The following is a 55,629-nucleotide window of genomic DNA, read 5'->3' as shown; positions in this document are numbered from 1 at the left end:
GAGCACGCGATGGGCATCCCCATCAGCGCGCCGGCACAGATCGTGGGCCTGAACACCGGCAAGACGGCTGCCGCGCAGCGCGTTGGCGTGGGCGAAATCGCCTCCCCGCGCGTGACGCTGCTGGGCACCGAGGAACAGCCGGGCCTGTTGCAGCATGCCTCGCGCCTGATCCATTCCGGCGCCTTCTACGGCAACGGCAAGTCGGTGCTGTGCTCGCCGAAGTACTGCCCGCGCCACGCCACCTGCCCCTACAAGTCCTGACCACAAATTTCGAAATTTCGAAACTTCGAGAGATGACCGCTATGTCCGCAACCGCCACCCTTGAACAAATGCGCGCGCCCGCCGTGCGCGAAGCCGCCCCTGCACCCGTCGTCACGATGGGCTTCGGCAGTCTGCAGTCCTTCGAACTGATGCAGCGCGCCGCCAACCTGCTCGCATCGTCCACCCTCGTGCCTGCGGCGTACCGCAAGGTGATCGAGAAGCTGGACAAGTACGGCAACGTGAAGGAATCGCGCGAGAACCCCAACGCGCTGGCCAACGCCGTCGTCGCGCTGAACATGGCGCAGCGCATGGGCGCCGATCCCCTGATGGTGATGCAGAACCTGTACATCGTCGAAGGCCGGCCGTCCTGGTCGTCGCAGTGGATCCTCGCCGCTATCAACGGCAGCGGTCGATTCTCACCGCTGCGCTTCGATATCAAGGTGCTGGGCAAGAAGAATGTCGAGCGCACCGAAACGGTCTGGGAAGGCGGCAATCGCACCAGCGTCACGAAGAAGGTCGACATCCTCGACAAGGTCTGCATCGCCTGGGCCATCGAGAAGGAAACCGGCGAGCGCCTGGAATCGCCGGCTGTGTCGATCGAGATGGCCGTGAAGGAAGGCTGGTACACGAAGAACGGCAGCAAGTGGCAGACCATGGACGAGGTCATGTTGCGGTACCGCACGGCCAGCTTCTTCGGCAAGCTCTACGCCCCCGAGCTGCTGATGGGCCTGCAGACCGTCGAGGAAGCGCAGGACATCATCGATCTGAACCCGGACGGCTCGTACTCAGTCGCCAGCGCCTCGGTCAACGAACTGCGCGGCGCGGCACGCACCGCCGCGGCCCAGCCCGCCGAGGTAGTCGAGCACCCCGAGGAGCCGACGGGGGCGACGGACGACAACCAGTCGCCCGACGATGCAGGCGACGAGGACGGCGGCCAGCAAGCCGAGCTGATTCCGGCGGACGAAAGCAGCCAGCAGCAAGACGACCGTGCCCCGCTCAGCTTCAAAGACGTAAATCGCGAGCTGCTCCAGGCGCAGACCGTCGAAGACCTGGACTTCGCCCGCAGCCAGATCAAACAAGTGGTAGGCGAAGCGGAACAGGCCACGCTGCACCAGGTCGCCTCGCGCCGCATGCGCGAGCTGACGCAGCCGGCAGAGGATGTCGCGCCGGCGCAAACGACCACCCGCCGCCAGCGCGCCCCCATCAACGCCGACTGAAACACCTGTGAGAGAGGACTGCCCGCGCGGACGGCTGTAGCGCGGGAGGAAGAACAGCGCCGCGCCGCCGAATGCTGAGGCGCGGCCCGAATGCAGACACGCACACCAGGACACCGAAATGAGCCAATCGCCCGAATTCAAAGCCACGATGAACATGACCGCCAACACTCTCGGCAAGGACCTGCTGTCCGCCCTGGTGCTGGAAATGAAGATGATGCCCGACACGTGGGTGAAGCTGTCCGAGAAGAAGCAGAACGACATCATCGACCGCCTGCGCAGCCGCGTGGACGCGTCCGTGAAGATGGCCGTGCACCTGATCGCCGCGAACGGCCGCACCGTGGTCCGGGGCGATCTGGACAAGATCACCATCAAGGACGGCGCTCAGGCGCTGATCAAGATCGGGAAGTCGGTTGCCGCGCTGCACGAACTGGCCGAGGCCCAGGGCCAGGCCGTGCTGCTCGTGTTGAGCGGCGGCGAAGGCCAGTACACCGGCGGCATGGACGAGGTACGGGGCGAGTCCGATCAGCGCGCATTCGAGATGGGCCGCGAGTACACCGACGGCGATGGTGATGGCATGCCGGACGCCGACGCGCCAGCGGATGACGACGTTGTCGACGTCGACGCGAAGACCGTCGCTATCGAGCACCAGCCGCTGAAGGAAGAGCTGGATGCGTCCTACGAGGAAGGCTACAAGGCCGCGTCCGAGGGCAAGCCGGAGAGCGACTGCCCGGTGATGGCCGGCCCGCTGTGCATCGAGTGGGTGAAGGGCTGGAAGGATTGGCACGACGAGCACCCCGAAGAGGATCCGATCTACGCCGATGTCGAGGCCTTCGTCATTGCGAAGCAGCGCGTATCCATCACCCAGATCCAGCGCCACTTCACCATCGGCTACAACCGCGCTGCGCGTCTGGTCGAGCGCCTGGAAGCCAAGGGCGTCATCAGCGCGGCTGACGCGGACGGCCAGCGCAAGGTCCTGAAGAGCACCGAAGACCAGGAAGGGTAAGCAGCCATGAAGATCACCGCCATCCACGCCCGCAACTTCCTCGGCCTTCGGGCGGCCGACATCATCCCTGCCACGCCGGTGTCGCTGATCTGCGGCCCGAACGGCGCCGGCAAGTCCAGCCTGCAAGAAGCCGTGCGCATGGCCCTGACCGGCGAGAGCGTGCGCGTGGGCCTGAAGAAGGAATACGACCAGCTGCTTCACGACGGCGCAGAAACGGGTACGGTGGTCGTATCCGCCGGCCCGCAAGCGAACAGCATCGCCCTGCCCTCGGGCAAGCTGACCGCCGGGCTGCAGGCTGACCCGCGCCTGCCGTACGTGCTGGATGCCCAGCGCTTCGCCCGCCTGGAGGTCAAAGAACGCCGCGCGTTCCTGTTCGACCTGATGGGCCTCAAGCTCGGTACCGACCTGGTTCGCGAGCGCCTGGTGGCGCGCGGCTGCCAGCCCAAGAAGATCGAGGCGGTCCTGCCGCTGGTGCGCGCCGGCTTCGACGCCGCCGCGAAGGAAGCGCAGACCAAGGCCACGGCCGCCAAGGGCGCGTGGCGCGCCGTCACTGGCGAGACTTATGGGTCGGTGAAGGCCGGCGACTGGAAGGCTTCGGTGCCGGCCGGCGCGCCCGCCCCCGAAGACGTGAACGCAACGATCTCGGAGCTGCAGGCCGACATCGCCGAGGCGTCGACCGAGGCCGGCGACATGCAGCGCCAGCTGGGCGAGATGGACGCCGCCGCGCGCCAGCGCGCCGCCCGCGACACGAAGATCCGCGAGCTGGCCGACAAGGCTGCCGGCCTGGCCAAGGCCCAGGAATCCACCGACCGCGCCCAAGCCGAGCGCGATGCCTTCCTGCCCAAGGTCGAAGCCATGCGTGCGGCCGCCGGCGGCAAGTCGGCGGGAATGCCGTGCGCGTGCCCCGAATGCGGCGTGCTGCTGCAGTACCTGGCCGGCCAGCTGGCCCTGCGCGAGCCTACGCAAGCCGATCCGGAAGCGGCCGGCCGCCTGCCCGAGTACGAGCGCAGCCTGACCGTGCTGGAAAACGCGCTGAAGAGCCGCACCGCCGAGCGCGATGGGGCGAAGAATGCCGCGACGCAGCTCGACCTGCTGCGCAAGGACGCCGCTGCCGATGCCGGCGACGACGACGCGGAACTGCGGAAGACCGTCGAGGCTCAGCTGGCCAACCTGCAGGCAGCCATTGCTGCGACCGGCAAAGAGCTGGAAGACGTGCGCACAGGCCAGCGCGCCGCCGCGCAGGCCGCTGAGCAGACCACGATGGCCGCGCAGCACCACGCCGACGTAGTGGCATGGGATGCACTGGCCGAGGCACTGGGCCCCAGCGGCATCCCCGCCGAGCTGCTGGCCGAGGCGCTGGGCCCGATCAATGAGCGCCTGGCAGCCATGGCCAACCTGTCGGAATGGGCACGCATCGGGATCGAGACGGACATGTCCATCACCGCCGACGGCGGCCGCCCCTACGCCTTGCTGTCCGAATCGGAGAAGTGGCGCGCCGACGCAATGATCGCCGAGGCCATCACGCACCTGACGGACCTGCGCCTGCTGGTGCTGGACCGTGCTGACGTGCTGATCGGTGCCGAGCGTGATCGGCTGTTCTGGTGGCTCGACGACCTAGCTGCTGTCTATGACATCGACACCGCACTGGTGTTCATGAGCCTCAAGACCGCGCCGACGTCTTTGCCGCCAAATATCACGTCGTTCTGGATCGAAGACCACGAGGTCGGCACGGTACGGGAGGCAGCATGAACACCCAACAGCAACGCCGGATCATCCGGCTGCCCGAAGTCTGCGAGCGCGTAGGCCTGGGTAAGACCGCCATCTACGGCCGCATCAAGGACCACACGTTCCCCTCCCCGATCAAGCTCGGCCGCGCCAGCGGCTGGGTCGAGGAAGAGGTGCAGCAGTGGGTCGACGAGCAGATCGAAGCCTCGCGCCGGAAGCACTGATGTCTACCAACGCTGCCTTGGGCATGACGGTCGTAGCAGCAATCGCCTACATCGCCGCGAGCGTGTGGGCGGCACGCCGCCAGGCGAAGTGGATGGCCGAGATGGAAGAAGAATTCAAGAACGGAAAGAAACAATGACCATGAACCTTGATGCGCTCGAGCGGGCCGCAGTGGCCGGCACAATGAAATGGCGTGATGCCCATGCGCTCGTCTCGTTGGCACGCCAGCTGCTGCGCCTGCGCGCCGTCGCGCGCGATTTCTATAACGCCACCGTCGCCAATCCTGAGCTGCGCCTATCCGCGAGCAACAAGAAGATCCGCGACGAGGCTATCCGAGCGGGAGAGCGCCTGCGTGAGAGCCTCGAAGCCACGGCGCCGGGTGCCGCGCCCCAGAGCGAGCATGCGGAGAATATGCCGCCAATCTCCGCAAATTATGCGGAGATTACCCCGGGCACGCTGCCCTACCCGACCGAGCCGACCGACGCGCTGCTCGAAGTGCTGGGCCTGATGCTCTACACCACCACCCCGATCGCGCATGCCCTGCGCGCGGCCGGCACCGACATTCCGAAACGCTGTGAAGAAGAGCAGGCGCACGTGCTGCACTGGCTGGTCCAGTTGGCGCTCCAGCACGGCGCGGAGTGGCGCGCGCGGGCAGCGAAAACCATTGACGAGCTGCAGGCGGCAACGCAGGCCACCAGCGAGGTGCGCGCGTGAATAGCCTACGCGACCTCCTTCAGCGCATTTCGGATGCTCGCAAGTTTGTTGAGCTCACGCGTTGCGAGGCGATGCCTCGCCTCCGCTTTCGAAACTGTATCCGCCGCGAAGCCTTTGGTAGAACCGGCTCGTTGACGCATCGCGCGGTGCGAGAAAGTCGTAAGCCGTTGCACCTGGAGCAATGGCAGCATCATTTCCGGTGGGATTGGCCTACCGAGCAGCGTTCGCATCGAATACAACGCCTCGTCAAGGCGGTCGGTCTCGGCCTTAAAGGCGTTCCCAGGGGCATGCATCCGCATGCTCTCTGCCGAGTCTCGTATCGCGCGGACTACATCGATACAAACGGCTACCACAGCATGTGCCGTATCGAGAGCCTCCTCTTGTCGCTCCTTCTTCCGAATCGCAATCTGCGCGCGATTTTGGTACCAGGCCACGCCAAATGCCCCAACGATAGCGAAGATCGATCCTATCGCCTGGACCCACGCTGCGATGACTTGCTGAAATGCGGCCGCGTTGCTCTCCATAAACCCTCCCGTTTTTGGACGGCATCCTAGCATGAGCGTTGCCTACTACAACGAGATCGAGCCTTACGCCGCGCAGTGGCTGCGCAACCTGATCGCCGCCGGGCACATCGCCCCGGGCGACGTTGACGAGAGTGACATCCGGGATGTTCGACCTGACGACCTCCGCCCATACCGACAGTGCCACTTCTTCGCAGGAATCGGCGTATGGTCACGCGCCCTCCGCATGGCTGGATGGGGCGACGATCGACCTGTTTGGACCGGTTCCTGTCCGTGCCAACCTTTCAGCGCGGCAGGCGCAGGACTTGGCTTTGCTGACGAGCGGCACCTCTGGCCGCACTGGTATCACCTCGTCAGTGAGTGCCACCCTGCAATCGTCCTTGGAGAGCAGGTTGCGAGCAAAGACGCAGATCCTTGGATCGACCTTGTATGCGATGACCTGGAAGCCGTGGGTTACGCCGTCGGGGCGCTCCCGTTTCCGTCTGCGGGCATCGGTGCGCCGCACATCCGAGACAGGCTCTACTGGGTCGCAGCATCTGGAGATGGACGGCGTTTGGTTTCCCGTCGAGATGTTCCGAGGGTGGACGACGCCAGCCGCGCGAGACTGGAAAGACTCGCCGGGAATGGTGGCGCAGCGCGACGGCAAGGATCGCCTCGATCAGTTGCCCAGGCAGGCGTACTTGGCCGGCTGGCCGACCTGCACGACGATGGACGCGAACCGGGGCGCGAAGGATGCGCGACCGTGGGACACGGGACGCCCGCTGAACCAGATCGCGGCGCTGTCGGGCTGGCCCACGCCAGCGGCGTTCGACACCTCGACGCCAGGCGACGTGGGTCGGCTTCTGGAACGTCGCGCGCTGTATCAGGCGAGGCATGGCAACAACGGCTTCGGGATGAATCTTGCGCAAGCGTCGGCGGCCTTGGCGGGCTGGCCCACGCCGATGGCGGGCACCCCTGCGCGGAACGGCAACAACGAGGCAGGGAACAACGACAGCAGCCGGAAGACAGTGGCTATGTGCAAGACGGATCAGCCGGCCCGACTAACGGCCTCTGGCGAGCTGCTGACTGGCTCCTGTGCCGGGATGGAAAGTGGCGGCCAGTTGAGCCCGGCACATTCCCGCTGGCTCATGGGGCTCCCGCCCGAGTGGGACGCCTGCGCGCCTACGGAAACGCGATCAACGCGGAAGCGGCGCGCGTCTTCGTCGAATGCGTGATGGAGAGCCTAGCATGCTGACCAACCACTGCTACCAAGGCGACTGCCGCGACGTCATGCGCGACCTGATTGCGGCCGGCGTGCACGTGCAGTGCATCGTCACCAGCCCGCCGTACTGGGGCCTGCGCGACTATGGCGTGGCCGGACAACTGGGGCTGGAACCGACGCTGCACGAGTTTCTGACCAACATGGTCGAGGTGTTCGACCTGTGCCGGGATCTGTTGGCGGAAGACGGCGTCATGTTTCTGAATATGGGCGACAGCTACGCCGGAAGCCGTGCTGCCGCAGGCGACAGCAGCTCGAGCAACAAGGGCAACACCGCGTCCAAAGGTCTCCCTGCCGGCATGACCGCCAGCCGCCGGCGCGACGACGCGGCCATTCCGCGCAGTGACGTGCGCGTGGAAGGCTTGAAGCCGAAAGATCTGGTCGGCCAGCCATGGCGCCTCGCCTTTGCGCTACAGGATGCCGGCTGGTGGCTGCGACAGGACATCATCTGGCACAAGCCGAACCCGATGCCGGAATCGGTGCGCGACCGCTGCACAAAGGCGCACGAATACCTGTTCCTGATGACGAAGGCGGAGCGGTACTACTTCGACGCCGACGCCATTAAAGAACCAGCCACCTATGGCCCGACGCCGACAGGTGTGGGCTTCGGCCATGGCTATGACGAAGATCCGAAGCCCCGCGTTCGGGTACCGGGCAATGTGAACCCGGCGAAGGGGCAAGCAGCGTACGAGGCGGGCGACGAGCGGCACCGCACGAAGGCAGGCCTCCAAGCCTATGCGCAGAAGGTACGGGACAGCGTGGCGCGCGGAGGTTTCGAGGGAAAGACCAACGACCTGCCAGGCCGGGAGGCCTTTCGCGCGATCACGGAAATGCGCAATCGTCGATCCGTCTGGACGATCTCCACGAAGCCATACGCCGGCGCGCACTTCGCCACCTTTCCGGAAGACCTGGTCGAGCCGTGCGTACTCGCCGGCAGCCGGCCAGGCGACATCGTCTTCGACCCGTTCATGGGCTCCGGCACGGTGGCCAGCGTCGCCCAGCGGCTCGGCCGCCGGTGGCTCGGTGCCGAACTGAATCCCGACTACATCGCGCTCCAGGCGGCACGGACGCGGCAGCATGGGCTGATGCTGGAGACTTCGCCATGAACTCAGTTCTCTACCTCATGCCACCCAGCGAAGCTATCGTTCTTATCGTTCTCGTATGTCCATTTCGTCCCGCACGTCGAGCAGGTGAAAGACGTCTTGATGATGGCGGCTTGCCCGAATGGACGGATCTTCTCACTGCCGGTTTCAACAAGGGCATCGTGACCCCGCTCCCCCCGCCTGTCGGGGACGATCGAAAAACACGCATCGCACTTCGCCATGGCCGTCTCCTAAAAACTGAAGCGATCCTAGCATGACGAAAGAACGCCCCATCCTCTTCTCCGGCGCCATCAACCTCAGCCGCTATACGCCAGCTGGGATGAGAGCCGCACTGGCATTCGCAGGCACAGTTACGGCGACGGTGCGCTCAATCGGTGGTCGAATGCCCGGCATTTGACCCGTGAGCGCGAAGCCTCGCCCTGATCTCCTTCTCAATCTCGACGTAGAGCGGCGTTATCTCTTTCTCGACCTTTTCCCACCCCTCCGTCTCCATCTTCCAATCCTCGGCCTGATGGCCGATCTGCTTGGAAACGATCGCACTCCACAAAAGCTTGCAGATCTTCTCGTAACGCTCCTTCATAGCGGCCGGGAAAAAAATCGCGTTCTTTGAAATGTAGGACGAAAGCTCCCCATGCGCCTTCCGGACGCGATAGAGGCGCCTCCAGAAAACAACTCGAATGTATTCCTTGTTGCGATCGGCGGCCCCTCGGACATCGTCCTTATCAACATCGCTGAGTTCACTGCCCTGCAATACTGCTTCAAATCTGGCTGGCGACATTTGGTTCAAGTCTGGGTATTCCTGCATCGGATGGACAAGCCATGTGACAAGGTCCTTCGTTTCGTCGAGCAGACGCCAGGCTTCAGGAAGGACGGCAAATTCACGCTCCTGGAGTTTGAGTACACCGCCAAGCAATGAATCAATTTCGATTTTCAGGCGTTGTACTTCTTTTGCTTGCTCATGCTTCAGCGCATCAAGCCGCTCCTGAAACCTGTTCTCGATCCACTTCTTTCCGAGAAACTGGAACAAGAGATATGCAACGGCGGCGCCCCCTCCGCCATATGCGACGATACCGCCGATAAATGCTGAAATCTCTTGCGCATATGGTGTCATCGTGCAATTCCGCGTATAGAAATAAGGTGGTCAGCCCACGCCTGCATCATCTGCCGGCGTTCGGACAAGTACTGCGCGTGGTTGTACGCCGCGCGCACCTTGTTTCGCTCGACGTGCGCGAGCTGGCGCTCGATGACGTCCGGTCGGAAGCCGAGTTCATTCAGCGCCGTCGACGCCAGCCCCCGGAACCCGTGCCCCGTCATGCGCGAGTGGTACCCCAGCCGGTACAGCGCGTAGAGCATCGTGTTGTTGCTGATGTGGCCAGTCTTGCCGCGCGGGCTGTAGAACAGGTATGCGCGGTGGCCATTGATTTCGCGCAATTCCTTCAGCACGGACAGCGCCTGCGTCGATAGCGGCACCACGTGAGGGTCGCGCATCTTCATGCGCTCAGCCGGCACCAGCCACTCGGCCTTGTCCTCGTCGATCTCGTCCCATCGCGCCTGGATCATTTCCGTCGTGCGCACGAACGTCAGCGTCATGAACTGCAACGCCAGACGCGTCACCTTGTCGCCCTCGTAGCCATCGATATCGCGGAGCAGCTGCGGCAGTTCGGCCAGCGGCACCCTGGCCTGGTGCTGGACCGGCGCCGCCTTGAGCACGACCTCGCTATCGATGTCGGTGGCCGGGTTGCGGTCGCACAAGCCATAGACGATGCCGTACTGGAACACAGCGCGCATGCGCTGCAGCACGCGCTTTGTGGTGTCGCGGACGCCGCGCGCCTCGACCTTCTTCAGCAGCGCCAGGATGGCGGGCGCGCGGATGTCGGAGATAGGCGTGCTGCCGAGGACCGGGAAGACGTCGTTCTCGAGCGAGGCGAGGACCTTGCCGGCATAGACCTCGTTCCAGCTTTCCTTCTGGGTGGCATGCCAGTCACGAGCGACCGCCTCGAAGGAATTGCCAGCGGCGATCTTGGCCGCGAGGCGCTGATCCTGTTTGGCAGTGCCGGGGTCGGTGCCGGCGGCCAGCAGGGTGCGCGCCGAATCGCGCTGCGCGCGCGCCTGGGCCAGGGTGACTTCGGGGTACACGCCGAATCCGAGGCGATTCTCGCTACCTGATGGCCTGAAATATCGAAAGCGCCACAGCTTGCGGCCGTCGGGCATTACCTCCAAAAACAGGCCACCACCGTCCGCCAGCTTGTACGGTTTCTCTTTTGCTTTGGCGTTACGGAGTTTGGTGTCTGAGAGCGGCTCGACGCGGATGGGCATTTTTTCGTGGCACCGAAAATCGTGGCATTGCCGGTGCCACGAATGATGCCTCGAAAAATGCCGGATGCCAACGATTCGTCACGAACTTTGATGAACGTCGAAAGGCCGGGAAGCCTTGATTTATCGCGGAGCGGAGGACTTTGGAGAACTGCTGCGGACTTGATTATGGTCCCGCCGACAGGAATCGAACCTGTATCTAGCGCTTAGGAGGCGCTCGTTCTATCCATTGAACTACGGCGAGCGGACCGTCTGCACGGTGCGCCAGCCGCCATGGGCCGGCCGAGCCGGAAGACGGGGCGGAGTATAGCAAACTCGGCAAGTTCGGCCCATGGCCGGCGGCGGGTGCTGGTTCGACGGCGCGCGCCTTGCTGGTCACGCCGTCCGCTGGCGGTGGCTCGGGCGGCGCGCCGGTGGCAGGCCCTTGCCTGGCGGCTTTCGCAGCCTACCCAATCGATCAGTCCGCTCATGGCTTGCTCCCTGTTGGTTCGATGGTCCGCTCAGGCGGCGGTCAGGCCGGTGCCGGTACCGGTGCCGATCGATGCCAGCAGGGCGCGCACCATCGACAGGACGGTGTGGACGGCGGCACGGGGCTGGCGCAGGCAGGCGTCCACCTGTTCGCTGCGGGCCTGGCCGAGCAGGCACCAGGTGCAGAAGTGTTCGCAGTTGTTGGTCAGCAGGTGGTAGTGGTCTTCGCCGAGGCGGGTGCGGGCACGGGCGACGGCTTCCATGCCGAGGTAGCGGGCGCAGGGTTCAATCTTCACCGCCACTGTGTGACCGTGGGCGAACTGGGTGAGCGAGGTTTCCTCGACCGGGGCGGCGTGCAGGGCGTGGCAGAAGCCTGCGTAGTGGATGACGCGGCCGTTGCCGGCGTAGATGCCATGATGGACGTAGCCGTTGCGTTCCGTAACCAGATGGGCGCCGGGCAGGTAGTCGTCTTGTTGTTGGTTTTGGGTGTTCATGGCGGTTCTCGGTTCGGTGTCGGTGGGAGGCAGCCAGTGCTGTGTCGATGCCAACCAACCGCATCAAGCGTGCCAATGCCATCGAACCACGGCAGGACAAGGGGTTGCGGGCGATCGGCACCCCTTCCCGGCCAGAAACCGTGCGCGGCCATCCAACAGTTTTGTGAGCGATGTGTTGGCTGGCGGCCATCAACCGAGCTTCCACCTTGCCCATCCAGAGCCGGATAGCTGTGGCGGGTGCCAGCCGACACCCCTCGTGCCCGGTGTTGGGCCGGTGCCAACGCCGCAGGCCGTCCCGACGCCACGTCGCGCCCGCCATGCGCCCCCGGCCTCACAAAGCCCCTGTGGCACACCGATTGCTCTATACAGCCATGGCGCCACGCGCCGCCCCCCCGACTCTGGAGACCATCATGGCCACCCTCATCGTCAAGGACCTCGACACCCACCACGTGTTGGATTTCCGCGCCATGTCCTGCATTCGCGGCGGCGGCGCGCCGTGGGTGTTCGGCTGGATCCAGCCCTACGTGGCCTCCCGCCCGAGCGCGTCTCCAGTCGTGAACTTTTACGAGATCAACTACAGCTTCTATGCTGATCAGATGAACAACCAGTTCCAGAACATCGACGTCCAGAACAACGCGCCCAATTCGACCATCACCGTGGACGCCGCGCTGGACGCCCGGAACAAGGGTCGGTTGATCTGAGTCCTGCCCGGTAGCCGGGGGGCACTCCCACCGGCCACCCTTTGATGCTGCCCCGGGGGGCGGCGCTTGCGCGGAGCCGCTTTCTTCCGCGCCGGAGCACACCGTGACCTGCGCAACGGAATTCCGCTGGAGCTCGGCCGCCGCCACGGACGTCGGCCGGGTGCGGGAACGCAACGAGGACGCCTGCCTGGACCTGACCGAACGCGGCATCTGGGCGGTGGCCGACGGCATGGGCGGCCATGCCGTGGGGGACTTCGCCAGCCGGGCCATCGTCCAGGCCCTCTCCGGCCTGGGGCCGCCCGGCAGCCTCGATGGCGCGCTGGACGACGCCCGCACGACGCTGCTGACCGTGAACCAGGCGCTGATCGACGAAGCCGTGCGGATGAAGGTCCGGGTGATCGGCAGCACCGTCGTGGCGATGCTGGCCTGCGAGCGGCGATGCGGGTGCCTCTGGGCCGGCGACAGCCGGCTCTATCTTTTCCGGGCCGGCCATCTGAAACAGCTCACGCGCGACCACAGCCAGGTGGAGCGGCTGCGCGCCCGGGGGCTGATCACGGCCGAGGAAGCCAAGCACCATCCCGCCCACAACACCATCACGCGCGCCGTGGGCGCCGCCACCCGGCTCGACCTCGACGTGCTGACGCTAGAGGTGGGCGATGGCGATATGTTCCTGCTCTGCAGCGACGGCCTGAGCAACGAGGTGGAGGATGCCGGCATCGCGGCGGTGCTGGCAGCCAGCGCGGGGGACTGCGCGGCGGCGGCCAACGAGTTGGTGCAGCGCGCGCTGGTGAATGGCGGGCACGACAACGTGTCGGTTGTCGTACTGCGCGCCGAGGACATCGGCGGCGGCTCCGACATGACGCTGCTCAATCCGGAAGTCTGAGCGAAGCGAGGGGCCCTACTTCCCGCCCTCCGCCGCCCGGTTGCCCCGGAAATCCTTCGAATGGATGCCGTGCTTCTTGAGCAGCATCTGCACGTGCGAGCGATTCATCTCGAAGCGCCGCGCCAACTCCGCCACCGTGCCGCCCACTTCCTGCAGGCCCCGTTCGAGGAAGGCCCGCTCGGCCTCGTCGCTGGCGGCGCGCTTGGCCTCGGCGAGCGAGGTCGCCGTGGTCACGTCCGCCACGCCGGCGCGCCCTGCCCCCGCCACCACGGACAGCCCCGCCGGCCGGGGGCGGATGTCCTGCGGCAGGTGCGCCAGATCGGCCGTATCGCCGGCCAGGCAGGAGATCCGGTACATGATGTTGCGCAGTTCGCGGATATTGCCGGGGTAGTCGTAGTGCATCAGGAAGTCGCGCAGGCGGGGCGTCAGCTTGACCGGACGGCGCTTGAGCTGCCCAGCGGACTCATCGCCAAAATAGGCCACCAGCAGCGCGATCTCGTCGCGCCGCTCACGCAGTGCCGGCAGCGTCACATGGATCACGCTGAGCCGATAGAACAAGTCCTCGCGGAAGGTGCCCTCCTGGCTCATCCGCCGTAGATCCTTGTTGGTGGCCGCCACGATGCGGGCGTCCACCGAGATCACCTCGTCCGAACCCACGCGCTGGATCTCGTGCGCCTCCAGCACGCGCAGCAGCTTGACCTGCCCGACCAGAGGCAGTTCGCCGATTTCGTCGAGAAAGATCGTGCCGGTGTGGGCGCTCTCGAACTTGCCGCGCCGGTCGTTGGCGGCGCCCGTGAACGCGCCCTTCTTGTGGCCGAACAGTTCCGATTCGAGCAGGCTGTCCGGAATCGCCCCGCAGTTGACCGAGATGAACGGTTTGTCCGTGCGCGAGCCGTTGGCGTGGATCACCTTCGCCATCAGCTCCTTGCCGGTGCCGCTTTCGCCGTCGATCAGCACCGGGAGGTCGGTCGGGGAGGCTTTCTCCGCAATCTCCAGTGCCTCCAGCAGCTTGGGGTTGTCGCCGAAGGTGCCCTCGAAGATGAAGCTGCGCTCCATCAGCGCCTGGCGCCGCTCGCGCGAGGACAGGTCCACCGGCTCCACCTCGGTCACCGCCTCGGGCTCGGCCGAGGCGGCCGCCACGAAGCGCTCCTTGTGTGACAGCCCCATCACCTCGTCGCGCAGCGTGGTGGCCTGCTTGAGCAGCTTCTCGATCTCGGGCCGCTCCAGCCGCGACGACCAGCGCAGCGTCGAGCGCAGGATCTCGATCTTCTCGATCAGCCCGGCAAACGACACCGCGGAGGTAACAGGCGTGCCCTGGTTGAATAGCTTCATGCCGCGCTCAACTGTTTCTGGACCAACTGGTAGTACATGCCGCGGCGCGCGAGCAGTTCCTCGTGCCGCCCCTGCTCCACGATGCCGCCTTCGTACAGCACGAGGATCTTGTCTGCCTGCATGATTGTGCTGAGCCGGTGCGCGATGATGACGGCCGTGCGCCCGCGCAGGATCTCCTGCATGTTGGCGAGGATGTTGCTTTCCGATTGCGTGTCCAGCGCCGAGGTGGCTTCGTCGAACACCAGCAGGCGCGGGTCGTGGTACAGCGCCCGGGCGATGCACAGCCGCTGGATCTGCCCGCCCGACAGGCCGATGCCGCGCTCGCCCACCACCTGCTCGTAGCCGAGCGGCAGCTTGGAGATGAAGGCGTGCGCGTCCGCCATCTTGGCGACTTCCTCGATGCGGCGGCGGTCCGGGCTGTCGTCGCCGCAGGCAATGTTCTCGGCAATCGTGCCCGAGAACAGCAGGTTGGTCTGCATCACATAGCCCACCTGGGCGCGGTAGAAGCCGGCGTCGATCACATTGAGGTCGTAGCCATCCACCGACATCGACCCCTCGCTCGGCTTGTAGAAGCCCACCAGCATCTTGGCCAGCGTGGTCTTGCCGGAGCCGCTGCGGCCCACGATGGCCACCATCTCGCCCGGCCGCATGTGGAAGCTGATGTTTTCGAGCACGTAGGGGGTGTCCTCGCCGCCATAGCGGAAGTACACGCCCTCGAAGCGGATCTCGCCCTGGAGGTCCGGCAGCATCACGCGCGAGAGGACGTCCTGAGGCTTCTGCTCGGGTTCGAGGTCGAGCACGTCGCCGAGGCGCTCCATCGCCACACCGGCGTCGTTCAACTGGCTCCACAGCGCCACCAGCCCCATCACCGGGGCCAGCACGCTGCCCATGAAGGCGTTGAAGGCGATCAGCTGGCCGATGGTCAGCTCGCGCTCCAGCACCAGCGTGGCGCCCACCCACAGCACCGCGATGGTCGTGGCCGCGTTCAGGACCTGGCTGACCAGCCCGACCAGGATGTGGAAGGACTGGGCCTGGTACTGCTTCTCCAGCGCCTTGGCGTACTTGCGCTCCCAGCGCAGCCGCACGGGCCGCTCGATGCCCATGCCCTTCACCGTCTCCGCGCCGCCCAGCGTCTCCATCAGGTAGGACTTGGCGTCGGTCGAGGCCGAAAACACGTCGCGCGCGTAGGTCTTCACCTTCGGCGTGACGATGACGGTCAGGGCGGCAATCGGGATGATGAAGGCGATCAGCAGCAGCGTCAGCTTGACGTTGTAGAAGAACATGATGGTGAAGTAGATGAACACCATCAGCAGGTTCAGCGCCGTGGTCACCGTGGACTCGGTCAGGAAGGCCCGGATCGTCTGGTTCTCCTGGAAGCGCGCGAAGATGTCGCCGGTCTTGCGCTTGGCAAAGAACGACAGCGGCAGCGACAGCGTGTGCTTGAAGAAGTGCGACATCATCGCGAAGTCCATGTTGCGCACCATGAAATTGGCCAGGTACGCGCGGACGGTTGCCATCAGCTGGGTGAAGATGTTGGAGATCACCAGCCCCAGGATCAGCAGGTGGAGCAGGCCGACGTTCTGGTGCACCACCACGCCGTCGAGGATGTTCTGGATGATCAGCGGCGGCACCACCCCGAGCATCTGGATCACGAAGGTCGCCAGGAACAGGTGCGCGAGGATGCGCTTGTAGGGCGACAGGTAGCCGATGAAGCGCAGCCACGGCGAGCGCGCCACGGCCAGCTCGGTCATGGTCTCGCCGGCCGTGAACAGCAGGCAGGTACCGCTCCAGCCGCGCTCGAACTCCTCCGTGCTCATCTTGCGGAAGCCGATGGCCGGATCGGCCACCCAGACATGGCGCGCCGAGATGCCGTACACCACCACGTAGTGGTAGCCCTCCCAGTGCACGATGAACGGCAGTTCGAAGCCGAGCAGCGCGTCGCGCGTGCATTGCACGCCGCGCGTGGTGAAACCCAGCGACTCACCCGCGCGCGCCAGGCTGTCCAGCGTGGCGCCGGACGTGGTTACGTTGGCCAGCTCGCGCAGCTTGCCCAGCGTCATCGGAATGCCGTGGTGCCGGCAGATCATCGCCAGGCACGCCGCGCCGCAATCCATCTCCTCGGCCTGCTCCACCATCGCGAAACGGCGGATGACCCGCTCGCCGAACTCCGGCTTGGAGTGGAGATCGAGCAGCACCGGCCGCTTGCGCCGCTCGGCCAGCTTCTTCTGGCGATGCAGTTCGCGGTCCACGGCGCGGATGCGTTCCTCCAGCACCTCGCGCAGCCGCACGTTGCGCTCCAGGATCAGCTGGACCGTCTTCTCGGGAATCACCAGCAGCCGCGTGTCGGTTTCGGCGATGGCCGAGGCGATCTGCTCCTGCCGCATCACGCAGGCCCGTTCGCCGAAGATCTCGCCCTGGCCGAGCGTGGCGAGCGGGAAGGTATCGCCGTCCTCCTCGCGCACGATCCGCACCGTGCCCTGCCGCACCACGTAGAGGCGGCGGTCGTCGCGGCCGTCCTGCTGGAGGATGGGCTTGCCGGCCGCCACGCGCTTCACGCCCACGCTGCGCACCGCGTCCTCCAGTTCGCTCTTGTCCAGCTTGCCGCGCAGATCGAACAGCCGTGCGACGAAGCCGCCGGCCGAACTGATCGCCACGTAGCTGGTGATGAAGGCCAGCGCGGCCGGGTTGCCGCCCACCACCGGCTCCGACACGCTGCGCGGAATCGTGATCAGCTCGGTCTTGCCCGACGCCCGCACCGACGACTCGTGCCGATAGTCGCGCAGCAGGGCGATGTCGGCGAAGACCTCGCCGGCCTTGCGCACGCCCATGCTGATTTCCTTGCCGTGCTCCTCGTTGAACACGCGCACCGAGCCGGCCCGGACGATGAAGATGCCCTCGGCGGGATCGCCCGCGTTGCAGACCGTGTCGCCGAAGCCGAAGGTCAGCGTGCGGGCGCTGGCGGCCAGCCGTTCGAGTTCCTCGCGCGAGAGCGGCGAGAGGATCTCCACCGTGGCCAGGAAATCGGCCAACGTAGGGGCGGCCAACGTAGGGGCGGCCAACGTAGGGGCGGCCCCTGGCGGGGGCGCCTCGGCGGCGGCATCGCTAGCGGGCTTGGATGACATGTTCCTGAGCCCTGGCCATCAGCCATTCCTCGCGCAGCAGCCGGCGCACTTCCACGGCCACGTCGGCATCGAGCCGCGCCGGATGCTTGGCCCGCACCAGGAACACCTCGAAGAACGAGCGGTCCGCCGCCGGGAACGGCCCCAGCAGGGCGCCCGGCTCGGCATTGAACACCTTGGCCTCGATGTCGCTCTTGAGCGAGCCGCGCAGCACCTTGCCGATGTCGCCGCCCTGCTCACGGGTGTCGGCGATCGAGTGCTCGCGCGCCATCTCGCTGAAGCTGTCCGGGTCGTCCTGGAGGTAGGAGACCAGCTCGCGCGCCTTGCCTTCGGTATCCACCACGATATGGCTGACCTCGATGCTGTCGAACTTCGGCGAGTTGAGCTGGAAGTAGGTCTCCATGGCCGCGTCGTTGCAGACCTCGGCCAGCATCTTCTCCTGGTAGAGGCTGTCGGTGATGAACGCCTCGAACTCGTCCAGCGTGATGCCGAGCGCGTCGAGGTAGTGGTTCATGTCCGCCGCCCGATGCAGCCCCTGCACGCGGCGGAACTGGTCGGCGCGCTCCTGGATCTCCTCCGGCGCCAGCTTGATGCCGTGCCGCCGCGCCGCGTGGGCGGTCAGCTTGTCACGCACGAGCTGTTCCACCAGCCCCTCGAACTGGCCGGTCAGCTTGAGTACCCTCACGAATTCGTCGACGCCGATCACTTCCTCGTCGATCCGCACGATGGCTGTCATCGCCCTCTCCTTTTTCTTGCTGGAATCTGTTCAGCCCGCCACCTGCCGGAACGGGTCTAGCCCGAGGTCGATCAGGCGGCGCTCGCGCACCACGATCTCGGCCGTGGCGGTCATGCCGTAGCGCAGCGGGTAGCGGCTGCTGGCCACGGCGTAGTAGTCCTGCGCCAGCCGCACACGCCCCTCGTACACGGGCTGCTTGTCCGGCCCCGACGGCTTGGTGGCCGGCGAGATGTACTCCAGCGTCCCCGCGATCAGCCCATAGCGCTGATACGGAAATGCGTTGAACTTGAGCTTGACCGGCAGGCCCTCGCGCAGGAAGGCGCGGTCGCGCTCGGCAATCTCGATGCGCAGCATCGGCCGGGCATCCTTCGGGGCGATGCCCCCGAGCGGCGCGTTGGCCTGCACCTTGTCGCCGCGCTGGGTGGAGGTGACGTCGGTAATCACGCCCGACACCGGCGCCACGATCAGCAGGAAGTTGTCCTTGTCGATGTTCTCGAACTTGATGCGCGCGGCGGCCTCGGCCACCAGGCGGGCAGTCTGCACCTGCAGGCGCAGCTTGTCCTCGGTGTTGCTGATCTCGCGCATCGCCGCGTCGTACTGGATACGCAGGTTCGCCAGCTCCTGCCCGCTGCCCTCCAACTGCGCGCTGGCCTGCGTGTATTGCTGCGACAGCCGCGCGTCCAGCTCGCTCAGCCGCGACTGCGCCACGCGCAGGTTGTTCTCGGCATCCTGGGTGATGGCGCGCTTGCCTTCCACCTGCGACTGCGACACGCCGCCGCCAGCCGGCAGCGCGAACAGGCGCGCGTAGCGGTCCTGCTCCTGCCGGGCGAAGTCGCGCGCCCGGCGGGCGTTTTCGAGATTGCTGCGCGCCTCCTGCAACTGCGCGCGCTGCTGCTCGGCCAGCCGCGTCGTGCCCTCGGCCATGCGGTTCTCGTGCTGGCGCGTGCCCAGCTCGATCTGCTGCTTGAGCGCCTGCGCGCGGCGCTCCATCAGCACCTTGCGCTCGGGAAACTGCTTCCATTCGCGCTCGGAGTCCTCCAGCTTGAGCTGCGCCTCCAGCGCACTGGCCGCCGCCTCGATCGCGCCGCGCGCGTTGAGCCGCGCCAGCACGTCATCTTTCGACACCGGCTGGCCTTCGGCCACGTAGAGGTCGGCCAGCTCGCCATCGACGGGGGCGTAGAAGCGGCGGACTTCCGACTCCGGCGCCAGCGTGCCGTGGGCCGTCACGATGACATCGGCATGACCGAAAAACGACCAGATCAGCGCGCAGATCACCAGCGCGCCGGTGATGACCACGGTCAGCATCGACAGCCGCCACGGCTCCGAACTCAGGATGGCGATGCCTTCGGCGCTGTGGTCCTCGAGCGCCTCGTTGAGCGGGCGCAGCTTGTTGTCGCGGGGATCCTCGCTCATCGCGCGCCTCCGGATGCGGTGGTGCTGGCGGGGGCGCTGGCACCGGCCGACGCGGCCTCCTTGCTGCCCTCGCCCACCAGTTCTAGCTTGGCGCGCAGCACGGCCGGGTCCAGCACCATGCGCAGGTCGTTGAGCGAGCGCCGCTGGAGGTCCACCTCGGCCTGGATCTCGTCGCGCACCTTGGTCCACTCGGCCATGTCGCCGGCCTTGAGCTGGGTGTAGATGCGCAAGCCCTGGCGGGCATCGCCCTGCGCCTCGGCCAGCAGGCGGGCCTGCGCGCGGAACTTCGGCGAGATACCGGCCTCCAGCCGCTGTTCGCCCGCGATCAGCCCGTTGTTGCGGTACTGGCGCCACTGCGTGGCGGCGCGGTTCAGCAGCTGGTTGGCGCGCCGCAGCGCGGCCTCGCGGATGGTGTTGACGTCGGCGTCGATGGCCTTCACGTAATACGCATCGGCATCCGGGTCGAGCGCGGCGTAGAAGGCCAGCAAGGCGTCCTCATAGCCGCTGCTGCCCGCCCGGCCCTCCTTCACCTTGGCGAACTGCGCGGCCACCTGCTGCTTGTGCGCCACGTCCTTCGCCACATCGGCCGCCCACGGTCCGCTGTTAATCTGGCGCAGGGCGTCGATGGCCGCCGCGCTGTCGCCGCGCCGCCAGGCATCGTCGGCCAGCGCGTACTGGCGCTGCACATCGGCCGGTGGCAGCTTCTCCGCGCGCAGCGTCTCGTACTGCGTCTTGAACGGCGGCGTGGCGAAGCTGACCTGCCGCATCTGGGCGACGAGCGGCCCCGTGGCGCGCTGGCGCAGCGCCTCGATCAGCGCCGTGTACTGCTTCAGGTCGCTCTCCACGCTGTCCAGCCCGGCCAGGCGCGGGTACTTGTCCTTGTAGTCGGCCAGCATCGCCTGCAGTGCCTCGGGTTGCTCGCGGGCCAGTTCGGTGGCGATGGCGGCATTGAGACGATCGATGGCAGTCAGATACACCGAGTCCTCGTTCTGGAGCCTGCGCAGGTTGCTCAGGCCCTCCGCATAGGCGTCGCGGAACACCGGCACCTGGTTGGCGATGCGGCCCAGCGCGCGCTGGTGCGCCACCGTGTCGGTACCCCAGCGGGCGACCAGCGCGCGGATGCGCGCTTCGTCGGCATACATGCGGATCGGGGCGTCGGGGCCGCCGCGTGCCGCCATCAGCCGCGCCACGCTGGTCACCCACTCCAGTTCGTCGATGAGCGCGCGGCCATCGGCGTTATGGCGGCTGTGGGTGCGCATCTCGGCCAGCACGGCATCGGCGCCGCTGAAGTCCTTTGCGCGCACCCGGGCGGTCCACGGCGGCACCCAGGCACGCATCAGCGCCTCGGTGCCGGTCGCCTGATATTGGGAGTTGTCCGGTTGCCGCGTCAGGTAATCGTCCGCCAGCGCGGCGGCGCGGGCGTACTCGCCCTTATCCATCAGCGCGGTCAGCGAGCGGTCCGGCGCGCCGCGCCAGTACAGGTAGCCGCCGCCGATGGCCGCCAGCAGCAGCGCCACGGCGCCCCAGCGTGCCACGCGCGCCTGCTTGCGCCGGTCATCGATGCCGAAGGTGCGCGCCGCCTCGGCCAGCAACATGGCCACCTTGCCGCGCGGCGCCGGCTTGTGGGCCGGGGCGTGCCCGCCGTCTGGCATCGGCTCCGGGTTCACTTCGTCTTCCTGCGCGGCGGCGTAGTCGACGCAGAAGATGTCGAGGAAGGAATCAGCGGCGCCGACGAAGGTGGTCTTGTCGGGGTCGACGCCCAGCGGGTCAACGGCGGCGGGAGCGGCGGCGGCCTCCAGGGCGGGCGGCGGCGCCTCGTACACCACGGTGCGCGTGGCCGTGGCGTCGGCATCGTCCTCGCGCTCGATGTCCACGCGGTAGACGAAGTGGCTGCCGCCGAATGCAATCACATCGCCGGGCTCCAGCCGCACAGCCTGGTCCTCGAGCCGCACGCCGTTGACGAAGGTGCCGTTGGTGCTGCCCAGGTCCTCCAGCCACGGCGACCCCGCCTTCAGAAACAGGTGCGCGTGGCGGCGCGAGAGGTAGTTGACCTGATGCGGATAGTCGTCGCGATAGCGTGCAAACGTGTCATCGGCCTTGCTGACCAGGAACGGGAAACCCGCGACGACCACCGGCTGCAGGCCGATTTCCGGCCGGATCGGCGCGAGCGTGACTGCCAGGCGCGGCGGCTCCGGGGTCGGCGGGCGGGGATAGACGCGCACGCGGTACGACAGCGCCGCGCCAAAGCTCACCTCGTCGCCATCGCGCAGCAGTGCCGGCTGCTTGACCACCGCATCGCCATTCACGCGCGTGCCGTTCTTGCTGCCGAGGTCCGCCACGTAGACCGCGCCGTCCTCGGCAAAGATGCGCGCATGGCGGCGCGAAAGTACCGAGACCGTCTCCGCCGGATAGGCGACGAACGGCGCCTCGCCGCGGCCGATGGCGAACAAATCCTCCCCGATCCGGATTTCGCCGAGTTCGGGCCGGGACACGGGCATCAGCAGGACGTCGAACGCCTGCCCCGTTCTCACCGGCATTTCCATGATCAGGGCATCGTCGCGCGTCATGTTTCAACGGAACCAACAGTCGGGCCGGTGGCGCTGTGCCGCGCATGGCCGGATGGGCCGGCCATGGGGGTACGGGAGGTCACGCGTATGAACATAGTAGGCCACGCTTTTCGGGAGTCAATCCGCTGCGGTGCAGCGTTGCGCGAACGCACGCGGCAGGCGGGTTTCAAGGTTGAAACGCTTTGTGCGCGCGTGCGGCTAAGGCGCTACGTTCGCTGTCGTATTCGCACCGTTGGATGGCGCGGCATTGCTGACGGTGGTGCTCGGCCAGCCGCCACCGAGTGCCTTGTACAGCGTGACGGTATCGGCCAGGATTTGTTGGTGCGCCCCCAACAACGCCAGTTGCGCCTGGAGCAGCGAACGCTCGGTCTCGAAGACCTCCAGCTGTGACGCAATCCCTTCCTTGGCCTGTGCCTCGATCTGGGTGGAGACCACGCGCAGCTGATCCACCTGCTGCTGGAGTTCGATGCGCTGCCGCTTGTGGGCATCCACATTGACCAGCGCACTCTCCACTTCCTCGAACGCCGTCATGACCGTGCGGCCGTACTCGTTCTCCACCACGCCGATATTGGCTTCAGTGGTCTTCACGCGGGCGCGCACGTTGGGGTCGAGCATCGGCAGGTTGATGCTCGGCATGAAGCCGAAAGTGAAGGACTTGAGCAGGTCGGACAGCGCGAAACTGGCCGTGCCGCCGCGCGCCGTGAGGCTGATGCTGGGCAGCTGGGCGAGCCGGGCCTGGCCGACGACGTTGTACGCGGACAGCACGCGGTACTCGGCGGCGACGATGTCCGGGCGGCGTGCCAGCAACTGCGACGGCAGCCCGGCCGGCACGACGGGCAGCTTGACCCGATCCTGCAATCGGCCGGCCGGCACCTTGAAGTCGCCGGCGGGCACGCCGACCAGCGTGCCCAGTGCGTTCTCGGCCACGTCGCGCGAGCGGCGCAGCTCGATCAAATCCTTGTTGAGACGGTTGATTTCCGCCTGCTGCTGCATCACGCGGATCTGCGGCAGCAGCCCGTTGGCGAGCATCGCCTTGTAGGTGGTCAGGATGTCGTTGTTGCGCGACACGGTGAGCCGCTGCTGGGCGATCTGCTCGTCGAGCTGGAGCAGCGTGAAGTACGTGATCGACACATCGGACACCAGCGCCAGGTAGCCTGCGCGCCAGTCCGCCTCGGAGGCGCGGTACTCGGCGGTCTGGGCCTGCACGCCCTTTTCCACCTTGCCCCAGATATCGATGTCCCAGTTGACCGTGGCGCCCAGGTTGAAGGTGCGCGTCATGGCCTGGCCGGTGGTCTTGTCGAAACTCGCGCCGGCGCCGATATCGAACACGGGCAGCGCGCCGGCACGGGCTTCGCCAATCTGCGCGCTCGCCACGCGGATACGTGCGGCCAGCACGCGGATGTCGTAGTTGCCGGCCAGCGCCTTGGCCACCAGTTCATCGAGATAGGGGTCGCCGAAGCCTTGCCACCAGTTCGGCACGATGGTCTCGGCCGGCGATACCGTGATCGACTCCGTGCGCGACCAGTCCGCCTTGGCCGGCGTTTCCGGGCGCTTGTACTCGGGGGGGCGAAAATCGGCGCAACCCGCCATCAGCAGCGCGCAGAGCGCGGCGGCAACAGGTTTGGCCAGTGCGGGGGCCGGGGCGAAAGCGAACACGATGACTTCCTGCATGGAACGCCGTCGGACTCGTGCTGCCTGCCGTGGCGCTCGACTGTATTGTGGTGCGAAGCGGAGCCAGCTCCAACCTCGACATGTGTGCGGGGCGAAAAAAAAGGCGCCGGGACGGAGGGGTCCCCGGCGCAATGCTCCCCGTGCGGCTTGGGGCACCGTCGTTCGCGGTGCCCTGCCGATCTGAACCGGCGATAAATCAGAACACGTTGTTCGAGGCGGTCTGCGAGGTCGTCACCGTGTTCTTCAGGTGCTCCTGGAAGGCCGAGCCGTTGCCGAACAGGTTGTTGACTTCCTGCATTTGCTGGTTGCTCTGGTTGATCGTCGTGGTCTTGTCGAAGTCGATCTTCACCGGGTGATAGATCGAGGTGTAGGGGGCGAAGAGGCCGAGGCCGCCAGATACGGCGCTCATCTTCTTGGCGTCAAGGGTTTCGGTCGAGGACAGGTCTTGGATGGTCAGCGTGGTCATTTCAATTCTCCTAGAGAGGAAGAGGTAAGGCTTGGTTGGGTTGAGCATCGGGTTGGTGTCGCGCTCGGTTGTCATATCGCAGCAAGCGTGCCAGCCCGTGCCAGAAGACCGAAAAAAACCCGCCAGCGCCGGCGGGTCAAGGCTTTGCGGATGAGCGCGTCACACGGCATGGGGGGTGGCGGGGCCCCGGCCTGTTGGTGGCGGCACAACGGATGCGGGCCAACTGTCTGGCTGGCGCCAACATCGCGGACGAAAAAAAGGCGCGCATCGCTGCGCGCCCCGTGGAGCAGGCGTTCCGCCCGCCTACTTCACATAGATCGTGATCTTCTTCGAGTACACCGGCGGACTGGTCGGGATGTGCTTCTCGTCGCCCATCAGCAGTTGCAGCGTGTGCTTGCCCGGCGCCAGCTCCACCGTGGTCTCGGTCTCGCCCGCGCCGAAGTGCAGGTGGTTGCGGTCGTTCGGAATCTCCTTGTCCATCGGCGGCAGGTCCACATCGATCAATAGATGGTGGTGGCCGGTGTTCGGGAACTTGACGTCCTTGGGCGCCACGCCCATGTTGCGCAGCCCGAACCAGACCTTGACCGGCTTTCCGGCTGGCAGGGTCTGGTTGTTGTTCGGATAGCCGATATAGAGATAGGCGTTCTTCGGCGCCGGCGTGGGGCCGCTGGCCGGGGTGGCGCCCGCGGCCGATGCCGCCGTGCCGCCATGCGCGGCATGGCCGGCCGAGCCGGCGGGCGCCGAGGCATCGGCGGCCATGGCACTGCCTGCCCACAGACAGCCGGCGGCAAGAACGATCACTGCGGCGACTGGCTTCGTCATGGCTTCCCTCCCCTGCGCGGCGATCATCGCGAATGTGCGCTCACCGCACGGTGATCGTGATCTTCTTCGAATAAATCGGCGGATCGAACGGCACGTGCTTGCTGTCGCCCAGCAATAGCTGCAGCGTGTGCTTGCCTGGCGGCAGTTCGATGCGCGCGTCGGTCTCGCCCGCGCCGAAATGCAGGTGGTTGCGGTCGTTGGGAATTTCCTTGTCCATCGGCGGCAATTCGGCGTCGATCAGCAGGTGATGGTGACCGCAGTTGGGGCGCTCGACACCCTTCGGACAGACGCCCATACCCTTCAGGCCCATGCGGACCCAGAGCTTGCCGCCGTCGATGACGGCGCCGTCGCCGGGCCAGATGATGTACGTCTCGGCGTTCTTCGGGGCGGGGGTCAGCGGCGTGGCAAGGGTGGCGTAGGCAGCCAGTCCCGTGGCAAGCACGGCGGCCGCGAGCACGCGGAGCGGGGATCGTCTGGACATACGCGGCTCCTCCCGGAGATCTGTCCGCTTCACACGGTGCCCGCGCGGGGACACCGGCGAGGCGAGCGGGCAGCGGATCTTGATTAGTGTTGTGGCGGCAGTGCGCTCGGCGATGTGTCCTCAAGCGTAGGTCGGAAGATCGGAAAAAGCGAACGGAAGCTAACCGGGCGGCCTGGCACGGCGCGGCGACCTTTCACGCCACACCTGCTGTGCTATCTTGAAACGAGCCGGATTGCGTCACGGCAACTCCACACCGCGCGCTGCGCAGCACCCACGGGGCCTGAATATGTGGCGGAAAACTCTTGTCGTGTCATGGATTGGCAGTGCTTTGCTCGGGGGCGGCGCGTTCTGTGGCGCCCTCGGTGTGGCGGGTACGATGTTCGCCACGTCGGCCAGCGCCGGCATCCTGCCGAAGAACAGTGACGAGCAGTACGAACTGTCGTTCTGGGACTCCATCAAGAACAGTAACTACGCGAGCGACTACGAGGCGTATCTGAAGCAATACCCGAACGGGCGATTCGCGGCGCTCGCCAAGTCTCGCATCGAGCGCATCAAGGCCACGTCTCCCGCCCAGCCCGCCAAGCCCGAGCCGAAGGTGGAAGCCAAGCCGGCCCCGACGCCCACCCCGGCGCCGACACCCGCCCCGCCGCCTGCCGCACGCGCCCCGGCCACACCCGCCACACCGCCCGCCACGCCACCCACCGCCAACCAGCCGCGCTCGCGCAGCGGCGGGCCCATCGCGCAGGGCACCGTGACCTATGCGAACGAAGGCAAGGAAGGCGCCCCCGCCACCGCGCCGGCCAAGCAGGCCGAAGCCAAGGGCGGCGAGATCCGTGACTGCCCGGCCTGCCCGGTACTCGTCAGCGTCAGCCCGGGCGGCTTCACGATGGGCAGCAGCACCAGCGACCCCGCCGAGCGTCCGCCGCACCGCGTGACCATCAGCCAGCCGTTCGCCATCGGCAAGTTCGAGGTGACCGTCGAGCAATGGAATGCCTGTGCCGATGCCAACGGCTGCCCGCGCATCGCCACCAATCCTGCCGAGGCGAAGGCCGCCCCGGTGCGCGACGTCAGCTGGGATGACACCCAGCAGTACCTCGCCTGGCTCACGAAGACTACCGGCAAGACCTATCGCCTGCCCACCGAAGCCGAATGGGAGTACGCAGCGCGCGGCGGCACCAGCTCCGCCTACTGGTGGGGCGACCAGATGCGCAAGGGCAACGCCAACTGCAAGGACTGCGGCGAGCCGTGGAGCGATGCCGCGCCGGCCAACGTCGGCTCGTTCGCGGCCAATCCGTACGGCCTGCATGACATGAACGGCAGCGTCTGGGAATGGGTGGGCGATTGCTGGCACAGTTCGTACAAGAACGCACCGGTCGATGGCCGCGCCTGGGACGAGGCGGCCTGCACCGCGCGCGTGATCCGCGGTGGCTCCTGGCGGGAGGGGGCGACCTATATGGTGTCTTCCACGCGCTTCAAGTACAGCACCAGCGTGCGCCAGTCGCAGAACGGCTTCCGCGTGGCGCGGGACATGAAGTAGCAGACTTGAAGTAGCGGGCTAGCGGGCGCTGGTTGAAATCTGCACGAGGTCCGCGCTGATGCGGTCCCGGCCGTACTTGCCGGCCATCTGCGCGAGCGGCTTGTCGAGCGCCCGCAGGTATTCCTGCCGGGTCTCGAACTCGGGCCGGCGCGAGTCGAACAGCGGCGCCGGGGTGGTCAGCAGCACCACCAGTTCCGTGCCGAATGGCCGCGAGACCACCCACTCCCCCGCCTCCCCGATCGTGGCGCTATAACTGGCCGGCGCCTGGTGCCCCGGAATACGCTTGCTGGGCACAAGGTGAGCCACCTTGCCATCGACGACGAAGTAATCGACGTAGACATAGGTCTCCTGCCCCGGCGTGTTCAGGTCCATGATCAGCGGCGTGCCCTCGGTCAGCTTGTCGCTGCCCCGGGTGCGCACCACAGCACCGCCGGGCTTGTGCCCGGACCAGTACGGCGCCACCAGGCGCACCACATCGCACTTGTCGGCGGCAAGCGGCTGGGCATCGAATTTCAGGGATTTCACACCGGGGATGGCGTTCAACTGGTCGCGCAGCTTGCGCGTGGCCGTATCCGCAACGTAGCCCTCCACACGCAGCGTGCCGCCATCGACGGCAGCCGTGAGCAGCGAGCAAGGCGCGGCTGCCAGCACGGGGGTGACGGCCTGCAGCGTGAGCTTGGGTTCGGGGGCTTTTGGCGGTTGCTCCGCAGCTTTCGGGGGTGCAGCGGTTTTCGGCGGCTCGGCTTTCGGCGGCTCGACAGCGGCCGGCTCGGTCGTGCTGGCCTGGGTGGCTTCCGTCGGTTCCTTCGGCTGGGCCCCCATGCGCCACACGTAGTAGCCCAGTCCCGCCACGAACGCGGCGCCCGCCAGCACGCCGCCTATCGCCATCGGCACGCTCGACGTCGGCCGCGCCGGCTCGGCGCCCAGCCCTTCCAGGAAGCGCTTCACGGTGGGCGTGCGCGTGGCCCGGTCCAGCGAGAGCGCCTGGCGCAGCGTCTTCCACTGGTTGCGGCTGAGCACCTTCGGCGGCGTCGGCTTCATGTGCGAGGCGCGCGCCTGGTTGGCCGACATCCGCTCGTACGGATGCTTGCCGGTCAGCAGCTCATAGGTCACGCAACCCAGCGCGTAGATATCGTCACGCGGATCGGGCTCGCGGTGCTCGAACATCTCCGGGCTGGCGTAGGCCGGCGTCATGCCGCCCAGCGAGCCGGGATCGAACACGGTCTGGTCCGCGTCATCGGTCGGCTGCTGGAAGCCGCGCGCGATGCCGAAATCGATCACCTTGACCTCGCCACGATCGGTCAGGAACACATTGGCCGGCTTGAAATCGCAATGCACGAAGCCGCGCTCGTGTGCATAGGCCAGCGCCCGGCCCATGCCGACGATGATCGGCAGCGCCTTGGCGTACGGCAGGCCGGCGAAATCCGGCGCGCGCAGCACGCGGTTGAGGGACTTCCCGGACAGATATTCCATGGTCAGGAAGACTGTCGGGCCGTCGCGGTCGAAGTCGTAGACGGTGACGATATTCCGGTGCGCCAGCGTCTGCGCCTTGCGCGCCTCCCGCTGCAGCGCCATCAGGGACTTGGGGTGCCCGCTGAACTGGAGGTTCAGCACCTTGATGGCGATATAGGGCTTGCGGTCGGACGCCTCGAGCTTGCGCAGGTCGAGCGCCTTGTAGACCGTGCCCATGCCGCCGATGCCCAGGCATTCCTCGAGCACGAAGCGGCCGTTGAGGGTATCGCCAACGCCCTTGCTGGCCCCGGCGGTGACATAGCCACCGGTGTTGCCCGTGCTGCCGGTGTTGCCGCTGTGGCCCGCGGAGGGATGGGAGGAGGCGGAAGGCGACGTGGGCGAAGACGAGGACGATGGCGATGGCGATGGCGATGGGGGCGCGCTGCGGTCCAGCGGATCGGGCGCCATGCGGGTTTCCTCGCCCAGCGGCTCACGCATGGCGTCCGCGATCGGGTCGAACTGCGTGGCCACGCGCGACTCGATGCGGCGCATCACCTCGGCATAGACGCCAGGCGGCAGCGGCGCGCGCGTGTGTTCTTCACTGAGCACGCGGGCGAGCTGGGTCGGCTGTGTCTGGTCGTCCTGGAGGGCCAGGTCGACTGACGCAAGGAACTCGTCACGCGAGAGGCCACCGCGCTGGAAGTTGCGTATCAGGTCGGTCAGGCTAGACATCAAATGCGATCCCGACGAGTGGTTGCGGACCGGCGATGCCGCTACGTCACGAACCATCGCCCACGATGGATACTAGTGCGCACTCTGTCCAACCGCAAACCCGGTACTGCCCGGGTCGTTGGCCCCGCCCCGACAGGCACGGCCGATCTGTTGGCGGCAATCCACCACTCTCCCCTGCCAGCGGCACCGCGCGCCGGCACCGTGCCAGCCCCGATCTCCCCGCAACGCCTTATCCCACGCGGTTTTCCAACTTTTTTCGATGTGCCGGGCCTGCGCTGGCACGCTTGCTGCGATATGACAACCGAGCGCGACACCAACCCGATGCTCAACCAACCACCAAGCTTCACCCTTCCTCTCTAGGAGAACTGAAATGACCACGCTGACCATCCAAGACCTGTCCTCGACCGCAACCCTCGACGCCAAGAAGATGAGCGCCGTATCCGGCGGCCTCGGCCTCTTCGCCCCCTACACCTCGGTCTACAGCCCGTTCAAGCTGTCCATCGACAAGCACACCGAGATCAACCAGCAAAACCAGCAAATGCAAAGCGTGACGAGCGCGTTCGGCAACGGCTCGGCCTTCCAGGACCACATGAAGAACACCGTGACGACCTCGCAGACGGCCAGCAACAACGTGTACGGCCCGGTCTGAGCCCAACGGTCCCGGATCAAGGAGTCCATCATGTCTTCGATCATCGTGCGCGACCTTGCCGCCAGCAAGGAACTCGACCGCAAGTCCCTGTGCGCCATCCGTGGCGGCAATAGCTGGCTCGCCAAGGCCGGCAACATGGGCCCGCTGGCCAACGTGAACATCAACATCAACCAAAGCGTGCAGCAGCTGCAGCAGGTGAACGTGGCTGCGTTCAACAACAACACGCTGGTCGGCGTGGACCTGGGCAACATCAAGCTCGGCGTCAACCCGTCGCAGTGGGGCGGCAACTGGGCGGCGGCCTGACCGGCCACCCTCCAGTGGCGGTGCCGCCACGGCGGCACCGCTGGCCTATACTGAATCGGGCCCGCGCCTGCCCCGGCGCCGCCCGGCCGGCCCCAAACAGACCGGCCATGGCCAGGCCCAAAAGCTGGAGAACGCCATGGCAGTAATCGTCATCAAGGATTTGACGGAGAACATGGACCTCGACCGCGAGGCCATGACCGCCATCACGGGCGGTGCCCGCACCGGAGGCGGCCGCCACTGGCAGGCCCACCGACGTGCGCAGGCGCGCCTGATCCAGTATCCGGAAGGCTTCCCGGGCCAGCCCGAAGCGTCCGGACAGCATGCAGGGCAGGAACGGGTGACCGGGAAGCTGTCGCGCAAATAGGCGCGATACGCCCCGGCAGACAAAGCAAGGCAGTCGCTGCAAAGAAAAGCCCGCCAGACAACTGGCGGGCTTTGGTTGCGGACGGGCCCGGACCACCTGGGTCAACGTCGCCGGCGAATTCCGGTCATTCCTGTGCCAAGCATGTTTTCCCATGGTTCCGCCCATGACGCGGACGTCCATCCGGACCACCCGGATAGTCGAAGAAAACCTGGCAGTGGCATCAATGACCGCAATGCCGGGGGCGAGCGGCAAGCTAACCTTGCCGAAGGCGAATCATCGGGAACGATGGGTGTCCGCCCCATGCGGGCATGGATTGCTCGCGCTCTGAGTATAGGCAGGACGCCCCCGCTTTCAAGCGAGACGCATTCGCAAGTGGCGCCGGATGATTGCCGTGATCCAGATGTGCGCGACACATCTCGTTACGTTTCGCACTGCAACAAAAATTTAATTGTTCTGCTATACTGCGCGCCGTGAGTTTCGCACTGTGAGTTCCGCAAAGCGCCCGGCAATCCTGCCATGGCGTACCCGCTACCTCCCAAGCTCTGCACCCCGCCTCTGTCCTCCAGATGTTCCGTGACAGGTGTTGGCCAGAACGCACCGCTCACCAGACGTCGCCTCGTCTCCGATCCTGATGAACAGCCTGTTTGCCTGCGCTGTTTGCCTGCCAGGGATTAGTAGCCGGTTTATTTAAAAAACCAGCCGCCCACCCTGCCTGCCGCCGTGTTGCCAGCTGAGTCTGTCGAACGGCCTACCGATTGGCGCCGAAGCCTTTTTTAAGACTTTGCACTGCGCCCACCCCTTTGCGCATGACCGCGGGGGTGCCATGCATATTTAATAAGCACGACATGACCCAGCACGATTTCCGTGCGGAGCAATCTTTTGCCTCCGCCACCGACGCATCCGCCACGCCCGCCGACATCAGCCCGCTCGACAAGCTCGACGCCATGCTGACCGCCGGTGACGCGCCCGAAGCGTCCGCAGCACCCGCCCAGGCAGCCCAACCCGTCGACATCGCCGAAAACGGCTTTGCCAAGCTCGGTCTGGACGAAGCCATCCTGCGCGCCCTCTCCGAACTGAACTACCTCACGCCGACGCCGGTGCAGGCCCAGGCCATTCCCCAGTTCCTGGCCGGCCGTGACCTGCTGGTCTCGAGCCAGACCGGCTCGGGCAAGACCGCCGCGTTCATGCTGCCCGCCATCCAGCGCATCAGCGAGAAGGCGGCCCCGAATCGTCCGCGCAGCGACGAACCCGTCAAGCGCATGAAGGGCAAGCGCCCCCGTCCGTCGCCGGCCCAGCCGTCGCTGCTGGTGCTCACGCCGACGCGTGAACTGGCCCTGCAGGTGACCGAGGCTGCCGCCAAGTACGGCCGCCATCTGCGCCGCATCGTCTGCGCCAGCATCCTGGGCGGCATGCCCTACCCGAAGCAGCTGGCCATGCTGTCGAAGATGCCTGACATCCTCGTGGCCACGCCGGGCCGCCTGCTCGATCACATCGAAGCCGGCCGTATCGACCTGTCCGCACTCGACATGCTCGTCTTCGACGAAGCCGACCGCATGCTGGACATGGGCTTTGCCGATGACATCGACGCCATCGTCGCGGCCACGCCGTCCACGCGCCAGACGCTGATGTTCTCGGCCACGCTCGACGCCCGCATCGCCCAACTGGCCTCGCGCCAGCTGCGCGACCCGCAGCGTATCGAGATCGCCGCCGTCCGCGCCGACCAGAGCAACATCGAGCAGCGCCTGCACTTCACCGACGACATGTCGCACAAGGAGCGCCTGCTGGATCACCTGCTGCGCGACGCCTCGCTCAAGCAAGCCATCGTCTTCACGGCGACCAAGCGCGATGCCGATTCGCTGGCCGAACGTCTTTCGGACACCGGTTTCTCGGCCGGCGCCCTGCATGGCGACATGACCCAGGGTGCGCGTAACCGCACGCTGACCGCCCTGCGCCGCGGCAACATCCGCGTGCTGGTGGCGACCGATGTGGCCGCACGCGGTATCGACGTGCCCGACATCACCCACGTGGTGAACTTCGACCTGCCCAAGCAGGCGGAAGACTACGTTCACCGTATCGGCCGTACCGGCCGTGCCGGCCGCTCGGGTATCGCGATCAACCTCGTGAACCATGGCGACATGTTCCAGTGGAAGCGCATCGAGCGCTTCACCAACCACCGCATCGACGCGTCGGTGATCGAAGGCCTCGAGCCGCGTCGCCAGCCCAAGCCGCGTTCGAACTTCGGCGGCAAGCCGGGCGGCAGCGGCGGCGGCTACCGTGGTAACAGTGGCACCGGCGGCGGTTATCGCGGCGGCAACAGCGGTAGCGGCGGTGGCTACCGCGGCAATGGCGGCACCGGCGGCGAGCGCAGCTTCGGCGACCGCAAGTTCGGCGGCGGGGAAAGCCGTGGCTTCGGCGATCGCGGCGGCTTCGGCAACCGTGAAGGCTTTGGTAATCGCGAAGGCTTCGGCAACCGTGAAGGCGCTGCGGCGGCACCGCGCGACGGCAACCGTGGCTTCGGCGACCGTGGCCAGCCGCAACAGCGTCCGTTCGGCGGCGAGCAGCAACGCAGCTTCGGCGGCGAGCGCTCGTTCGGCGACCGCAGCTTCGGCAACCGCGAAGGTTTCGGTAACCGCGAAGGCGCGAACCGTGGCGGCTTCGGCGGCAACCGTGAAGGCGGCGGTCCGCGCGACGGCAACCGCGGCTTCGGCGATCGCGGCGGCTTCGGCGGCCAGCGCAACGGCAACACCCGCTCGCGCTACGAGCGTTGATCGGCTGACCGGGTGACCGGTCGCTACGATCCATGAAGAACGGCACCCTCGGGTGCCGTTTTTTATTGCCTGCGTGCGATGGAATCGACGTCGGGGCCTACACCGCGCAGGACCTGAAGCCGACGAAGGAGACATCGTCCTCGGGCAGCAGCGCCGTGCGCGCCCGGGTATGGCGCTGGCGCGCCGGGCTCGCGAACGAGACGCCGCGCACGGCCTGGTGCGTGCCGAAGCGTCCCACCAGCTCCAGGTCAGCCGGCTGCGCCACAAAGCCCGCGTAGGGCTCGTAGGGTGTGGCCGTCCACTCGCGCAGCGCGCCCCATTGCAGGCCACGATTCTGCGTGGCTGCCAGCTCCCACTCCACTTCCTGCGGCAGCCGCCGGCCGGCCCAGACGCACCATGCCTGCGCCTCGAACAGCGTGACGTGGCGCACCGGCTCGTCGGGATTGAGCGTGCGCTCCGCGCCGAAGCGCGACACCATCCACGCCCGGGTGACCAAGTGGCGCGACCAGTAACGCGGCGCCGAGCGCTCCTGCGTCATCAGCCATTGCCGCCCCGCCGCCGACCACCACGACGGGTGCTCGTAGCCGTGGTCTTCGACAAATTCCAGGAATTGCGCATTGGTGACCAGCGCGCCGTCCATATCGAACGCGGGCACATAGGTCTGCTGGGCCGGCAGCTCGTCCGGCAGCGCGAGGCCGTCCGGGTCATGCCAGCCCTGCGTGAAGCGGCCGCCCGGGAAGTGCAGCGTGCCGTTGTGCGAGACGGAGATCGACGGGCCCACGGCAGCCGGCTCGGCCGGCGCCATGCCCAGCGCCTGAAGCAGCGCGGCGATGGTCTCGCCCTGGGCATCCTCATGGAACAGCGCCCGGCGAAACGGATAGAGCGTGACATCTTCGTCGTCGGGCAACAGCGCGATGCGGCGCAGCAGGCCGTCCAGCACCTGCGTGGCGTACTGCTTCACGCGTGCGACATCGGGCAGCACGATTTCCCAGCGCTCGTCCGGGCCGATGCGGTCCGGGTCGAACCATTCATCGGCGCCGTCGAGCAGCGACGGCTCACTGGCCACCGGCAGCCGCACCCCACCCCGCTCGAGGTGGCGCACGCCGCGCAGGCACCACCATTCGGCATGCCAGGCGATGTGACCGAGGGTCCACAGCGGCGGATTGCAGTCGTACTGGCGCGTGACCATCCAGCCCTTGCGGGTCTGGCCGAAGGCCGCCAGCCACGCCAGCGTGCGATTGCGCGACTCCACCAGCGCCTGCGCCAGCCCTTCGCGCGGCAGCCGGCGCGCGTCAGCCCATGTCGCCTTGCCGCCAGTGAAGTGAAGATCGGGAAGCATGGAGAAGCCGCTCATCGACAGATCCGTGACAGAAGGTAAAAGGGATGCCGGGGCCACCGGCTGCGCGCATTATGACACTGGCGCGACGATGGCCCTTCCCGGGCATTCAATCCCCTGCTTGGGCTGCGGCTTCTGTCGCGGACCCGGCCGCGACGGTCAGCCGCGCGCGTGGAACACCGCGAACCAGCCGTTCGGGTCGGTCCAGCACACCGGATCGGTGAAGCCGGCCGACTCGAGCAGGATCGAGAAGTCCTCCGGACGATACTTATAGGAATCCTCCGTATGGATCTGCTCCCCGGCCGCGAAGCGCCGCTCGCCGTCGGCCCAGCGCACGGTTACGTCGCGCGTGGCCTCCAGATGCATCTGCACGCGCGAGGACCGGGCGTCGAAGCTGGCCGCATGGCGCCAGTCGTCGAGCGCGAAGTCGCTGCCAACGATGCGGTTCAGGTTGCGCAGCACGTTGCGATTGAACGCGGCGGTCACGCCGAGGGCGTCGTCATAGGCCGACACCAGCGTCGCAGAATCCTTGAAAAGATCCACGCCGATCAGCACGCCGTCGCCGCGCCCGGCCGCCGCGCGCAGGCGCTGGAGCAGCGCGAGCGCCTCGATCGGGGCGAAGTTGCCGATGCTGGAGCCGGGATAGAAGAACAGCCGCCGCCCGCGCCGGACGCCGCTGGGCAGGTCGAGCGGGCCGCAGAGGTCCGCGCCCAGGCCCAGCATCGGAATATGCGGATTCTGCTGTTGCAGGCCGGTCAGCGTGCCGCGCAGGAACTCCACGGAAATATCGAGCGCCACGTACTGCGCTGGCTGGAGGCTGGGGAACAGCCGCGCGGCCTTCTCGCAGTTGCCCGCACCGAGGTCGATCAGCACGCAGCCGCTGCCGGCGCGCGCCGCAATGGCGGGCGCCGAGGTGGCGAAGATCGATGCTTCGGTGCGCGTGGGGTAGTACTCGGGCAGGTCGGTAATCGCCTCGAACAGCCGGGAACCGAGCACATCGTAGAAAAACTTCGGACTGATGCTGGCCGGATGCCGGGTCAGGCCAGCGACGATCTCGGCGCGCAGGGCGCCGCTGTCCTCGTGGTACTGCTGGACGAATTCGGGCTGGAGCGCCGCCGGGGCATGGCCATTGCCATTGACGATGACCGGGGATGGCTCGGGCGCGAGTGTGGGGGCGGGGGCGTGGTGGTTGTGATTGGCTTTGGAGAGAGGTCGAGTTGGGTTCAGTGGTGTCGTAACAGCCGGCATGACGCTTCCTTGTTGTCGATGGGGCACTACGTGAATCCCTCAAAACCGCCATGGCTAGCGCCAGGCGACCGTCATCGGAGTCCGCGCCTGTGCAGTCTGACGCGCACCGGCCGAAGCCAGTCCCAATAGGATAGGTGCATATCGATATGCGTGCAGGATGCCTTGCATCGACTTACATCCGCTGACAATGTCGAAATCTCCACCCAAAAGCCTCATGTTAGATACATTCAAATGGCATGTAGGCTGCACAACATTTTTCCTCGCATTTCGCTTATAATCCCGCCCAGCGCGACCGCTCATGCAGTATCTGCGGACGCGTCCCTTCAAAGGGGAGTAGCTTGGGGGCCATTGCCCTTAGCACAATCGTCATTCCGAGACGCGACCCGTCTCCGGTTGTGCTGACCCTGCCGCGCATTCCGCGTCTGTGTGTCGAGCAAGACCTTTGCAACCTGGTTTCACGTTGCAAAGGCGTTTCCAACTCCCGTGCTTCGTGATCTCAGGTGAACAAAAACCCTTGCGGGCCAAATTGGCTTGCAGCTATTCGTTCGTACCCGAGGAGAGTTCATGGAGTGGTTCACCGATTTGTTCACGATGCAGTTTCTGACGGCGCTGCTGTCCATCGTCGTCATTGACCTGGTGCTGGCCGGGGACAATGCCATCGTGATCGCCCTGGCGGCGCGCAACCTGCCGCCGCATCTGCAGAAGAAGGCCATTGTCTGGGGTACCGTCGGCGCCGTAGTGGTCCGTTCGGCCATGACCATCGGCGTGGTCTGGCTGCTCAAGATCCCTGGCCTGATGCTGGTGGGTGGCCTGGCGCTGGTCTGGATTGCCTACAAGCTGCTGGCCGCCGAGGAAGATGGCGACGAGCACGGCGGCGGCGCGACCACGCTGGTGGGCGCGATGAAGACCATCATCATCGCCGACGCGGTGATGGGCGTGGACAACGTGCTGGCCGTAGCCGGCGCCGCGCACGGCAGCTTCCTGCTGGTGGTGCTGGGCCTGCTGATCAGCATCCCGATCGTGGTCTGGGGCTCGACGCTGGTGCTGAAGCTGATGTCGCGCTTCCCGATCATCATCTACCTGGGCGCCGGCGTGCTGGCCTTCACGGCTGTGCACATGATCGTCAAGGAGCCGCTGATCAAGACGTACTTCGAGACGCATTCGATCGTGCAGCTTGGCCTCTATGTGCTGATCATCGGCGGCGTGCTGGGCGCGGGCTACCTGACGCAGAAGCGTCGCGTGCGCACTACCCCGGCCGAAAGCCACTGACGCCAGTCAGACCCCGGCGCGCGGCAGCCCTGCCGCGGCGCAGCAAAAGACCGCCTCCAGGCGGTCTTTTGCTTTGCGGGTAAAATCCCCGCTCGGGCGCCCCCGGGCGCCGACATCACTTTCTCCCCGCCCTCGCTTCCAAGCCGATGAAACAGTATCTCGACTTCATGCGCCATGTTTACGAGCATGGCACCGACAAGGCCGACCGCACCGGCACGGGCACCCGCTCGGTGTTCGGCTACCAGATGCGCTTCGACCTGAACGAGGGCTTCCCGGTGGTCACCACCAAGAAGCTGCACCTGAAGTCCATCATCCACGAACTGCTGTGGTTCCTCCAGGGCTCGACCAACATCGCCTACCTGAAGGAACACGGCGTGACGATCTGGGACGAGTGGGCCGACCAGAACGGCGAACTCGGCCCGATCTACGGCTACCAGTGGCGCGCCTGGCCGACGCCGGACGGCCGCCACGTGGACCAGATCGCCGACCTGATGCAGCAGATCCGCAACAACCCGGACTCGCGCCGCCTGATCGTCTCGGCCTGGAACGTCGGCGAAATCCCGCAGATGAAGCTGCCCCCCTGCCACGCGTTCTTCCAGTTCTACGTGGCCGACGGCAAGCTGTCCTGCCAGCTCTACCAGCGCAGCGCCGACATCTTCCTCGGCGTGCCGTTCAACATCGCCAGCTACGCGCTGCTGACGCACATGATCGCGCAGCAGGCCGGCCTGGCCGTGGGCGACTTCGTCTGGACCGGCGGCGACTGCCACATCTACAACAATCATTTCGAGCAGGTGGAAACCCAGCTCGCGCGCGCGCCGATGAAGCTGCCGACGCTCCAGATCCAGCGCAAGCCGGACAGCATCTTCGACTACAAGTACGAGGATTTCGCGCTGGTGGGCTATGAATCGCACCCCGCGATCAAGGCGCCGGTGGCCGTATGACGCTGCTGACCCTGATCGTCGCCCGGGCACGCAACGGCACCATCGGCCGCGACAACACGCTGCCGTGGCGCCTGCCGGAAGACCTCCAGCATTTCAAGCGTACGACGATGGGCGCGCCGGTCGTCATGGGCCGCAAGACGTGGGATTCCATCGGCCGACCGCTGCCGGGGCGCCGCAATATCGTGGTGAGCCGGAACCGGGACCTGAAGCTGGAAGGCGCCGAGGTGGTGGCATCGCTCGAAGACGCCCAGCGGCTCTGCGTGGGCGTGGAGCAGGTCTTCCTGATCGGCGGCGCGCAGCTCTACGCCGAGGCGCTGCCCAGCGCGGACCGGCTGATCGTTACCGAGATCGACGCCGACGTACCCGGCGACGCGTTCTTCCCGGCCGTGGACCGGACCCGCTGGATCGAACTGACCCGCGAGACGCATCACTCCGAGGCCAACCAGTTCGACTACGCGTTCGTGACGTACGAACGGCCGCCTTCCGGCGAAGAGTAAGCCGAGGCTGCAAAAAAAAACGGCAGGGTTCAAACCCTGCCGTTTTTCGTTGGGCGATCCAGCCCCAGGCCCCAGCCGGTCAGTTCCCGGCGATCGTCATCTGTTCGATCAGGATCGAGCCGGTTTCCTTGGTGCCACGCACCAGCGAGTCCGCGCCGATGGCCACGATTTGCTTGAACATCTCGACCATGCTGCCGGCAATCGTGATTTCTTCCACCGGATACTGGATCACGCCGTTTTCCACCCAGTAGCCCGACGCGCCGCGCGAGTAGTCGCCCGTCACGTAGTTCACGCCCTGCCCCATCAACTCCGTCACCAGCAGGCCGGTGCCCATCTTCTTCAGCATGCCGGCGAAGTCGTCGCCCGGCTGGGTCAGGGTGCTGGTCAGCTTCAGGTTGTGCGAGCCGCCGGCGTTGCCGGTGGTCTTCATGCCCAGCTTGCGCGCCGAGTAGGTGGAGAGGAAATAGCCTTCCACCACACCGTCGCGCACCACGTCGCGCTCGCGCGTGCGCACGCCTTCCTCGTCGAACGGGGCGCTGCCCATCGCGCCCGGCACGTGCGGCGTTTCATGGATCTGGATGTCCGGACCGAACACGGCCTTGCCCAGCGTGTCGTACAAAAACGTCGATTTACGATACAGCGCGCCACCGGACACCGCCTGGACGAACGCGCCGAGCAGGCCAGCGGCCAGCGGCGCTTCGAACAGCACCGGGCACTTGCGCGTGGTCAGCTTGCGGGCATTCAGGCGAGCCAGCGCACGCTCGGCGGCGTAGCGGCCGATGTCCTCGGGCGCGGCCAGCGTCAGCGGGGAGCGCTTGGACGAATACCAGTCGTCGCGCTGCATGCCGCCACCCGAGCCGGCGATGGGCGCGCACGAGATGAAATGGCGGGAATACGGGTAGCCGCCGGAGAAACCGCGCGAGGTGGCCAGCACGAATTGCGAATGCTGCGCGGAAACGCTCGCGCCGTCGCTGTTGCGGATTTTCGGCGAGACCGCGAACGCGGCCGCTTCGGCGCGACGGGCGATGTCGATGGCGCCCTCGGCGTCCACCGTCCACGGGTGGAACAGGTCCAGGTTCTGCGGATTCTTCTCGAGCAGGTCTTCCTCGGCCAGCCCGGCGCAATCGTCCTCGGCGGTGAAGCGGGCGATGTTGTAGGCGGCCTCGGCCGTGGCGCGCAGCGCCGCCGGCGAGAAATCGGACGTGCTGGCGTTGCCGCGCCGCTGGCCGATCATCACCGTAACGCCAACCACCTTGTCGCGGTTCTGCTCGATCGTCTCCACCTGGCCCTTGCGCACCGTCACCGACAGGCCGCTGCCCTCCGAGATCTCGGTAGCGGCGTCGGTCGCCCCAAGCTCGCGTGCCACGCGCAGCACATCGGCCGCCATGGCCTTGAGCTGGTCCTGGGAATAGGTGAAATGCGAGGTTTTGTCGGCAATCTGGTCCATGCGGTGGTCCATGTGGGCAAGCGTGATCAAAAGTCCAAACGGGAATCATAGCAAGATAAAATGCCGGCTATGACGCGAAATACCCGTAGCCCCTCCAATTCCCGTTTCCCCGGTGGCTTTGCCCCCGAGCCGGACGACGACCTGCCCAAGAGCAAGTCGCAGCGCAAGCGCGACATGACCGCGCTGCAAGACCTGGGCGTCGAGCTCGAAGCCCTGGCCAAGGACCGCCTGGCGCGCGTGCCGATGCCTGAGTCGCTGGCGGACGCCATCCACGCCGCCCGCAAGATCAACAGCCACGAAGGCAAGCGCCGCCAGATGCAGTTCGTCGGCAAGGTCATGCGCGGGCTGGACGACGACGAACTCGACGCCATCCGCGCCGCGCTGGAAGGCTTCAAGGGCACAAGCAAGGCCGAGACGGCCCGGCTGCACCTGATCGAACGCTGGCGCGAACTGCTGCTGGCCGACGACGCGATGCTGACCAAGTTCCTCGGCGAGCACCCCACCGTGGACGTGCAGGCCGTGCGCAATATCATCCGCAATGCCCGCAAGGAGCGCGAAATGAGCAAGCCGCCCAAGTACTTCCGCGAGCTGTTCCAGGCCGTGAAGACCGCGCTGGAAGAGAAGGATGCCGCCACTGGCGCCGCAGCCGACGCCGCCACCCCGCCCGCACAGGAGCCCGAGGCATGACCTCTCCCCTGACCACCCAGCCCAGTTCCCCGGCCGTGCGTAAGCATCCCGACGAGCTGATCGTCGGTTTCGTGTCGATTTCTGACCGGGCGTCGTCCGGCACCTACCAGGACGAGGGCATCCCCGCCCTGCGGGACTGGTTCGGCCGCACCCTGACCTCGCCGTGGCAAGGGGTGGAACGGCTGATTCCGGACGAGCAGGCGCTGATCTCGCGCACGCTGATCGACCTGGTGGATGTGGCGGGCTGCGACCTAGTGCTGACCACGGGCGGCACCGGCCCGGCCCGGCGCGATGTGACGCCGGAGGCAACTCTGGCGGTCGGTACCAAGGAAATGCCGGGATTTGGCGAGCAGATGCGGCAGGTCAGCCTGCATTTCGTGCCGACCGCGATCCTGTCGCGCCAAGTGGCCGTGATCCGCGAGACGCCGGGCCGTGCTGCGCTGATCATCAACCTGCCCGGCCAGCCGCGCGCCATCCGCGAGACGCTGGAAGGTCTGCGCGATGCCGACGGCAAGTCCGTGGTCCAGGGCGTGTTCGCGGCGGTGCCATATTGCATCGACCTGATCGGCGGCCCCTACGTGGAAACCGACGAGGCCGTGGTCAAGGCGTGGCGCCCGAAGCACGCCATCCGCGCGAAGTCCTGACTAGATATTTAGAGAGAACGGCTACTTCAGGCCGAGGTAGAGCCCGATGGGCACGAACACCACGGCCCCGATGTTGCCGAGCAGCACGATGGAGGCCACCTGATCCGGCTCTTGCCGGAAATGGTCGGCCACCAGGAAATTGAGCACCGCCGGCGGCAGGGCCGCGAAGACGAACAGCAGCCCGCGCTGGAGATCGGTCAGCGGGACCCACAGCGCCAGCGGCAACGCCACCGCAATGCCCACCAGCGGGCACACCGCCGCGCCCAGCAACCCCATCCCCCAGTTCCGCAGGCTGACGTCCTTCATCCGCACGCCGAGCGCGAACAGCATCAGCGGCACCGTGGCATCGCCCAGCAGCTTGATCGACTCGAAAACCGGCTCGGGCAGCGTGAACCACGGCCGCGCCAGCGACAGCGCCACGCCGGCCACGGTGGCCAGCACCATCGGGTTGCGGGCGATCTGCGTCAGCGAGGCATGCCGGTTGACGATCTTGAGCCCCAGCGTAAAGTGCATCAGATTCGACGCCGCGAACAGCGCCACCGCCGGCGCCAGCCCGGCCGGGCCGAACGCGAAGACCGACAGCGGCAGGCCCATGTTGCCGCTGTTGTTGAACATCATCGGCGGCACGAAGGTGCGCGGATCGGCCTTGATCAGCCGGGCGACGATCCACGCAAGGATGCCGGAGCCGATCACCACCGCCACCGCGCAGCCAAGCAGCGCCAACTGGTCCGCCAGCACGAAATCCTTGCTGACGAAGGCCGAGACCACCAGCAGCGGCGCGATCACGTCGAGCGTGGCGCGGTTGATGCCGGTCATGTCTGGGTGGGCGCGCCGGCCGTAGAGCCATCCGACCAGGATGATCAGGATGACCGGCGTAATGATCGAAACGATACGGGTGAACATGGCGGAAGGGGCGGCGTAGCCGGGGCCCCTCCCCGTCAAGCGGAAGGACTGGCCGGCCCGCGGGGTTCTTGTTCTGTCTTAGGCTGCCGGGGCGGTGGGCGCAGCGGGCGCCGCCGGGGTTTCCGTGGCGGCCGGCGTGGACGCCTTGATAAAGTGCGTGCGGTAGTAGCGCAGTTCCTCCACCGACTCCAGGATATCGGCCAGCGCCGTGTGCAGCTGGCGCTTGGCGAAACCCTTGTGGATGGCCGGCTCCCAGCGCTTGCAGAGTTCCTTCAGCGTGGAAACATCGAGGTTCCGGTAGTGGAAGAACGATTCCAGCTTCGGCATGTAACGCGCCATGAAGCGGCGGTCCTGGCAGATCGAATTGCCGCACATCGGCGACTTGCCGGCCGGCACCCAGCGCTTCAGGAACGCCAGCAGTTCGGCTTCGGCCTGCGCCTCGGTGAGCGTGGACGCCTTGACCTTGTCGATCAGGCCCGAGCGGCCGTGCGTGCCCTTGTTCCAGTTGTCCATGCCGTCGAGCACGGCGTCGGCCTGATGGATCACCAGCACCGGCCCTTCGGCCAGGATATTGAGTTCGGAGTCGGTCACCACCACGGCAACCTCGATAATCCGGTCGGAATCCGGCTGCAGGCCGGTCATTTCCATATCCAACCAGATGAGGTTGTTTTCACTTTTGACGGAGGTGGCGGCTGGGCTAGTCATCTGGGTACGGCTCGATATTGGGGACAGGAAGAAAACCGGCCGGACAGGCGTCCGGCGCGAACAATTTATAATTCTCGCATATCCGCCACAATTGCCCGGCTGCGTACCCTCGCCGCCGGTCGGCAGTCTCACCGAGCGACTTTCGCGAAACTACTATGGCCTTGCCGATGTTCACGTTGATTTTCCTGGCCGCGCTGGTCGTCATGGTGCTGACCAAGCTCTGGCTGGCCGCGCGCCAGGTGCGCCATGTCGGCCGCCATCGCGGCGCCGTGCCGGCCCGCTTCGCCGACACCATCACGCTCTCCGCCCACCAGAAGGCCGCCGACTACACCATCGCCCGCACGCGGCTGTCGATGCTGGAGGTGCTGGCCGGCGCCGCCGTGCTGATCGGCTTCACCATGCTGGGCGGGCTGCACGCGCTGAACCACTTCTGGCTCGGTGTATTCGACGGCGGCGGCTACCTGTACGGCGTGGCGCTGATTGCCAGCGTGGCGCTGATCGGCGGCCTGGTCGACCTGCCGTTTTCGCTATATGGCCAGTTCGGCATCGAGCAGCGCTTCGGCTTCAACAAGATGACGTTCGGCCTGTGGCTGCTCGACCTCGCCAAAATGACGCTGGTCGCCTGCGTGCTGGGCCTGCCGCTGCTGCTGGCCGTGTTGTGGCTGATGGAGCGCGCCGGCACCTACTGGTGGGTCTGGACCTGGCTGCTGTGGATGGCCTTCAGCCTGCTGCTGCAGGTGATCGTGCCGACCTTCATCGCCCCGCTCTTCAACAAGTTCGAGCCGCTGGCCGACGAGGGCCTGCGCCAGCGCATCGAGGCGCTGCTGCGCAAGTGCGGCTTTGCCAGCAAGGGCCTGTTCGTCATGGATGGCAGCAAGCGCAGCGCGCACGGCAACGCCTACTTCACCGGCTTCGGCGCGGCCAAGCGCATCGTCTTCTTCGACACCCTGCTCTCCCGCCTGGACGGCGAGGAAGTGGAAGCCGTGCTGGCGCACGAGCTGGGTCACTTCAAGCGCCGCCACGTGGCCAAGATGATTGCTGTGACCTTCGCGCTCTCGCTGGTGTTCCTGGCGCTGCTGGGCTGGCTGTCCACGCGGGCGTGGTTCTACACGGGGCTGGGGGTGCTGCCGAACTTCGGCACCAGCAACCACGCGCTGGCGCTGGTGCTGTTCTTCCTGGCGCTGCCGGTGTTCACCTTCGTGCTCGGGCCGCTGGCCAGCCAGTCGTCGCGCAAGCACGAGTTCGAGGCCGACGAGTTCGCGGCCCATCAGACCAATGCCGGTCACCTCGTGTCCGCGCTGGTCAAGCTGTACAAGGACAACGCGTCCACGCTGACGCCCGACCCCATCTATAGCGCGTTCTACTATTCGCACCCGCCGGCGGCGCAGCGGATCGACCGCCTGCTGGCGCACGCATGAACCGTCACGCGCGCCATCACAACGCCGGCAAGGGCACCGGCCAAGCTTCCGAGACCGCACTGATCATCGCCGCCCATGGCCGCCACTATGTGGTGGAGTTGGGCGACGGATCGCGGATCCACGCGTTCCCGCGCGGCAAGAAGAGCGACTGCGCCGTGGGCGACCACGTGGCCGTGGAGATGGCCGCGGCGGACCAGTGCGTGATCACCGCCGTCTCGCCACGCAAGAACCTGCTGCATCGCTCGGACCAGTTCAAGTCCAAGATGCTGGCCGCCAATATCGACCAGGTGGTCATCGTGCTGGCCACGGAGCCGAGTTTTTCCGAGGATCTGCTGGGCCGCGCGCTGGTGTCGGCGGAGGCGCTGGCGATTCGTCCCCTCGTCATCCTGAACAAGACCGACCTGACCGCACGGCTGGACGACGCCCGGCGGCGCCTGAAGCTCTACCAGGACCTGGGCTACGACACCGTCGAGCTGTCCGTCCATGGCCGCCCGGAAGAGGCGTTGGCGACACTCCAGCCGCGCACGGCCGGGGTGTCGAGCATCCTGATCGGCCAGTCGGGCATGGGCAAGTCGTCGCTGCTGAACCTGCTGATTCCCGGCGTGGAAGCGCAGACGCGTGAAATTTCGGCCAAGCTCGATTCCGGCAAGCACACCACTACGTTCACCCGGCTCTATCACCTGCCGGCCGACTGGGGCACGGTCGAAGGCCGGCCCGGCTACCTGATCGACTCGCCGGGCTTCCAGGAATTCGGCCTCCACCACCTCAGCGAAGGCATGCTGGAGCGCGCGTTCCCCGAGTTCCGGCCCAGGCTCACCGAATGCCGGTTCTATAACTGCCATCACATCAACGAGCCCGGCTGCGGCGTGCTGGCGGCCATCGACGGCGGCGAGATCTCCGAGCGCCGCCATCAGCTGTACACGCAGCTGCTGCACGAGTCCCGGCAGCAGAAGCCGTGGTAACCGTGGAGTAGCCCGATGAAGCTGCTATTGCGGTCCACATCGCTGGTTCATGCCGCGCACTGCGAAAACGTGCTGCGGGCGGCGGGCATTCGCGCCGAGGTCCGCAACACGTGGCTGGGCGGTGCGGCCGGGGACATCCCGTTCCAGGAGAGCGCGCCGCAGGTCTGGATTCTCGACGATGCGGCAGAAGCCGACGCCTGGGCCGTGCTCAACGCCGCCGCCAACCCGCCGCCAGGGCCACGCTGGCAATGCACGGGCTGCGCGGAATGGCACGAGGCGCAGTTTGCGTCGTGCTGGCGCTGCGGGGCGCATCGGGAGTAATCGGGAAAACCAAGGGAATAAAAAAACGCCACGATCGTGGCGTTTCTTCTTGGTGGATCTTGGTCGAAGGCTGCGGTCAGCCCACCCAGAGCGCTAGCGACACCATCGCCAGCAACAGCATCCACAGGATGACCGCGCGCCAGACCAGCCCCACCGCCGATTGCAGCGTGCGCACGCCGGGGTCGGCGCCGTACTCGGGCGGCACCGGCTCGGCGGTGTCTTCCATGCCCGGCGCGTAGTCCACGCCGGCCAGGCTCGTGCGCAGCATCACGCTGGAATCGTCCTCGGCCAGCGGCGCGCCAAGCCGCACGCCCAGCGCCCCGCCGCCGCTGGCGAGCAGGATGCCGTTGATCGCATCATTCCACTTGCGCGCGTGGTTGCGCCACGCGTACACGGCATCCTCGAAATTGCCGACGATGGCAAACCCGATCGCCGTCAGCCGCGAAGGTACCCAGTCCAGCACATAGAACGCCTGCGAGGCAAAACGCCCCAGCGCCGGGCTGCGCTCGTTCGACGGCTGGTTCCACTGCCGGCTGAGGAACTCGGCGGTGCGGTACAGCACGACACCGCCCGGGCCAATCGGCACCAGAAACCAGAAAAACACCCCAAATACATGGCGATGGACGGCGATGATGGCCGCCTCAAGCGTGTGACGCACGATCTCGCTGACCGGCATGTCGACCGTGTCCAGCCCGGTCCACTCATGCAGCAGCGTGCGCGCGGTATGCGGGTCGTCGCGATTCAGCGCCTCGTGGATATCGGTGAAGAAGTGGCTGAACTGGCGGAAGCCGAGGGTCAGATAGAGCAGCAGGACGTTCCAGGCCAAGGTCAGCGCCACGCTGATCGACGCCAGCAGGTAGTGGACCAGCACGGCAGCCAGCGTGAGCGGCAGCACCGCGGTCAGCCAGGCCAGCGCGGCATCGCGCGGGCGGCCCGTGTCGAAGGCGTGTTCGGCCCGCTCCCCCAGTACGCGCACGATGTCGTAAATAGGGTTATTCCGGCCCAAGGCTCGGAACTGTTCGGCGATCAGCGCCAGAAGAATGGAAACAAAGGTCATCGCGTGACGGTGGCGACGGACGTTGGCGCGACGGCGAAGTGCCGGTCCGGTCGCATTGCGGTATAGCCAGACGATAGCATAGCGTCACGCCGCACCGTCAATGGGAAAGACCTGTAAGCAGGTGTTAAACGCATCCATGAAAAAGCCCGCCGGGGGCACCGGCGGGCGGACGACGACAGGCTAACGTCGCGTTCAGGGCAGGTCGAAGACCAGCACTTCGGCCTTGCTGCCTTGGGTCAGGGTGATGGCCTCGACCGCTTCGAGCTTCGCAGCATCGCCGGCCCCGAGCGCCTGCCCATTCACCGTGATCGCACCGCGCGCCACGTGCACATAGGCACGGCGGCCCGGGGCGATGGCCAGCGTGGCGCCCTCGTCCCCATCGAACAACCCGGCGTAGAGCCGCGCGTCCTGATGGATCACCACCGAGCCCTCAGCACCATCCGGGCTGACGACGAGGCGCAGCTTGCCGCGCTTTTCCTCGACCGGGAAATTGCGCTCCTCGTAGCCCGGCTCAATGCCGTTCTCGGCAGGAATCACCCAGATCTGCAGGAAGTGCGTGGTGTCGTGCGCGGCGTGGTTGTATTCCGAGTGCCGCACGCCGGTACCGGCGCTCATCCGCTGCACATCGCCCGGGCGGATCACGCTGCCATTGCCGATGCTGTCCTTGTGCGCAAGTTCGCCATCGAGCACATAACTGATGATTTCCATGTCCCGGTGGCCGTGCGTGCCAAAGCCCATGCCCGGCGCCACGCGATCCTCATTGATCACACGCAGCGGCCCGAACTGAACATGGCGTGGGTCGTAGTAATCTGCGAAGGAGAAGCTGTGATACGACTTGAGCCAGCCATGGTCCGCATAACCGCGTTCGTCTGACTTACGGATTTCAATCATTTTGATGGCCCTCCTTGTGGCCTCCGAGGTTCCCAAAATTGCCTGTCACAATCGGACTGGCTTGGGTCAGCGGCGTTTCGATGCTAGGCAGTTTAGGGGAGTCGGCGTATATTGGCGGGCACCCAGTTAGAAGAATTCATTCAGATTTTCTGAACATGCCACTCTCCCTCGAATCCCTCGAAGTCCTGGACGCCATCGAGCGCAAGGGCAGCTTTGCCGCCGCCGCCCACGAAATGGGCAAGGTGCCCTCGGCGCTGACCTATGTGGTCCGCAAGCTGGAAGAGGATCTGGACGTCCTGCTGTTCGACCGCCGCCGTCACCGCGCCGAACTGACCCCGGCGGGCCGCGCCCTGCTGGACGAAGGCCGCCACCTGCTCCACGCGGCCGACGACCTCGCGCGGCGCGTCAAGCGCCTCGCCACGGGCTGGGAGGCCAACCTCAGCATCGCCCTGGACGACCTCGTCAACTTTCGCGCGCTGCTGCCGGTGATCCAGGATTTCTATGCCGAGAACACCGCCACGCGGCTGCGCTTTTCGAAGGAAGTGCTAGGCGGCGCCTGGGATGCGCTGGTCAGCAACCGGGTCGATCTGGTCATCGGCGGGGCCTACGAGGCGCCCAGCACGCAGGGCTTCCAGGTGCGGCCGCTCGGGTCGGTGCCGTTCGTGTTCGCGGTGGCCTCGCACCATCCGCTGGCCACCGAGGAAGGACCGCTGACGACGATGCAGATCGCCAAGCACCGCATCGTGGCCGTGGGCGATACCTCGCGCAACCTGCCGGCGCGTACGCACGGCGTGCTGGCCGGGCAGGATGTCCTGGTGGTGCCGACCATGCGTGACAAGCTCGAGGCGCAGATCCGTGGCCTCGGCTGCGGCTGGCTGCCGGCCCCGATGGCCGCGCCCCATATCGAAAGCGGCGTGCTGCTGGCCCGTGAGACCGTGGAAGTGCGCGCGCCCGGCAATTTCAAGGTGGCGTGGCGCACCAGCTCGCGCGGCAAGGCGCTGCAATGGTGGACCAGCAAGCTCGAAGACCCCCGCCTTGCGCAGGCGCTGATGCAGCAGCCGCTAGCCAGCCAGCCGGCCTGAGGGAGTTGCCGATGCCCCGCTATCGCGGGCGCTTTGCGCCCTCGCCCACCGGCCCGTTGCACCTGGGCTCGCTGGTCACGGCGCTGGCCAGCTGGCTCGACGCCCGCGCCCATGGTGGCGACTGGCTGGTCCGCATCGAGGACATCGACTATCCGCGCTGCGTGAAGGGCGCCGATTTCGACATCCTGCAGACCCTGGAACGGCTCGGGCTGCACGCCGACGAGGCGCCCGAATGGCAGAGCCGCCGCGAGTCGCTGTACGGCGACGCGCTGCGCCGCCTCGACGCCAGCGGCCAGCTCTACCCCTGCGGCTGCTCGCGCAGGGAGATCGCCGACTCGCTGATCCATGTGCGCGAGCGCCACCAGACGCTCGGCTACCCCGGCACCTGCCGCAACGGCCTGCACGGCAAGCTGCCACGCGCGTGGCGGGTGCGCGTGCCGGACGGCCCGGCCGCCATGATCTGTTTCGACGACCGCTGGCAGGGTCGCCAGTGCCAGGACCTGGAAACGGAACTCGGCGATTTCGTCCTGCGCCGCGCGGACGGCCTGTGGGCCTACCAGCTCGCCGTCGTGGTCGACGACGCCGCGCAAGGCATCACCCATATCGTGCGCGGGTCCGACCTCCTCGACTCCACGCCGCGCCAGATCCATCTGCAACATCTGCTGGGCCTGCCCACGCCGTCCTACCTGCACGTGCCCGTGGTGGTGAATGCCGATGGCGACAAGCTGAGCAAGCAGAGCGGCGCGCAGGCCATCGACACGGCCGCGCCGCTGGAAGCGCTGCGCATGGCCGGGACGCATCTCGGCATCGCCAATGGCGAGACTAGCGTGCCGGGCTGGCTGGCGGCGGCAACCGGGCAGTGGGCGGTGATGCAGCGCTGACCGGGCGCTCTTCAGAACCTCTCGCACCAAACAAAAATGGCACCCGAAGGTGCCATTTTTTTTGCCCGGGCAGTCTGTTACGACTTGCGCGGCGCGCCGCCCAGCAGCGCGGCCACGGGACGCTTCGGCGCCGGGCGGCCACGGCTCAGCGCGGCAGCCAGTTGCTCGTCGGCCGGCTGCGCGTTGGCGTGATGGTTCGACGGCTCGTACGGGCGCGAGAAGAACGGATCGTCCGACGGACGGAACGCCTGACGGCCACCGCTTTCGGTGCGGCGACGACGGCCCGGCACGGCTTCCGCCTCCGCCGCCGCTTCACCGCCGTTGTCACGGGTGCGGCGCACATCGGCACGCTGGCGACGACGGTCCGTTTCCTCTGTGCGCGCACGCTCGCCGGTCGGGTCGAAGCCATTCAGCTCGCCGCGCGGAATGCTGCGCTTGATCAGTTTCTCGATATCGGCCAGCAGGCGGTCATCGCCACCCTGCACGTAGATCGAGAGCGCATCGCCGCTGGCGCCAGCCCGGCCCGTACGGCCGATGCGGTGCACATAGTCTTCCGCGCTGTACGGCAGGTCGAAGTTGATCACGCACGGCATGGCCGGGATGTCCAGGCCACGGGCGGCCACGTCGGTAGCCACCAGGGCGTCGATCGTGCCGGTCTTGAAGCCTTCCAGCGTCTGCATGCGCTCGGTCTGGGTCTTGTCGCCGTGGATGGCGGCGGCGTTGATGCCCTCGCGCTCCAGGTGACGCGCCAGGCGCGAGCAGCCGATCTTGCTGTTGACGAACACGATGCACTGGCGCGAATCGGTTTCCGACGCGCGCTGCTTGAGCAGGTGCACCACGGCGGCCTGCTTGTGGCCGTCTTCCACGCGGTAGACCATCTGGCGCACGTTCTCGTTGGTCGAGTTGCTGCGCGCCACTTCGATCGTCACCGGCTGCTTCAGGTAGCTCGAGGCCAGCCGCTTGATTTCCGGCGAGAACGTGGCCGAGAACAGCAGCGTCTGGCGCTGGGCCGGCAGCAGGTTGATGATGCGCTGCAGGTCCGGCAGGAAGCCCATGTCGAGCATGCGGTCGGCTTCGTCCAGCACCAGCATCTGCACCTGCGACAGGTTCACCGACTTCTGCTGCACGTGGTCCAGCAGGCGGCCCGGCGTGGCGACGAGGATTTCCACGCCACGGCGCAGCGCATCGGTCTGCGGGTTCATGTCTACGCCGCCGAAGACCACGGTGCTGCGCAGGTCGGTGTGCTTGGCGTAGCGCGCCACGTTGTCGTAGACCTGGTCGGCCAGCTCGCGCGTCGGCGTCAGCATCAGCGCACGCACCGGGTGGCGCGCGGGCGAGGCACTCGCGTTCGACATCGGCAGCAGGCTCTGGATGATCGGCAGCGCGAAGCCTGCCGTCTTGCCGGTGCCGGTCTGCGCGGCGCCCATCACGTCCTTGCCGAGGAGGACCACCGGAATGGCCTGCGCCTGGATCGGCGTCGGCGTGGTGTAGCCCTGTTCGGTCAAGGCGCGCAGGATGCGCGAATCCAGCCCGAAGCTTTCGAACGTTTGCTCTGCGGCTGGGGTCTGGTCTGGGGTGGTCGTCATCGTCATGGTTTCGGTGTCTGGCGGGCGAGGCCCGCGCCAACTGACACGCGTCTCGAGAAAGGCATACCGGGCTGCGCCAACGCGGGGCGTTGGGTCACGATCGGCAATTGCCCAGAAAATCAAAGACTTGGATTCTACCATCAGTGTCCGGTGCATCGTGAGTATCGCCAGATGTCATGTCAACGCCGTGTCACATGGCGCGGCGACGATACTGGCCCGACGATGTGCCGACAGCGGCCCACCTGACCCCGATTCCAGACCCATTCATGCCGAATACGCCACAACTTGCGCCCTCCCCGACCGATCTGGCCCGTCGGCGCTTCCTGCGCACATCGAGCCGCTTTCTGGGTCTGGGTGTCGGCTTGAGTGCACTGAGCGGCACATTGATCGCCGCACCGGCCGTGGTGTCCTCGGCCCGGCCCAGTGCGCCGGCAGGCATTCAGCTGGGCGATCCCTCGGATGACGGCCTCGTGGTCTGGGCCCGCGCCGACCGCCCGGCGCGGATGGTCGTCGAATACAGCACCGACCCGTCGTTCCGCAACGCCGCCCGCCTCTCCGGGCCGCTGGCCATCGCCGAGACCGACCTCACCGCCCGCACGCTGCTGACCGGCCTGGCGCCGGGCCAGCCGTATTTCGTGCGCGTGGCGTTCGAGACCCCGGGCGAGCGGCGCGGACTGGGTCCGTGGCTGGACGGCAGCTTCCGGACCCCCTCGCTGGCCGCCGACCGCCCCGTGCGCTTCGTCTGGTCCGGCGATACGGTCGGCCAGGGCTGGGGCATCAATCCGGAACTGGGCGGCATGCGCATCTACGACGCCATGCGCCAGCGCAACCCTGACTTCTTTATTCACAGTGGCGACACGATCTACGCCGACAGCCCCATCCAGGCCGAGCAGAAGGCCGAGGGCGGCCGGATCTGGAAGAACGTCGTCACCGAAGAAGTCAGCAAGGTGGCCGAGACCCTGAAGGAATTCCGGGGCCGCCATCGCTACAACATGCTCGACGAGAACGTGCGCCGCTTCGCCCGGCAGGTGCCGCAGATCTGGCAGTGGGATGACCACGAGGTGACCAACAACTGGTCCGCGTCGAAGGATCTGTCCGGCGATGCGCGCTACACCGAGAAGAACGTCAGCGTGCTGGTGGCGCGCGGCCAGCGTGCCTTCCTCGAGAACGCGCCGATGCGCTGGCACCGCCAGGGGCTGGACGAGCGCGTGCATCGCCGCATCGCCCAGGGCCCCCTGCTCGATGTGTTTGTGCTCGACATGCGCAGCTTCCGGGGCCCGAACGGCTACAACCGCGAAACCGTGGAAGGCAAGGACACGCCTTTCCTCGGCAACGCGCAGCTGGAATGGCTGATGGCGGAACTGGTGGCGTCGCGCGCCACGTGGAAGGTGATTGCAGCGGATATGCCGATCGGCCTCGGCGTACCCGATGGCAAGGATGCACAGGGCCGCGCGCGCTGGGAGGCCATCGCCAATGGCGACGGCCCGGCGCTGGGCCGCGAACTGGAAACCGCGCGGCTGCTGACGCGGATGCGCCAGGCCGGCCTGAAGAACGTGGTGTGGATCACCGCCGACGTGCACTACTGCGCCGCGCACCACTACGCGCCCGAGCGGGCCGTCTACCGGGATTTCGATCCGTTCTGGGAATTCGTGGCGGGGCCGCTCAACGCGGGCAGCTTCGGTCCCAATCCGCTCGACAACACCTTCGGGCCGCGCGTGGTGTTTCAGAAGGCGCCGACCGCGCAGAACCTGTCGCCGCTGGCCGGTTTCCAGTTTTTCGGCGAGATCAATATCGATCCGGCCTCGCGCGCGCTGACCGTGGATCTGCGCGACCTGAACGGCGTGTCGCAGTACGCGCAGACCTTGCAGGCACAGGGCTGAACAACTGGCGGCGCCCCGCTCCCGGAGGGAGAGGGGTTGGAGGATAGGGCCGGAATATCAACGAAGTTCGACATGTTGATCGGCAAAGGTCCGCCCCATCCCCCGCCCCGCTCCGCTCCGGTATAGGCGAGGAACCGCCAAACGGCCGTCTGAATCGACGGCCAGCCTCAGTCGCTCTTGATATTGTTGTCCTTGATCACCTTGCCCCATTTCGCATAGTCGTTGCGCATGCGCGTGGCGAGCTGATCGGGCGGCATGTAGGACGCCACCGTGCCGGCGCCCAGCATCTTCTGCTGGACGGTCGGATCGGCCAGCGCAGCCTTCAGTTCAGCGGAGAGCTTGGCGACGATCTCCTTCGGCGTGCCGGCCGGCACCAGCAGCCCGCCCCACGACGACGCATCGAAGCCCGGGAAGCCCTGCTCCGCCACCGTCTTCACATCGGGCGTGAAGCTGACGCGCTTGGCCGAGCCCACCGCGATCGGCCGCAGCTTGCCGGCCTTGATGTGCGGCAGCGCCGCGATCATGTCCGCGAACATCATCGGCACCTGGCCGGCCAGCAGGTCGGAAATCGCCGGCGCGCTGCCCTTGTACGGCACGTGCTGGACGTCGAAATGGCCGAGGTTCTTCAGCAGTTCCGTCGACAGATGGCCGAAGCTGCCATTACCGGCGCTGGTGTAGTTGAACTCGCCGGGCTTGGCCTTGACCTTGGCGATGTACTGCTGCAGGTCGGTCACATCGGGCATCGCCTGCGGATTGACCACCATTACGATCGGCAGCTCATAGGCCGCGCCCACCGGCGTGAGGTCCTTGAACAGGTCGTAGCTCTTGCGCGGAATCAGGTGCGGGGCCAGCAGCGTCGGCGTGGCCAGCATCAGCAGCGTGTAGCCATCAGGCGCGGCCTTGGCCACGGCCTCGGCGCCGATGGTGCCCGAGGCGCCCGGGCGGTTGTCGATCACCACGGTCTGCTTCAGGCTCTCGCCCATCTTCTGGCCGATGATGCGCGCGGCGGTGTCGGTCGGGCCGCCGGCCGGGAACGGCACGATCAGGCGGATCGGCTTGTCCGGGTAGCCCTGCTGGGCCAGCGCGGGCGCGGCGAGCAGCGGCAGCGTGGCGGCGACGGACAGCGCGAGCGCGGAAATCGTAAAACGACGACGTTGGTAATGCACGGTGTTTCCTCCAATGGGCCGGTCGTGGCCGGCTTGCTTCTTCGACTGACTAACTAATAGATACCGCGCGAGATTCAGAGCGTCATCACGCCCGGGCGGAACAGGCGCGGGTCCATCTGGCGCAGGTCATCGGCCACGGCCACGGGGGTGGCGCATTGGTCGAGCACATCGCGCTGCAGGTCCATGCCCGGGGCGATTTCCACCAGCGTCAGGCGCGCTTCGCCATTTGCGTCGGCGCGCATCTCGAACACCGCGCGCTCGGTCACGTACAGCACCGGCACGCCGAGCGAGGCCACGTACGGGCCGTTGAAGCTCAGGTGAGACACCTCGGGCACGATCTTCTTGACGCGGCCTTCGCGCACGATGCGCAGCTGGTCGTCCTCGACGCGGATCTCGAGTCCGCCCGCCGTCAGCGTGCCCATGAAGACCAGCGCGCGGGCGCTCTGGGTGATGTTGATAAAGCCGCCCACGCCCGCGATCAGCGCGCCCTCGCCTTCGCCAAACTTGCTCACGTTGACGTTGCCGTGGCCGTCGAGTTCGGCCAGGCCGAGGATGGCCAGGTCGATGCCGCCGCCCTCGTAGAAATCGAACTGGGCTGGCTGGTCCACCACGGCCTCGGGGTAGGCGGAGGCGCCGAAGCTCAGGCCATCCGCCGGCGTGCCGCCGATGGGGCCCGCCTCCACGGTCAGCGTGAAGCCGCCGAGCCCGGCCTGGTGCGCGAGCGCGCCCACGGCGGCGGGCATGCCCACGCCGAGGTTGACCACGCGCGGCTGGCGGCGCGCGATCTCCATCGCGGCGCGGCGCTGGACGATGGTGCGGGCGTCGAGCGGCGCGGCGGTGGCCGGCAGCGCCTCGGCCTCGCGGGCCGCTTCGGCCGCCGCAGCGGCCTCCCCGCGCCACGGCGTGACATAGGCGGCGTTATAGGTCTCGGCGAACGTCATCTGATGGTGCGCCGGCTCCTCGCTGACCACCACGTAATCGACGAGGATGCCCGGCACGTGAATGGCCTGGAGGTTCTCGTGGTAATCGACGATCGACTCCACCTGCGCGATCACGATGCCGCCCGAGTTGTGCGCGGCCTGCGCCATCGCCAGCAGCTCGTGGTGGAACGCCTCGCGATGCGTGCTCAGGTTGCCGCGCGTGTCCGAGGCGGTGCAGCGGATCAGCGCGCAATGAATCGGAAAGCTCGGATAGAACAGGTATTCGTCGCCCCGGAAATCGACCGCTTCGACCCAGTTGGCGCGGCCTGCCGCGATGGCGTCGTGCGCGCGCTGGTTGATGGCGCCGCCGTGGTAGCGCGCATCCTGCGCGGTGCGCGGATCGACGAAGGTATGGAGGCCGACCTTCGTCATCACGCCCGGCTTGCCGCCGGCGATGGCCCGATACAAGTGGGTCAGCACGCCCTGCGGCAGG

At 66.6% G+C, this 55,629-nt stretch carries 51 protein-coding genes and 1 tRNA gene (2 of these 52 cut by a window edge); 27 read left to right on the top strand and 25 right to left on the bottom strand.

All coding sequences use genetic code 11. The features are described 5' to 3' along the window. The 7 genes from AC1EJR_RS03625 to AC1EJR_RS03595 all read left to right on the top strand — a co-directional run. A protein-coding gene (locus AC1EJR_RS03625; RefSeq protein WP_477112869.1) for a PD-(D/E)XK nuclease family protein crosses the window boundary here: on the top strand, positions 1–261 show its 3' end. It extends 534 nt beyond the left edge of the window; 261 of the gene's 795 nt are visible here — the last part of the coding sequence; the start codon falls outside the window, past its left edge; it ends in the stop codon at positions 259–261. A 41-nt stretch (positions 262–302) separates the two neighbouring features. Further along, positions 303–1,478: a hypothetical protein gene (locus AC1EJR_RS03620; RefSeq protein WP_477112868.1), complete on the top strand. Its 1,176-nt coding sequence runs from the start codon at positions 303–305 to the stop codon at positions 1,476–1,478. 118 nt (positions 1,479–1,596) lie between these two features. Continuing rightward, the gene (locus tag AC1EJR_RS03615) at positions 1,597–2,481 is read left to right on the top strand and encodes a DNA translocase FtsK (RefSeq protein ID WP_477112867.1); all 885 of its coding nucleotides are present in this window, start codon (positions 1,597–1,599) and stop codon (positions 2,479–2,481) included. Between the two features lie 6 nt (positions 2,482–2,487). Beyond that, entirely contained in the window at positions 2,488–4,230 is a 1,743-nt protein-coding gene (locus tag AC1EJR_RS03610; protein WP_477112866.1) for an AAA family ATPase, read from the top strand. Next, a complete protein-coding gene (locus AC1EJR_RS03605; protein WP_477112865.1) occupies positions 4,227–4,430 on the top strand; it encodes a helix-turn-helix transcriptional regulator in 204 nt (67 codons plus the stop codon). The genes AC1EJR_RS03610 and AC1EJR_RS03605 overlap by 4 nt, the downstream gene beginning before the upstream one ends. Continuing rightward, a complete protein-coding gene (locus AC1EJR_RS03600) occupies positions 4,430–4,567 on the top strand; it encodes a hypothetical protein (protein ID WP_477112864.1) in 138 nt (45 codons plus the stop codon). Before AC1EJR_RS03605 ends, AC1EJR_RS03600 begins: the two co-directional genes overlap by 1 nt. Beyond that, a complete protein-coding gene (locus AC1EJR_RS03595; protein ID WP_477112863.1) occupies positions 4,564–5,142 on the top strand; it encodes a hypothetical protein in 579 nt (192 codons plus the stop codon). The genes AC1EJR_RS03600 and AC1EJR_RS03595 overlap by 4 nt, the downstream gene beginning before the upstream one ends. Positions 5,143–5,147: 5 nt before the next feature. Here the strand turns inward: AC1EJR_RS03595 and AC1EJR_RS03590 are convergent, their stop codons facing one another. Next, positions 5,148–5,666, bottom strand: a complete 519-nt coding sequence (locus AC1EJR_RS03590) for a hypothetical protein (RefSeq protein ID WP_477112862.1) — start codon at positions 5,664–5,666, stop codon at positions 5,148–5,150. Positions 5,667–5,697: 31 nt separating this feature from the next. On the opposite strand from AC1EJR_RS03590, the gene AC1EJR_RS03585 reads away from it, so the two are divergent. Both AC1EJR_RS03585 and AC1EJR_RS03580 read left to right on the top strand, forming a co-directional pair. Beyond that, positions 5,698–6,897 (top strand): DNA cytosine methyltransferase, encoded by a 1,200-nt coding sequence (locus tag AC1EJR_RS03585; protein ID WP_477112861.1) that lies wholly within the window; start codon positions 5,698–5,700, stop codon positions 6,895–6,897. Continuing rightward, positions 6,891–8,027, top strand: a complete 1,137-nt coding sequence (locus tag AC1EJR_RS03580; protein WP_477146873.1) for a DNA-methyltransferase — start codon at positions 6,891–6,893, stop codon at positions 8,025–8,027. Before AC1EJR_RS03585 ends, AC1EJR_RS03580 begins: the two co-directional genes overlap by 7 nt. A gap of 364 nt (positions 8,028–8,391) precedes the next feature. On the opposite strand, the gene AC1EJR_RS03575 is transcribed toward AC1EJR_RS03580, so the two are convergent. From AC1EJR_RS03575 to AC1EJR_RS03560, 4 genes are all read right to left on the bottom strand, one after another. Next, entirely contained in the window at positions 8,392–9,135 is a 744-nt protein-coding gene (locus AC1EJR_RS03575; RefSeq protein ID WP_477112859.1) for a hypothetical protein, read from the bottom strand. Then, positions 9,132–10,340, bottom strand: coding sequence for a tyrosine-type recombinase/integrase (locus AC1EJR_RS03570; protein WP_477146872.1), 1,209 nt, complete (start codon positions 10,338–10,340; stop codon positions 9,132–9,134). The genes AC1EJR_RS03575 and AC1EJR_RS03570 overlap by 4 nt, the downstream gene beginning before the upstream one ends. Positions 10,341–10,506: 166 nt before the next feature. Then, positions 10,507–10,581 (bottom strand) — tRNA-Arg (locus tag AC1EJR_RS03565). A gap of 256 nt (positions 10,582–10,837) precedes the next feature. Then, a complete protein-coding gene (locus AC1EJR_RS03560) occupies positions 10,838–11,299 on the bottom strand; it encodes a lecithin retinol acyltransferase family protein (RefSeq protein WP_441590559.1) in 462 nt (153 codons plus the stop codon). A gap of 410 nt (positions 11,300–11,709) precedes the next feature. Between AC1EJR_RS03560 and AC1EJR_RS03555 the strand changes: the two genes are divergently transcribed. Both AC1EJR_RS03555 and AC1EJR_RS03550 read left to right on the top strand, forming a co-directional pair. Beyond that, entirely contained in the window at positions 11,710–12,000 is a 291-nt protein-coding gene (locus AC1EJR_RS03555; protein WP_092290275.1) for a hypothetical protein, read from the top strand. A gap of 103 nt (positions 12,001–12,103) precedes the next feature. Continuing rightward, positions 12,104–12,883 (top strand): PP2C family protein-serine/threonine phosphatase, encoded by a 780-nt coding sequence (locus tag AC1EJR_RS03550; protein ID WP_092290276.1) that lies wholly within the window; start codon positions 12,104–12,106, stop codon positions 12,881–12,883. 15 nt (positions 12,884–12,898) lie between these two features. Here the strand turns inward: AC1EJR_RS03550 and AC1EJR_RS03545 are convergent, their stop codons facing one another. The 9 genes from AC1EJR_RS03545 to AC1EJR_RS03505 all read right to left on the bottom strand — a co-directional run bounded on the left by AC1EJR_RS03545 (position 12,899) and on the right by AC1EJR_RS03505 (position 25,490). Beyond that, a complete protein-coding gene (locus tag AC1EJR_RS03545; RefSeq protein ID WP_441590560.1) occupies positions 12,899–14,215 on the bottom strand; it encodes a sigma-54 interaction domain-containing protein in 1,317 nt (438 codons plus the stop codon). Further along, positions 14,212–17,337, bottom strand: coding sequence for an ABC transporter transmembrane domain-containing protein (locus tag AC1EJR_RS03540; protein WP_477112857.1), 3,126 nt, complete (start codon positions 17,335–17,337; stop codon positions 14,212–14,214). The genes AC1EJR_RS03545 and AC1EJR_RS03540 overlap by 4 nt, the downstream gene beginning before the upstream one ends. Then, a complete protein-coding gene (locus AC1EJR_RS03535) occupies positions 17,318–18,070 on the bottom strand; it encodes a peptidylprolyl isomerase (protein ID WP_441590562.1) in 753 nt (250 codons plus the stop codon). Before AC1EJR_RS03535 ends, AC1EJR_RS03540 begins: the two co-directional genes overlap by 20 nt. A 30-nt stretch (positions 18,071–18,100) precedes the next feature. Further along, on the bottom strand, positions 18,101–19,483 hold the full coding sequence (locus tag AC1EJR_RS03530; RefSeq protein ID WP_092290284.1) for a beta-barrel domain-containing protein: 1,383 nt from the start codon (positions 19,481–19,483) through the stop codon (positions 18,101–18,103). Further along, positions 19,480–22,050 carry an FHA domain-containing protein gene (locus AC1EJR_RS03525; RefSeq protein ID WP_454757205.1) on the bottom strand — a complete coding sequence of 857 codons (2,571 nt, stop codon included), beginning with the start codon at positions 22,048–22,050 and terminating at the stop codon, positions 19,480–19,482. The genes AC1EJR_RS03530 and AC1EJR_RS03525 overlap by 4 nt, the downstream gene beginning before the upstream one ends. A 198-nt stretch (positions 22,051–22,248) precedes the next feature. After that, positions 22,249–23,721 (bottom strand): efflux transporter outer membrane subunit, encoded by a 1,473-nt coding sequence (locus tag AC1EJR_RS03520; protein WP_092290288.1) that lies wholly within the window; start codon positions 23,719–23,721, stop codon positions 22,249–22,251. Between the two features lie 196 nt (positions 23,722–23,917). Further along, entirely contained in the window at positions 23,918–24,187 is a 270-nt protein-coding gene (locus tag AC1EJR_RS03515; protein WP_092290290.1) for a hypothetical protein, read from the bottom strand. A 303-nt stretch (positions 24,188–24,490) separates the two neighbouring features. Further along, positions 24,491–25,009: a DUF4399 domain-containing protein gene (locus AC1EJR_RS03510; protein WP_255370667.1), complete on the bottom strand. Its 519-nt coding sequence runs from the start codon at positions 25,007–25,009 to the stop codon at positions 24,491–24,493. Positions 25,010–25,049: 40 nt separating this feature from the next. Beyond that, positions 25,050–25,490 (bottom strand): DUF4399 domain-containing protein, encoded by a 441-nt coding sequence (locus AC1EJR_RS03505; RefSeq protein WP_092290294.1) that lies wholly within the window; start codon positions 25,488–25,490, stop codon positions 25,050–25,052. A 286-nt stretch (positions 25,491–25,776) separates the two neighbouring features. On the opposite strand from AC1EJR_RS03505, the gene AC1EJR_RS03500 reads away from it, so the two are divergent. Beyond that, on the top strand, positions 25,777–27,027 hold the full coding sequence (locus AC1EJR_RS03500) for a formylglycine-generating enzyme family protein (RefSeq protein WP_441644039.1): 1,251 nt from the start codon (positions 25,777–25,779) through the stop codon (positions 27,025–27,027). Between the two features lie 18 nt (positions 27,028–27,045). Here AC1EJR_RS03500 and AC1EJR_RS03495 read toward each other — a convergent pair whose 3' ends face one another. Continuing rightward, on the bottom strand, positions 27,046–29,211 hold the full coding sequence (locus AC1EJR_RS03495; RefSeq protein ID WP_477112856.1) for a serine/threonine protein kinase: 2,166 nt from the start codon (positions 29,209–29,211) through the stop codon (positions 27,046–27,048). A 370-nt stretch (positions 29,212–29,581) separates the two neighbouring features. On the opposite strand from AC1EJR_RS03495, the gene AC1EJR_RS03490 reads away from it, so the two are divergent. The 4 genes from AC1EJR_RS03490 to AC1EJR_RS03475 all read left to right on the top strand — a co-directional run bounded on the left by AC1EJR_RS03490 (position 29,582) and on the right by AC1EJR_RS03475 (position 33,295). Then, positions 29,582–29,860: a hypothetical protein gene (locus AC1EJR_RS03490; RefSeq protein ID WP_092290298.1), complete on the top strand. Its 279-nt coding sequence runs from the start codon at positions 29,582–29,584 to the stop codon at positions 29,858–29,860. Between the two features lie 30 nt (positions 29,861–29,890). Beyond that, the gene (locus AC1EJR_RS03485; protein WP_092290299.1) at positions 29,891–30,163 is read left to right on the top strand and encodes a hypothetical protein; all 273 of its coding nucleotides are present in this window, start codon (positions 29,891–29,893) and stop codon (positions 30,161–30,163) included. Between the two features lie 136 nt (positions 30,164–30,299). Continuing rightward, positions 30,300–30,527 carry a hypothetical protein gene (locus AC1EJR_RS03480; protein ID WP_255370669.1) on the top strand — a complete coding sequence of 76 codons (228 nt, stop codon included), beginning with the start codon at positions 30,300–30,302 and terminating at the stop codon, positions 30,525–30,527. A gap of 845 nt (positions 30,528–31,372) precedes the next feature. Then, complete coding sequence (locus tag AC1EJR_RS03475) at positions 31,373–33,295, top strand: DEAD/DEAH box helicase (RefSeq protein ID WP_477146871.1); 1,923 nt, start codon at positions 31,373–31,375, stop codon at positions 33,293–33,295. Positions 33,296–33,392: 97 nt separating this feature from the next. Here the strand turns inward: AC1EJR_RS03475 and AC1EJR_RS03470 are convergent, their stop codons facing one another. Next, positions 33,393–34,649: an SUMF1/EgtB/PvdO family nonheme iron enzyme gene (locus AC1EJR_RS03470; protein ID WP_092290301.1), complete on the bottom strand. Its 1,257-nt coding sequence runs from the start codon at positions 34,647–34,649 to the stop codon at positions 33,393–33,395. A 141-nt stretch (positions 34,650–34,790) separates the two neighbouring features. Beyond that, on the bottom strand, positions 34,791–35,879 hold the full coding sequence (gene egtD / locus AC1EJR_RS03465) for an L-histidine N(alpha)-methyltransferase (protein ID WP_092290302.1): 1,089 nt from the start codon (positions 35,877–35,879) through the stop codon (positions 34,791–34,793). A 564-nt stretch (positions 35,880–36,443) separates the two neighbouring features. Between egtD and AC1EJR_RS03460 the strand changes: the two genes are divergently transcribed. The 3 genes from AC1EJR_RS03460 (at position 36,444) to AC1EJR_RS03450 (ending at position 38,586) form a co-directional block, all read left to right on the top strand. Next, entirely contained in the window at positions 36,444–37,148 is a 705-nt protein-coding gene (locus AC1EJR_RS03460; RefSeq protein ID WP_092290303.1) for a TerC family protein, read from the top strand. A gap of 146 nt (positions 37,149–37,294) precedes the next feature. Continuing rightward, on the top strand, positions 37,295–38,089 hold the full coding sequence (locus tag AC1EJR_RS03455; RefSeq protein WP_092290304.1) for a thymidylate synthase: 795 nt from the start codon (positions 37,295–37,297) through the stop codon (positions 38,087–38,089). Next, positions 38,086–38,586 (top strand): dihydrofolate reductase, encoded by a 501-nt coding sequence (locus tag AC1EJR_RS03450; protein ID WP_092290306.1) that lies wholly within the window; start codon positions 38,086–38,088, stop codon positions 38,584–38,586. The genes AC1EJR_RS03455 and AC1EJR_RS03450 overlap by 4 nt, the downstream gene beginning before the upstream one ends. Positions 38,587–38,665: 79 nt before the next feature. Here the strand turns inward: AC1EJR_RS03450 and pmbA are convergent, their stop codons facing one another. Beyond that, positions 38,666–40,033, bottom strand: a complete 1,368-nt coding sequence (gene pmbA / locus AC1EJR_RS03445; RefSeq protein ID WP_092290863.1) for a metalloprotease PmbA — start codon at positions 40,031–40,033, stop codon at positions 38,666–38,668. 69 nt (positions 40,034–40,102) lie between these two features. Here pmbA and yjgA point away from each other — a divergent pair, with 69 nt between their 5' ends. Together yjgA and mog are read left to right on the top strand one after the other, a co-directional pair. Continuing rightward, positions 40,103–40,720 carry a ribosome biogenesis factor YjgA gene (yjgA, locus tag AC1EJR_RS03440; protein WP_304441446.1) on the top strand — a complete coding sequence of 206 codons (618 nt, stop codon included), beginning with the start codon at positions 40,103–40,105 and terminating at the stop codon, positions 40,718–40,720. Then, positions 40,717–41,364: a molybdopterin adenylyltransferase gene (mog, locus tag AC1EJR_RS03435; protein ID WP_441644037.1), complete on the top strand. Its 648-nt coding sequence runs from the start codon at positions 40,717–40,719 to the stop codon at positions 41,362–41,364. Before yjgA ends, mog begins: the two co-directional genes overlap by 4 nt. Positions 41,365–41,385: 21 nt before the next feature. On the opposite strand, the gene AC1EJR_RS03430 is transcribed toward mog, so the two are convergent. Both AC1EJR_RS03430 and orn read right to left on the bottom strand, forming a co-directional pair. Further along, entirely contained in the window at positions 41,386–42,267 is an 882-nt protein-coding gene (locus AC1EJR_RS03430; protein WP_092290312.1) for an AEC family transporter, read from the bottom strand. 78 nt (positions 42,268–42,345) lie between these two features. Next, positions 42,346–42,972, bottom strand: coding sequence for an oligoribonuclease (gene orn, locus AC1EJR_RS03425; protein ID WP_092290314.1), 627 nt, complete (start codon positions 42,970–42,972; stop codon positions 42,346–42,348). A 167-nt stretch (positions 42,973–43,139) separates the two neighbouring features. On the opposite strand from orn, the gene AC1EJR_RS03420 reads away from it, so the two are divergent. From AC1EJR_RS03420 to AC1EJR_RS03410, 3 genes are read left to right on the top strand one after another with little or no spacing between them, the layout of a single operon-like run. Next, complete coding sequence (locus AC1EJR_RS03420) at positions 43,140–44,390, top strand: M48 family metallopeptidase (RefSeq protein WP_092290865.1); 1,251 nt, start codon at positions 43,140–43,142, stop codon at positions 44,388–44,390. After that, a complete protein-coding gene (gene rsgA / locus AC1EJR_RS03415) occupies positions 44,387–45,352 on the top strand; it encodes a ribosome small subunit-dependent GTPase A (RefSeq protein ID WP_092290316.1) in 966 nt (321 codons plus the stop codon). Before AC1EJR_RS03420 ends, rsgA begins: the two co-directional genes overlap by 4 nt. 15 nt (positions 45,353–45,367) lie before the next feature. After that, complete coding sequence (locus tag AC1EJR_RS03410; protein ID WP_441590569.1) at positions 45,368–45,673, top strand: putative signal transducing protein; 306 nt, start codon at positions 45,368–45,370, stop codon at positions 45,671–45,673. A 76-nt stretch (positions 45,674–45,749) separates the two neighbouring features. Here the strand turns inward: AC1EJR_RS03410 and AC1EJR_RS03405 are convergent, their stop codons facing one another. Together AC1EJR_RS03405 and AC1EJR_RS03400 are read right to left on the bottom strand one after the other, a co-directional pair. After that, positions 45,750–46,730 carry a CobD/CbiB family protein gene (locus AC1EJR_RS03405; protein ID WP_092290320.1) on the bottom strand — a complete coding sequence of 327 codons (981 nt, stop codon included), beginning with the start codon at positions 46,728–46,730 and terminating at the stop codon, positions 45,750–45,752. A 192-nt stretch (positions 46,731–46,922) separates the two neighbouring features. After that, positions 46,923–47,621, bottom strand: a complete 699-nt coding sequence (locus AC1EJR_RS03400) for a pirin family protein (RefSeq protein ID WP_477112853.1) — start codon at positions 47,619–47,621, stop codon at positions 46,923–46,925. A gap of 155 nt (positions 47,622–47,776) precedes the next feature. On the opposite strand from AC1EJR_RS03400, the gene AC1EJR_RS03395 reads away from it, so the two are divergent. Both AC1EJR_RS03395 and gluQRS read left to right on the top strand, forming a co-directional pair. Beyond that, positions 47,777–48,703 carry a LysR family transcriptional regulator gene (locus AC1EJR_RS03395; RefSeq protein ID WP_144199677.1) on the top strand — a complete coding sequence of 309 codons (927 nt, stop codon included), beginning with the start codon at positions 47,777–47,779 and terminating at the stop codon, positions 48,701–48,703. An 11-nt stretch (positions 48,704–48,714) separates the two neighbouring features. After that, positions 48,715–49,584, top strand: coding sequence for a tRNA glutamyl-Q(34) synthetase GluQRS (gene gluQRS / locus AC1EJR_RS03390; RefSeq protein WP_477112852.1), 870 nt, complete (start codon positions 48,715–48,717; stop codon positions 49,582–49,584). A 77-nt stretch (positions 49,585–49,661) separates the two neighbouring features. On the opposite strand, the gene AC1EJR_RS03385 is transcribed toward gluQRS, so the two are convergent. Further along, positions 49,662–51,176, bottom strand: coding sequence for a DEAD/DEAH box helicase (locus AC1EJR_RS03385; RefSeq protein ID WP_092290328.1), 1,515 nt, complete (start codon positions 51,174–51,176; stop codon positions 49,662–49,664). A 260-nt stretch (positions 51,177–51,436) separates the two neighbouring features. Here AC1EJR_RS03385 and AC1EJR_RS03380 point away from each other — a divergent pair, with 260 nt between their 5' ends. Further along, entirely contained in the window at positions 51,437–53,050 is a 1,614-nt protein-coding gene (locus AC1EJR_RS03380) for an alkaline phosphatase D family protein (RefSeq protein WP_477112851.1), read from the top strand. A 167-nt stretch (positions 53,051–53,217) separates the two neighbouring features. On the opposite strand, the gene AC1EJR_RS03375 is transcribed toward AC1EJR_RS03380, so the two are convergent. Further along, a complete protein-coding gene (locus AC1EJR_RS03375) occupies positions 53,218–54,216 on the bottom strand; it encodes a Bug family tripartite tricarboxylate transporter substrate binding protein (RefSeq protein ID WP_477146870.1) in 999 nt (332 codons plus the stop codon). A 74-nt stretch (positions 54,217–54,290) separates the two neighbouring features. Then, a protein-coding gene (locus AC1EJR_RS03370; protein ID WP_441644033.1) for an acyl CoA:acetate/3-ketoacid CoA transferase crosses the window boundary here: on the bottom strand, positions 54,291–55,629 show its 3' portion. It continues 305 nt past the right edge of the window; only the last 1,339 of its 1,644 coding nucleotides appear in the window; its start codon lies off the right edge, out of view; its stop codon occupies positions 54,291–54,293.

It is taken from the genome of Cupriavidus sp. 05T42, assembly GCF_056396345.1.
This window is presented reverse-complemented; position numbering and strand designations above follow the sequence as displayed.

Bases quoted from the DNA above. Each gene is read 5' to 3' on its own strand.
- AC1EJR_RS03620 (WP_477112868.1), top strand. From the start codon at position 303: ATGTCCGCAACCGCCACCCTTGAACAAATGCGCGCGCCCGCCGTGCGC.
- AC1EJR_RS03615 (WP_477112867.1), top strand. From the start codon at position 1,597: ATGAGCCAATCGCCCGAATTCAAAGCCACGATGAACATGACCGCCAAC.
- AC1EJR_RS03610 (WP_477112866.1), top strand. From the start codon at position 2,488: ATGAAGATCACCGCCATCCACGCCCGCAACTTCCTCGGCCTTCGGGCG.
- AC1EJR_RS03605 (WP_477112865.1), top strand. From the start codon at position 4,227: ATGAACACCCAACAGCAACGCCGGATCATCCGGCTGCCCGAAGTCTGC.
- AC1EJR_RS03600 (WP_477112864.1), top strand. From the start codon at position 4,430: ATGTCTACCAACGCTGCCTTGGGCATGACGGTCGTAGCAGCAATCGCC.
- AC1EJR_RS03595 (WP_477112863.1), top strand. From the start codon at position 4,564: ATGACCATGAACCTTGATGCGCTCGAGCGGGCCGCAGTGGCCGGCACA.
- AC1EJR_RS03590 (WP_477112862.1), bottom strand. From the start codon at position 5,666: ATGGAGAGCAACGCGGCCGCATTTCAGCAAGTCATCGCAGCGTGGGTC.
- AC1EJR_RS03585 (WP_477112861.1), top strand. From the start codon at position 5,698: ATGAGCGTTGCCTACTACAACGAGATCGAGCCTTACGCCGCGCAGTGG.
- AC1EJR_RS03580 (WP_477146873.1), top strand. From the start codon at position 6,891: ATGCTGACCAACCACTGCTACCAAGGCGACTGCCGCGACGTCATGCGC.
- AC1EJR_RS03575 (WP_477112859.1), bottom strand. From the start codon at position 9,135: ATGACACCATATGCGCAAGAGATTTCAGCATTTATCGGCGGTATCGTC.
- AC1EJR_RS03570 (WP_477146872.1), bottom strand. From the start codon at position 10,340: ATGCCCATCCGCGTCGAGCCGCTCTCAGACACCAAACTCCGTAACGCC.
- AC1EJR_RS03560 (WP_441590559.1), bottom strand. From the start codon at position 11,299: ATGAACACCCAAAACCAACAACAAGACGACTACCTGCCCGGCGCCCAT.
- AC1EJR_RS03555 (WP_092290275.1), top strand. From the start codon at position 11,710: ATGGCCACCCTCATCGTCAAGGACCTCGACACCCACCACGTGTTGGAT.
- AC1EJR_RS03545 (WP_441590560.1), bottom strand. From the start codon at position 14,215: ATGAAGCTATTCAACCAGGGCACGCCTGTTACCTCCGCGGTGTCGTTT.
- AC1EJR_RS03540 (WP_477112857.1), bottom strand. From the start codon at position 17,337: ATGTCATCCAAGCCCGCTAGCGATGCCGCCGCCGAGGCGCCCCCGCCA.
- AC1EJR_RS03535 (WP_441590562.1), bottom strand. From the start codon at position 18,070: ATGACAGCCATCGTGCGGATCGACGAGGAAGTGATCGGCGTCGACGAA.
- AC1EJR_RS03530 (WP_092290284.1), bottom strand. From the start codon at position 19,483: ATGAGCGAGGATCCCCGCGACAACAAGCTGCGCCCGCTCAACGAGGCG.
- AC1EJR_RS03525 (WP_454757205.1), bottom strand. From the start codon at position 22,050: ATGACGCGCGACGATGCCCTGATCATGGAAATGCCGGTGAGAACGGGG.
- AC1EJR_RS03520 (WP_092290288.1), bottom strand. From the start codon at position 23,721: ATGCAGGAAGTCATCGTGTTCGCTTTCGCCCCGGCCCCCGCACTGGCC.
- AC1EJR_RS03515 (WP_092290290.1), bottom strand. From the start codon at position 24,187: ATGACCACGCTGACCATCCAAGACCTGTCCTCGACCGAAACCCTTGAC.
- AC1EJR_RS03510 (WP_255370667.1), bottom strand. From the start codon at position 25,009: ATGACGAAGCCAGTCGCCGCAGTGATCGTTCTTGCCGCCGGCTGTCTG.
- AC1EJR_RS03505 (WP_092290294.1), bottom strand. From the start codon at position 25,490: ATGTCCAGACGATCCCCGCTCCGCGTGCTCGCGGCCGCCGTGCTTGCC.
- AC1EJR_RS03500 (WP_441644039.1), top strand. From the start codon at position 25,777: ATGTGGCGGAAAACTCTTGTCGTGTCATGGATTGGCAGTGCTTTGCTC.
- AC1EJR_RS03495 (WP_477112856.1), bottom strand. From the start codon at position 29,211: ATGTCTAGCCTGACCGACCTGATACGCAACTTCCAGCGCGGTGGCCTC.
- AC1EJR_RS03490 (WP_092290298.1), top strand. From the start codon at position 29,582: ATGACCACGCTGACCATCCAAGACCTGTCCTCGACCGCAACCCTCGAC.
- AC1EJR_RS03485 (WP_092290299.1), top strand. From the start codon at position 29,891: ATGTCTTCGATCATCGTGCGCGACCTTGCCGCCAGCAAGGAACTCGAC.
- AC1EJR_RS03480 (WP_255370669.1), top strand. From the start codon at position 30,300: ATGGCAGTAATCGTCATCAAGGATTTGACGGAGAACATGGACCTCGAC.
- AC1EJR_RS03475 (WP_477146871.1), top strand. From the start codon at position 31,373: ATGACCCAGCACGATTTCCGTGCGGAGCAATCTTTTGCCTCCGCCACC.
- AC1EJR_RS03470 (WP_092290301.1), bottom strand. From the start codon at position 34,649: ATGAGCGGCTTCTCCATGCTTCCCGATCTTCACTTCACTGGCGGCAAG.
- egtD (WP_092290302.1), bottom strand. From the start codon at position 35,879: ATGCCGGCTGTTACGACACCACTGAACCCAACTCGACCTCTCTCCAAA.
- AC1EJR_RS03460 (WP_092290303.1), top strand. From the start codon at position 36,444: ATGGAGTGGTTCACCGATTTGTTCACGATGCAGTTTCTGACGGCGCTG.
- AC1EJR_RS03455 (WP_092290304.1), top strand. From the start codon at position 37,295: ATGAAACAGTATCTCGACTTCATGCGCCATGTTTACGAGCATGGCACC.
- AC1EJR_RS03450 (WP_092290306.1), top strand. From the start codon at position 38,086: ATGACGCTGCTGACCCTGATCGTCGCCCGGGCACGCAACGGCACCATC.
- pmbA (WP_092290863.1), bottom strand. From the start codon at position 40,033: ATGGACCAGATTGCCGACAAAACCTCGCATTTCACCTATTCCCAGGAC.
- yjgA (WP_304441446.1), top strand. From the start codon at position 40,103: ATGACGCGAAATACCCGTAGCCCCTCCAATTCCCGTTTCCCCGGTGGC.
- mog (WP_441644037.1), top strand. From the start codon at position 40,717: ATGACCTCTCCCCTGACCACCCAGCCCAGTTCCCCGGCCGTGCGTAAG.
- AC1EJR_RS03430 (WP_092290312.1), bottom strand. From the start codon at position 42,267: ATGTTCACCCGTATCGTTTCGATCATTACGCCGGTCATCCTGATCATC.
- orn (WP_092290314.1), bottom strand. From the start codon at position 42,972: ATGACTAGCCCAGCCGCCACCTCCGTCAAAAGTGAAAACAACCTCATC.
- AC1EJR_RS03420 (WP_092290865.1), top strand. From the start codon at position 43,140: ATGTTCACGTTGATTTTCCTGGCCGCGCTGGTCGTCATGGTGCTGACC.
- rsgA (WP_092290316.1), top strand. From the start codon at position 44,387: ATGAACCGTCACGCGCGCCATCACAACGCCGGCAAGGGCACCGGCCAA.
- AC1EJR_RS03410 (WP_441590569.1), top strand. From the start codon at position 45,368: ATGAAGCTGCTATTGCGGTCCACATCGCTGGTTCATGCCGCGCACTGC.
- AC1EJR_RS03405 (WP_092290320.1), bottom strand. From the start codon at position 46,730: ATGACCTTTGTTTCCATTCTTCTGGCGCTGATCGCCGAACAGTTCCGA.
- AC1EJR_RS03400 (WP_477112853.1), bottom strand. From the start codon at position 47,621: ATGATTGAAATCCGTAAGTCAGACGAACGCGGTTATGCGGACCATGGC.
- AC1EJR_RS03395 (WP_144199677.1), top strand. From the start codon at position 47,777: ATGCCACTCTCCCTCGAATCCCTCGAAGTCCTGGACGCCATCGAGCGC.
- gluQRS (WP_477112852.1), top strand. From the start codon at position 48,715: ATGCCCCGCTATCGCGGGCGCTTTGCGCCCTCGCCCACCGGCCCGTTG.
- AC1EJR_RS03385 (WP_092290328.1), bottom strand. From the start codon at position 51,176: ATGACGATGACGACCACCCCAGACCAGACCCCAGCCGCAGAGCAAACG.
- AC1EJR_RS03380 (WP_477112851.1), top strand. From the start codon at position 51,437: ATGCCGAATACGCCACAACTTGCGCCCTCCCCGACCGATCTGGCCCGT.